General features: G+C 40.8%; 58 protein-coding genes, 1 tRNA gene, 1 pseudogene and 1 riboswitch (1 of these 61 running past the window's edge). Of the genes and pseudogenes, 26 read left to right on the top strand and 34 right to left on the bottom strand.

Annotation, left to right across the window (positions count from 1 at the left end; translation table 11 throughout):
* The 3 genes from R0J88_RS11135 to R0J88_RS11125 all read right to left on the bottom strand — a co-directional run.
* On the bottom strand, positions 1 to 190 hold the 5' end (the start) of the coding sequence (locus R0J88_RS11135; RefSeq protein ID WP_006791316.1) for an OmpA family protein. The gene continues 866 nt to the left of window position 1, outside the view; 190 of the gene's 1,056 nt are visible here — the first part of the coding sequence; the start codon lies at positions 188 to 190; the stop codon falls past the left edge of the window.
* A gap of 389 nt (positions 191 to 579) precedes the next feature.
* On the bottom strand, positions 580 to 1,989 hold the full coding sequence (locus R0J88_RS11130; RefSeq protein WP_410899923.1) for a protein adenylyltransferase SelO: 1,410 nt from the start codon (positions 1,987 to 1,989) through the stop codon (positions 580 to 582).
* A gap of 2 nt (positions 1,990 to 1,991) precedes the next feature.
* Positions 1,992 to 2,696 (bottom strand): DNA-3-methyladenine glycosylase I, encoded by a 705-nt coding sequence (locus R0J88_RS11125; protein ID WP_341218979.1) that lies wholly within the window; start codon positions 2,694 to 2,696, stop codon positions 1,992 to 1,994.
* Positions 2,697 to 2,887: 191 nt separating this feature from the next.
* A riboswitch (Lysine riboswitch) is annotated at positions 2,888 to 3,084 on the top strand.
* 128 nt (positions 3,085 to 3,212) lie between these two features.
* Between R0J88_RS11125 and dapA the strand changes: the two genes are divergently transcribed.
* From dapA to R0J88_RS11100, 5 genes are all read left to right on the top strand, one after another.
* Complete coding sequence (gene dapA / locus R0J88_RS11120) at positions 3,213 to 4,097, top strand: 4-hydroxy-tetrahydrodipicolinate synthase (protein ID WP_410899922.1); 885 nt, start codon at positions 3,213 to 3,215, stop codon at positions 4,095 to 4,097.
* A 15-nt stretch (positions 4,098 to 4,112) separates the two neighbouring features.
* Entirely contained in the window at positions 4,113 to 4,853 is a 741-nt protein-coding gene (locus R0J88_RS11115; RefSeq protein ID WP_410899921.1) for a 2,3,4,5-tetrahydropyridine-2,6-dicarboxylate N-succinyltransferase, read from the top strand.
* A complete protein-coding gene (locus R0J88_RS11110) occupies positions 4,853 to 6,058 on the top strand; it encodes a PLP-dependent decarboxylase (RefSeq protein WP_410899920.1) in 1,206 nt (401 codons plus the stop codon). The genes R0J88_RS11115 and R0J88_RS11110 overlap by 1 nt, the downstream gene beginning before the upstream one ends.
* Before the next feature lie 5 nt (positions 6,059 to 6,063).
* Positions 6,064 to 7,185 (top strand): succinylglutamate desuccinylase/aspartoacylase family protein, encoded by a 1,122-nt coding sequence (locus R0J88_RS11105; RefSeq protein ID WP_410899919.1) that lies wholly within the window; start codon positions 6,064 to 6,066, stop codon positions 7,183 to 7,185.
* Positions 7,186 to 7,388: 203 nt separating this feature from the next.
* Entirely contained in the window at positions 7,389 to 8,423 is a 1,035-nt protein-coding gene (locus tag R0J88_RS11100; RefSeq protein ID WP_248520054.1) for a phospholipase A, read from the top strand.
* A 67-nt stretch (positions 8,424 to 8,490) separates the two neighbouring features.
* Here R0J88_RS11100 and R0J88_RS11095 read toward each other — a convergent pair whose 3' ends face one another.
* Positions 8,491 to 9,384, bottom strand: a complete 894-nt coding sequence (locus tag R0J88_RS11095; RefSeq protein WP_410899918.1) for a YiiD C-terminal domain-containing protein — start codon at positions 9,382 to 9,384, stop codon at positions 8,491 to 8,493.
* A gap of 172 nt (positions 9,385 to 9,556) precedes the next feature.
* Here R0J88_RS11095 and R0J88_RS11090 point away from each other — a divergent pair, with 172 nt between their 5' ends.
* On the top strand, positions 9,557 to 10,282 hold the full coding sequence (locus R0J88_RS11090) for a spermidine synthase (protein ID WP_410899917.1): 726 nt from the start codon (positions 9,557 to 9,559) through the stop codon (positions 10,280 to 10,282).
* Here the strand turns inward: R0J88_RS11090 and dtd are convergent.
* Positions 10,266 to 10,703, bottom strand: a complete 438-nt coding sequence (dtd, locus tag R0J88_RS11085) for a D-aminoacyl-tRNA deacylase (protein ID WP_410899916.1) — start codon at positions 10,701 to 10,703, stop codon at positions 10,266 to 10,268. The two genes, R0J88_RS11090 and dtd, sit on opposite strands and share 17 nt — an antisense overlap.
* Positions 10,704 to 11,606: a virulence factor BrkB family protein gene (locus R0J88_RS11080; protein ID WP_008127015.1), complete on the bottom strand. Its 903-nt coding sequence runs from the start codon at positions 11,604 to 11,606 to the stop codon at positions 10,704 to 10,706. It abuts the gene before it with no gap.
* Between the two features lie 85 nt (positions 11,607 to 11,691).
* Here R0J88_RS11080 and R0J88_RS11075 point away from each other — a divergent pair, with 85 nt between their 5' ends.
* The 4 genes from R0J88_RS11075 to R0J88_RS11060 all read left to right on the top strand — a co-directional run bounded on the left by R0J88_RS11075 (position 11,692) and on the right by R0J88_RS11060 (position 14,891).
* A complete protein-coding gene (locus R0J88_RS11075) occupies positions 11,692 to 12,345 on the top strand; it encodes a DUF2959 domain-containing protein (protein WP_006791329.1) in 654 nt (217 codons plus the stop codon).
* Between the two features lie 142 nt (positions 12,346 to 12,487).
* A complete protein-coding gene (locus R0J88_RS11070; protein ID WP_341218971.1) occupies positions 12,488 to 13,576 on the top strand; it encodes an MBL fold metallo-hydrolase in 1,089 nt (362 codons plus the stop codon).
* Between the two features lie 88 nt (positions 13,577 to 13,664).
* Complete coding sequence (locus tag R0J88_RS11065) at positions 13,665 to 14,090, top strand: BLUF domain-containing protein (RefSeq protein ID WP_039038301.1); 426 nt, start codon at positions 13,665 to 13,667, stop codon at positions 14,088 to 14,090.
* Positions 14,091 to 14,162: 72 nt separating this feature from the next.
* Entirely contained in the window at positions 14,163 to 14,891 is a 729-nt protein-coding gene (locus R0J88_RS11060) for a CBM9 family sugar-binding protein (protein ID WP_039038300.1), read from the top strand.
* A gap of 297 nt (positions 14,892 to 15,188) precedes the next feature.
* Here the strand turns inward: R0J88_RS11060 and typA are convergent, their stop codons facing one another.
* A complete protein-coding gene (gene typA, locus R0J88_RS11055; RefSeq protein WP_410899915.1) occupies positions 15,189 to 17,012 on the bottom strand; it encodes a translational GTPase TypA in 1,824 nt (607 codons plus the stop codon).
* Between the two features lie 506 nt (positions 17,013 to 17,518).
* Between typA and glnA the strand changes: the two genes are divergently transcribed.
* The 5 genes from glnA to R0J88_RS11030 all read left to right on the top strand — a co-directional run bounded on the left by glnA (position 17,519) and on the right by R0J88_RS11030 (position 22,600).
* Complete coding sequence (gene glnA / locus R0J88_RS11050; RefSeq protein WP_006791335.1) at positions 17,519 to 18,925, top strand: glutamate--ammonia ligase; 1,407 nt, start codon at positions 17,519 to 17,521, stop codon at positions 18,923 to 18,925.
* Positions 18,926 to 19,039: 114 nt separating this feature from the next.
* Entirely contained in the window at positions 19,040 to 19,561 is a 522-nt protein-coding gene (locus tag R0J88_RS11045; protein ID WP_410899914.1) for a DUF4124 domain-containing protein, read from the top strand.
* A gap of 83 nt (positions 19,562 to 19,644) precedes the next feature.
* Entirely contained in the window at positions 19,645 to 20,715 is a 1,071-nt protein-coding gene (glnL, locus tag R0J88_RS11040) for a nitrogen regulation protein NR(II) (protein ID WP_006791337.1), read from the top strand.
* Positions 20,716 to 20,729: 14 nt separating this feature from the next.
* Positions 20,730 to 22,115 carry a nitrogen regulation protein NR(I) gene (gene ntrC / locus R0J88_RS11035; RefSeq protein ID WP_033018844.1) on the top strand — a complete coding sequence of 462 codons (1,386 nt, stop codon included), beginning with the start codon at positions 20,730 to 20,732 and terminating at the stop codon, positions 22,113 to 22,115.
* A 26-nt stretch (positions 22,116 to 22,141) separates the two neighbouring features.
* Complete coding sequence (locus R0J88_RS11030) at positions 22,142 to 22,600, top strand: cyclic nucleotide-binding domain-containing protein (RefSeq protein ID WP_006791339.1); 459 nt, start codon at positions 22,142 to 22,144, stop codon at positions 22,598 to 22,600.
* A 1-nt stretch (position 22,601) separates the two neighbouring features.
* Here R0J88_RS11030 and R0J88_RS11025 read toward each other — a convergent pair whose 3' ends face one another.
* Positions 22,602 to 23,267: a hypothetical protein gene (locus R0J88_RS11025; RefSeq protein ID WP_410899913.1), complete on the bottom strand. Its 666-nt coding sequence runs from the start codon at positions 23,265 to 23,267 to the stop codon at positions 22,602 to 22,604.
* Positions 23,268 to 23,322: 55 nt separating this feature from the next.
* The gene (locus tag R0J88_RS11020) at positions 23,323 to 23,610 is read right to left on the bottom strand and encodes a hypothetical protein (RefSeq protein WP_058429981.1); all 288 of its coding nucleotides are present in this window, start codon (positions 23,608 to 23,610) and stop codon (positions 23,323 to 23,325) included.
* A 228-nt stretch (positions 23,611 to 23,838) separates the two neighbouring features.
* Between R0J88_RS11020 and R0J88_RS11015 the strand changes: the two genes are divergently transcribed.
* The 4 genes and pseudogenes from R0J88_RS11015 to R0J88_RS11000 all read left to right on the top strand — a co-directional run bounded on the left by R0J88_RS11015 (position 23,839) and on the right by R0J88_RS11000 (position 28,068).
* Positions 23,839 to 24,222: an RNA-binding S4 domain-containing protein gene (locus tag R0J88_RS11015; protein WP_039038297.1), complete on the top strand. Its 384-nt coding sequence runs from the start codon at positions 23,839 to 23,841 to the stop codon at positions 24,220 to 24,222.
* 94 nt (positions 24,223 to 24,316) lie between these two features.
* Positions 24,317 to 24,744 (top strand): annotated as a pseudogene (locus tag R0J88_RS11010) (hypothetical protein).
* A 199-nt stretch (positions 24,745 to 24,943) separates the two neighbouring features.
* Positions 24,944 to 27,688, top strand: a complete 2,745-nt coding sequence (gene acnA / locus R0J88_RS11005; protein ID WP_410899912.1) for an aconitate hydratase AcnA — start codon at positions 24,944 to 24,946, stop codon at positions 27,686 to 27,688.
* A gap of 134 nt (positions 27,689 to 27,822) precedes the next feature.
* Positions 27,823 to 28,068, top strand: coding sequence for a hypothetical protein (locus R0J88_RS11000; protein ID WP_138740532.1), 246 nt, complete (start codon positions 27,823 to 27,825; stop codon positions 28,066 to 28,068).
* Between the two features lie 3 nt (positions 28,069 to 28,071).
* Here the strand turns inward: R0J88_RS11000 and R0J88_RS10995 are convergent, their stop codons facing one another.
* From R0J88_RS10995 to R0J88_RS10980, 4 genes are all read right to left on the bottom strand, one after another.
* Positions 28,072 to 28,614: a DUF4124 domain-containing protein gene (locus R0J88_RS10995; protein ID WP_008127111.1), complete on the bottom strand. Its 543-nt coding sequence runs from the start codon at positions 28,612 to 28,614 to the stop codon at positions 28,072 to 28,074.
* Positions 28,615 to 28,752: 138 nt separating this feature from the next.
* On the bottom strand, positions 28,753 to 29,493 hold the full coding sequence (locus R0J88_RS10990; RefSeq protein WP_006791348.1) for a phosphoadenylyl-sulfate reductase: 741 nt from the start codon (positions 29,491 to 29,493) through the stop codon (positions 28,753 to 28,755).
* A 42-nt stretch (positions 29,494 to 29,535) separates the two neighbouring features.
* Positions 29,536 to 31,233: an assimilatory sulfite reductase (NADPH) hemoprotein subunit gene (gene cysI / locus R0J88_RS10985; RefSeq protein WP_410899911.1), complete on the bottom strand. Its 1,698-nt coding sequence runs from the start codon at positions 31,231 to 31,233 to the stop codon at positions 29,536 to 29,538.
* Between the two features lie 60 nt (positions 31,234 to 31,293).
* Entirely contained in the window at positions 31,294 to 33,108 is a 1,815-nt protein-coding gene (locus R0J88_RS10980; RefSeq protein WP_410899910.1) for an assimilatory sulfite reductase (NADPH) flavoprotein subunit, read from the bottom strand.
* 303 nt (positions 33,109 to 33,411) lie between these two features.
* On the opposite strand from R0J88_RS10980, the gene R0J88_RS10975 reads away from it, so the two are divergent.
* Positions 33,412 to 35,028, top strand: coding sequence for an endonuclease (locus R0J88_RS10975; protein ID WP_410899909.1), 1,617 nt, complete (start codon positions 33,412 to 33,414; stop codon positions 35,026 to 35,028).
* A 27-nt stretch (positions 35,029 to 35,055) separates the two neighbouring features.
* On the opposite strand, the gene R0J88_RS10970 is transcribed toward R0J88_RS10975, so the two are convergent.
* Complete coding sequence (locus tag R0J88_RS10970; RefSeq protein WP_410899908.1) at positions 35,056 to 35,520, bottom strand: hypothetical protein; 465 nt, start codon at positions 35,518 to 35,520, stop codon at positions 35,056 to 35,058.
* A gap of 185 nt (positions 35,521 to 35,705) precedes the next feature.
* On the opposite strand from R0J88_RS10970, the gene R0J88_RS10965 reads away from it, so the two are divergent.
* Positions 35,706 to 36,251 (top strand): helix-turn-helix domain-containing protein, encoded by a 546-nt coding sequence (locus R0J88_RS10965; RefSeq protein ID WP_410899907.1) that lies wholly within the window; start codon positions 35,706 to 35,708, stop codon positions 36,249 to 36,251.
* A 5-nt stretch (positions 36,252 to 36,256) separates the two neighbouring features.
* Here R0J88_RS10965 and R0J88_RS10960 read toward each other — a convergent pair whose 3' ends face one another.
* From R0J88_RS10960 to rpsJ, 12 genes are all read right to left on the bottom strand, one after another.
* Positions 36,257 to 37,015, bottom strand: a complete 759-nt coding sequence (locus R0J88_RS10960; RefSeq protein ID WP_410899906.1) for a cell envelope integrity protein TolA — start codon at positions 37,013 to 37,015, stop codon at positions 36,257 to 36,259.
* A gap of 172 nt (positions 37,016 to 37,187) precedes the next feature.
* Positions 37,188 to 37,445: a 30S ribosomal protein S17 gene (gene rpsQ, locus R0J88_RS10955; RefSeq protein ID WP_006791355.1), complete on the bottom strand. Its 258-nt coding sequence runs from the start codon at positions 37,443 to 37,445 to the stop codon at positions 37,188 to 37,190.
* Positions 37,445 to 37,636 carry a 50S ribosomal protein L29 gene (gene rpmC, locus R0J88_RS10950; protein WP_004588692.1) on the bottom strand — a complete coding sequence of 64 codons (192 nt, stop codon included), beginning with the start codon at positions 37,634 to 37,636 and terminating at the stop codon, positions 37,445 to 37,447. Before rpmC ends, rpsQ begins: the two co-directional genes overlap by 1 nt.
* Positions 37,636 to 38,049 (bottom strand): 50S ribosomal protein L16, encoded by a 414-nt coding sequence (gene rplP, locus R0J88_RS10945; protein WP_002957890.1) that lies wholly within the window; start codon positions 38,047 to 38,049, stop codon positions 37,636 to 37,638. The genes rpmC and rplP overlap by 1 nt, the downstream gene beginning before the upstream one ends.
* A 12-nt stretch (positions 38,050 to 38,061) precedes the next feature.
* The gene (gene rpsC, locus R0J88_RS10940; protein ID WP_006791356.1) at positions 38,062 to 38,763 is read right to left on the bottom strand and encodes a 30S ribosomal protein S3; all 702 of its coding nucleotides are present in this window, start codon (positions 38,761 to 38,763) and stop codon (positions 38,062 to 38,064) included.
* Between the two features lie 11 nt (positions 38,764 to 38,774).
* The gene (rplV, locus tag R0J88_RS10935) at positions 38,775 to 39,107 is read right to left on the bottom strand and encodes a 50S ribosomal protein L22 (protein ID WP_006791357.1); all 333 of its coding nucleotides are present in this window, start codon (positions 39,105 to 39,107) and stop codon (positions 38,775 to 38,777) included.
* A 13-nt stretch (positions 39,108 to 39,120) separates the two neighbouring features.
* A complete protein-coding gene (gene rpsS, locus R0J88_RS10930) occupies positions 39,121 to 39,399 on the bottom strand; it encodes a 30S ribosomal protein S19 (RefSeq protein ID WP_004588689.1) in 279 nt (92 codons plus the stop codon).
* Positions 39,400 to 39,414: 15 nt separating this feature from the next.
* Positions 39,415 to 40,239, bottom strand: coding sequence for a 50S ribosomal protein L2 (gene rplB, locus R0J88_RS10925; RefSeq protein ID WP_006791358.1), 825 nt, complete (start codon positions 40,237 to 40,239; stop codon positions 39,415 to 39,417).
* Between the two features lie 15 nt (positions 40,240 to 40,254).
* Positions 40,255 to 40,557, bottom strand: coding sequence for a 50S ribosomal protein L23 (gene rplW, locus R0J88_RS10920; protein ID WP_006791359.1), 303 nt, complete (start codon positions 40,555 to 40,557; stop codon positions 40,255 to 40,257).
* A complete protein-coding gene (rplD, locus tag R0J88_RS10915; RefSeq protein WP_006791360.1) occupies positions 40,554 to 41,159 on the bottom strand; it encodes a 50S ribosomal protein L4 in 606 nt (201 codons plus the stop codon). Before rplD ends, rplW begins: the two co-directional genes overlap by 4 nt.
* 17 nt (positions 41,160 to 41,176) lie before the next feature.
* Positions 41,177 to 41,812, bottom strand: a complete 636-nt coding sequence (gene rplC, locus R0J88_RS10910; protein ID WP_006791361.1) for a 50S ribosomal protein L3 — start codon at positions 41,810 to 41,812, stop codon at positions 41,177 to 41,179.
* Between the two features lie 27 nt (positions 41,813 to 41,839).
* Positions 41,840 to 42,151: a 30S ribosomal protein S10 gene (gene rpsJ / locus R0J88_RS10905; protein WP_002957900.1), complete on the bottom strand. Its 312-nt coding sequence runs from the start codon at positions 42,149 to 42,151 to the stop codon at positions 41,840 to 41,842.
* Between the two features lie 418 nt (positions 42,152 to 42,569).
* Between rpsJ and plsB the strand changes: the two genes are divergently transcribed.
* The gene (gene plsB / locus R0J88_RS10900) at positions 42,570 to 45,008 is read left to right on the top strand and encodes a glycerol-3-phosphate 1-O-acyltransferase PlsB (protein ID WP_305472453.1); all 2,439 of its coding nucleotides are present in this window, start codon (positions 42,570 to 42,572) and stop codon (positions 45,006 to 45,008) included.
* A 19-nt stretch (positions 45,009 to 45,027) separates the two neighbouring features.
* Here the strand turns inward: plsB and tesB are convergent, their stop codons facing one another.
* Positions 45,028 to 45,885 carry an acyl-CoA thioesterase II gene (gene tesB / locus R0J88_RS10895; protein WP_006791363.1) on the bottom strand — a complete coding sequence of 286 codons (858 nt, stop codon included), beginning with the start codon at positions 45,883 to 45,885 and terminating at the stop codon, positions 45,028 to 45,030.
* A gap of 77 nt (positions 45,886 to 45,962) precedes the next feature.
* Between tesB and R0J88_RS10890 the strand changes: the two genes are divergently transcribed.
* A complete protein-coding gene (locus R0J88_RS10890; protein ID WP_058429970.1) occupies positions 45,963 to 46,424 on the top strand; it encodes an EVE domain-containing protein in 462 nt (153 codons plus the stop codon).
* A 16-nt stretch (positions 46,425 to 46,440) separates the two neighbouring features.
* Here R0J88_RS10890 and R0J88_RS10885 read toward each other — a convergent pair whose 3' ends face one another.
* Both R0J88_RS10885 and R0J88_RS10880 read right to left on the bottom strand, forming a co-directional pair.
* Complete coding sequence (locus tag R0J88_RS10885) at positions 46,441 to 46,644, bottom strand: PLDc N-terminal domain-containing protein (RefSeq protein WP_006791365.1); 204 nt, start codon at positions 46,642 to 46,644, stop codon at positions 46,441 to 46,443.
* Complete coding sequence (locus R0J88_RS10880) at positions 46,644 to 47,711, bottom strand: potassium channel family protein (protein WP_010557641.1); 1,068 nt, start codon at positions 47,709 to 47,711, stop codon at positions 46,644 to 46,646. Before R0J88_RS10880 ends, R0J88_RS10885 begins: the two co-directional genes overlap by 1 nt.
* Before the next feature lie 182 nt (positions 47,712 to 47,893).
* Here R0J88_RS10880 and R0J88_RS10875 point away from each other — a divergent pair, with 182 nt between their 5' ends.
* Positions 47,894 to 49,204, top strand: coding sequence for a short-chain fatty acid transporter (locus R0J88_RS10875; protein WP_410899905.1), 1,311 nt, complete (start codon positions 47,894 to 47,896; stop codon positions 49,202 to 49,204).
* A 43-nt stretch (positions 49,205 to 49,247) separates the two neighbouring features.
* Here R0J88_RS10875 and R0J88_RS10870 read toward each other — a convergent pair whose 3' ends face one another.
* Entirely contained in the window at positions 49,248 to 50,264 is a 1,017-nt protein-coding gene (locus tag R0J88_RS10870) for a metalloprotease (RefSeq protein ID WP_010557639.1), read from the bottom strand.
* 121 nt (positions 50,265 to 50,385) lie between these two features.
* Positions 50,386 to 51,462, bottom strand: coding sequence for a hemolysin family protein (locus R0J88_RS10865; protein ID WP_008129553.1), 1,077 nt, complete (start codon positions 51,460 to 51,462; stop codon positions 50,386 to 50,388).
* A gap of 84 nt (positions 51,463 to 51,546) precedes the next feature.
* On the opposite strand from R0J88_RS10865, the gene R0J88_RS10860 reads away from it, so the two are divergent.
* Together R0J88_RS10860 and R0J88_RS10855 are read left to right on the top strand one after the other, a co-directional pair.
* Positions 51,547 to 54,042, top strand: coding sequence for an alpha/beta hydrolase family protein (locus R0J88_RS10860; protein ID WP_410899904.1), 2,496 nt, complete (start codon positions 51,547 to 51,549; stop codon positions 54,040 to 54,042).
* A gap of 183 nt (positions 54,043 to 54,225) precedes the next feature.
* Entirely contained in the window at positions 54,226 to 54,930 is a 705-nt protein-coding gene (locus tag R0J88_RS10855; protein ID WP_006791373.1) for a response regulator transcription factor, read from the top strand.
* A 33-nt stretch (positions 54,931 to 54,963) separates the two neighbouring features.
* Here R0J88_RS10855 and R0J88_RS10850 read toward each other — a convergent pair whose 3' ends face one another.
* The 3 genes from R0J88_RS10850 to R0J88_RS10840 form a co-directional block, all read right to left on the bottom strand.
* On the bottom strand, positions 54,964 to 56,472 hold the full coding sequence (locus R0J88_RS10850) for a YifB family Mg chelatase-like AAA ATPase (RefSeq protein ID WP_006791374.1): 1,509 nt from the start codon (positions 56,470 to 56,472) through the stop codon (positions 54,964 to 54,966).
* 34 nt (positions 56,473 to 56,506) lie between these two features.
* Positions 56,507 to 57,121 (bottom strand): trimeric intracellular cation channel family protein, encoded by a 615-nt coding sequence (locus R0J88_RS10845; RefSeq protein ID WP_006791375.1) that lies wholly within the window; start codon positions 57,119 to 57,121, stop codon positions 56,507 to 56,509.
* A gap of 473 nt (positions 57,122 to 57,594) precedes the next feature.
* A tRNA-Met gene (locus tag R0J88_RS10840) sits at positions 57,595 to 57,671 on the bottom strand.

The following is a 57,671-nucleotide window of genomic DNA, read 5'->3' as shown; positions in this document are numbered from 1 at the left end:
AACCCGCTTCAAGACCAAAGCCAGTCGACTCGTTTACGTCAAGACCAGCCTGTGCGCTCATATTTTCCCAAGACGCATCGTAGTAGTCGCCAAATGCGCCAATGTAGAAACCTTCTTGCTTGTCAGCAGCAAAAGTAGATACGCTAGTTGCAGCTAACGCAATTGCAATAGTTAGTGATTTTAATTTCATTGTTTTCTTCCCATTTTAACAACTAATAAATTGTGGCTAATTAAGTACTAGCTCACTAAGTTTTATACAGACTAACTCAACTTTTGTTAATCAATACTTAACGAAAAATAAAGTTTATAATTTTTTTCAATGCGATATAACGATATCCAACAAATCAGTTTAGGTGAAATTTAAAACTTTACCTAGCTAGAAACCAACTAGTTGATCATATAAATCGATAATCTGCAGAAGACACAAAGACAACTCAATCAATTGCTCTTGTTCACAATGAAACTAACTTATCTTTATGTTTAGATAGTAACACCGGAATTTGCTTTGCTCAATCAATGAACATCTCTGTGCTAAAATATCGTTATTTATAATCATTAACTTATCTTATTTTACAACACTTAAGTACCACAAAAAGTTTTATAGTCGGTATCATTTGACGGTACCTCCTGAAATTCGGTCATATCATCGCTGAACAAATACGGATTATTAGCTACTTTTACAAAACGGCTCATCAGTTTACTTGAACCAAGCTCATTATATTCAGCTAATATTGTTTCAATTATATGATTTCGCGGAATTATACGTGGATTGGCCGCTCGCATGGTTTTGTAGCTATCGTTACTTGTTCGGCTTTGCCACTTATTCGCCCACTCAATTAATTCTTTTGGAATAGTTGCATTGCCATTCACAAACTCCGTCAGTGCATCAAAAGTATTGGTGTAATCAAGATGATGTGCTTGCAATAATGTTAGTAGCTCAGAAACAAGATCTTTGTCGCCCTCTTTTGCACCAGCCAGGCCTAATTTTTTGCTCCACATTACTGTAAATTGAGTATTAAATTGCTCTGAAAAATGATGTATAACTGGAGTAAGTAATGACACAGCTTTTTCTTCATCATCGCTAATTAATGGGATAAGGCTTTCAGCTAAGCGAGCACAATTCCAACTCGCCATATTTGGCTGATTACCAAAAGAGTAGCGGCCTTGCTTGTCTATAGAGCTAAATACGGTGTCAAAATCAAAGCTATCCATCATTGCACACGGGCCATAATCTATAGTTTCGCCACTTACGAGCGTGTTATCGGTGTTCATAACGCCATGAACAAACCCAACGCGCATCCAATTAATAATCAAGTTCACTTGATTGCTAATGACTGCTGTCAAAAAAGCGATATACCGCTCAGGGCCTTCACTCGTTATTTCAGGGTAATGGCGTTTAATTGCTAAATCAGCTAATTTTTTTAATCCCTCAGCATCGCCTTGGGTTGCTAAGTATTGAAACGAGCCAACACGAATATGGCTGCTTGCTAGGCGAGTAACAACAGCCCCTGGTTGAGGCGGATTACGGTAAACCGCTTCGCCGGTACCAACCACAGCCAAACAACGAGTAGTGGGAATACCTAATGCGTGCATAGCTTCACTCATTACGTATTCACGAATAGCAGGGCCTAATGCACATCGCCCATCGCCACCTCTAGAATACGGGGTAGCGCCTGAGCCCTTTAACTGAATGTCCCACAGCTGGTTTTTATCGTCATTTATAGCACCAAGCAAATGCGCTCGCCCATCACCCAAACGCGGCGAAAAGTGACCAAACTGGTGCCCAGAATAACCAAGCGCTACCGACTTTATTTGCTGTGATTCATTGCCTGCAAAGGTACTAGGACGCAGCTGCGGCTCAACACCTATATTAAACTGCTTTGCTAACGCTTCGTTCCACAAAAGCAGTTGCGGAGCTGCAACGCTTGATGGTTGATCTTCTATTGCGAAATTATCTGCTATGTCTGTGTATCTCGGCACTAGTTTCATGGTTAATTTCCTGACTGTTGACGTATACCTACGCGATTGTCACCCACACCATAGGCCACAATTAAACTTAGCTCTTGCATACTTAAACCACTTTGCTTTTGCATTTCGTTAAAAAATGCCTGCGCAGCAGTGAGTGATTTTTTAGTTTGCAGCCCACCATCAATAATTTTATGTGCCCTTAGGTAACTCTCTACATCTCGCGAAAGTAAAAAAGTGTCTTTGCCAAGTGCTCTTAAGGCATAAGGGCCTGTATTACCGCCTAATCGGGCACCGTGTTTTTTTAAATGCGCCCATAAACCAATAATATTATCTGTTGGCCACTGGGCAATAAACTTGCTAAAACTGCCATATTCCTGTGCTATTTCGTGGATCATGTAGGCATTTTCAGGAATTGTTTTCACTTTTTTATAATTACGAATAATACGCTCATCACTCGCTTTTTGCTCGAGCATATCGGGCGGCATCATTAATAGCTTATCAACGCTGAATTCCCAAAAAACCTCTCTAAAGCCCGGCCATTTGCTGTTTATTACCGACCAGTAAAAACCACTTTGAAAAACTTTTCGGGTAAATTCTTCAAGCCAATCGTCGTCACTTAATGCGCTTAATGCTTTTTTAGATAAGGGTTTTGCGAGTAATAACTTAAGCATTTTTTCAGAGCCTTTTCGCTCTACTGCTCGCTTATAAATATCGCTAAATTTTTCCATACTTATTAAATACCTCGCTGCTCATAGGGTTAGTTTACGAGAAAAGCAGCCAATACGTAACCACCCACATTTTCGATGAACTAATCTGTATCCTGCAACTTGACACCTAGACGGCTAAAATGTTTTAATCGCCGCAATTACCCTATTTAAATTGTATTTTGTTAAACCTTTTGCGGTTAAACAAAATACAAAGGGCTAGAAGAGGTGCGTTATTCAGGTAGCGTATGTTAGGAGCGCAAACTCCAGTGAGCATACGTCAGGGGAATACCGCCGAGAGGTAAACGCTTTTGCGAAGCAATTACTTCGGGCGACTAGGTTGAATCCTAGCGACTGTCACCAATAGCTGTTTTAAAACAGCTTATTAGTTTGGTGGAGAGCTTCTGGTCTTAAATAATAAGGCCGTGCGCCCTATTATTTTAAGCCCATTCGCTCTTCGAATACTGTTCGAACGACGTTAATGCGGCTCACATCATACAGCCCCTTTAATATCTCGAACACCTTATAGGTTCGTAAGAGATGATCAATAATTTCAATTTAGATGACTACGCACTGTGGACAGCGCTTGTTACGCCGTTTGATCAACAAGGTAATGTTGACTACGACACGCTCACAACACTTGTTAGCGAACAAGAAGCAGCACACAACGGTATTTTACTGCTCGGTAGCACAGGTGAAGGTTTAGCCCTTACGCTTAATGAGCAGCAAGGCATTGTTGAGCATGTGTGCCAATTAAAACCCAGTGTACCGCTTATGGTTGCTGTTGGTGGTAGTAACTTGGCCCAACAAAAAGAATGGGTTAGCTACTGTAACCAATTACCTATTCACAGCTACTTATTAGGCTCGCCTCTTTATGCAAAACCAGGGGCTGTAGGTCAAACACATTGGTACGAAAGCTTATTAAACGAAAGCGCGCATCCGTGTATGTTATACAACGTACCTGGGCGCAGCGGTGTAAGCATTCCTATCGAAACCATTGAAAACTTAAAAGCGCACCCAAAACTGTGGGCTTTGAAAGAAGCCAGTGGCAACATCACCCAATTTGAAGCATACCGACAAGCCGCGCCTAATTTAGCGCTATACAGTGGCGACGATGCACTTATGCCCTATTTCGCCCAAGCAGGTGCAAAAGGCTTAGTATCAGTTGCGGCAAACGCGTGGCCTTTGCAAACACACGAATTTGTAAAACGCAGCTTAAGTGGCCAACACCCCAATTTATTTGCTCAGTGGACTCGCGCTATTAATAGCCTATTTGCTGTAGCAAACCCTATTCCCGTTAAAGTGCTAATGCACCAACAAGGCCGCTTAAGTAGCCCGTTGCTGCGCCCGCCTTTAACGCATCTTGAGTTAACGCAAACCGATTGCATTACCACTGCAAACGACACCATTTTATCTTGGCATTAAATACAGGTTTTTATAATGAGCTGGTTAGAACTACTAAATAATTTAGAATCGGGCGCAGTACGCGCAGCATCAAAAAACGAAAGCGGCCAATGGGAAGCTAACGTAGAAGTAAAACAAGGCATTTTAGAAGCCTTTAAAAATGGCACTAACACCGAGTTTGCGGGCGGGTTTGTTGATAAGCACAACCTTGCACCGCAAGAGTTTAGCACTGACGACGGCGTGCGTATGGTACCAGGTGGTTCAAGCGTTCGCCGCGGTGCCTACGTAGCTAAAGGCACTATTATTATGCCACCAGCGTACGTAAATATTGGCGCATACATCGACGAAGGCACTATGGTTGATAGCCACGCATTAGTGGGTTCGTGTGCACAAGTAGGTAAAAACGTACATTTGAGCGCAGCCGTGCAACTTGGTGGTGTACTTGAGCCAATTGGTGCAAGCCCAGTTGTAGTTGAGGACGATGCGTTTATTGGCGCAGGTTGTGTCATTGTTGAAGGCGTAGTGGTTAAAAAAGGCGCGGTACTGGCACCAGGCGTGCGTTTATCTGCAACCATTCCGGTGTACGACTGCGTTAACGAGCGCCAGCTAGATAAAGGCGAGCCAATTCCAGAATACGCAATTGTAATACCTGGCTCTCGCCCGGCATCTAACGAATGGGCACGAGAGCAAGGCTTAAGCATGTCGTGTGCGTTAATTGTTAAATACCGCGACGAACAAAGCGATGCATCATTATTGCTAGAAGAGGTTTTACGATAATGAGCTTTTTGAGCACGCCAATCAAAACCGCTGTTAATACGCTTACACAGCAACTTGATACACCTTTTTTTGTTTACGACCTAGATAAACTAAACGCACACCTTGCGCACTTAGTTGCGCAAACCGATGTAAAACTTTGGTATGCAGTAAAAGCGAACCCGCTTTCTAAGATTATTCAAAGCTTAGATAGCGCAAGCTTTAACTTTGACGTAGCAAGTAAAGGTGAACTTGAACAAGTCCTTGCACAAGGTATTAGTTCGCAGCGCGTGCTCAACACAGGGCCTGCAAAGAGCCCTAAACAAATTAAACACTTTATTGAGCGCGGCGTACGTATTTTTGTTGCCGAAAGCCTCAATCAAGTGCGTTGGTTAAACCAACAAGCGCAGCTGCAAAATACGCAGCTGCAAGTTTTATTGCGTGTGCAACTACGCTGGCCTGAAGGTGAAAAAAACCCACTAGGCGGCGACAGCCTAACTCCGTTTGGGCTTGGCTGCGATGAATGGCAAGCGCTCAATACTGGCGATTACCCAGCACTTAATTTTGATGGCCTGCATATTTTTCAGTGGGGCAACATGCTTAGCACGCAAAAGCTAAGCGAGCTGTGGTCGCAAATGATTGCACCGCTTACCACCTTGGCTAATAACTTAAATATAAACCTTAAAATTCTCGATTTAGGCGGCGGTTTAGGCATTCCTTATACACAAAACGAGACAATCCTTGAGTGGGATGGCCTTATAGCCGCGCTTGCTAAAATTAAAAAAGAGGCGGGTGTAGACGAGCTTTGGATGGAGCTTGGCCGCTTCGCTGTAGGCGAATGCGGTCATTATGCTAACCCCGTAGTAGAGTGCAAACAAAACTACGGCCAACAGCAAGTTATTTTAACCGGTGGTATTAACCACTTATTGCGTCCTGCTGTTACAAGCCAAGATTTTCCTGCGGCGTTATTGCGCGAATCAACGGCGCCAGAACAAGCAATGAGCCTATATGGCCCATTATGTACTGCCCTTGATTGCTTAGGCGAGCATACCCTACCAAGCGATTTAAACGAGCAAGACTGGCTGGTGTTTAGCCAATGTGGCGCCTATGGTTTTACCGAAAGCATGCCCTATTTTTTATGCCATGAACTAGCTGCAGAATACGTGTTACAAAATGGCGAGCTCACCTGTGTACGCCAAGCAGAAGATGCCAGTCACTACTTAAGGTAATAAACATGAGCATAACAACACCCATTAGCCAAGAAAACATTGTAGTAGGGGAAGTAGCAAATGGCTTGCCTCTCACTATTCCGGTGTATCGCTTAAAAGGCGACGGCACAGGTCCAAGCGTGTATATTCAAGCCAACATGCATGGCGCCGAGGTACAAGGTAACGCGGTTATTTTTCAGCTGCTAGAGCAGTTAAAACAGCTCAATTTAAAAGGCGACATTACCTTAGTACCATATGCTAACCCTATTGGTTGCAATCAAAAATCAGGGGAGTTTACCCTTGGCCGATTCGACCCTATTACTGGCACTAACTGGAACCGTATGTATCACTACAATAGTGATTTAGTCACCCAGTTTGCCAAAGATCATAGCCAGTACGACGATGCAGCTTTAAAAGATAACTTTAAACAAGCCTTGCTTGATGAAATAGACACCAAACTTAACGGCCCCGCATATTTACTCAATACCGGTAAACGCATTGCGCTTAACCTGCAAAAGCTTGCGCACCAAGCCGACATAGTGCTCGATTTACACACAGGCCCTATTTCAAGTAAGCATTTATATTGCCCAACCTATGCAACAGACAGTGCTCGTTATTTTAATATTGAACATGTACTGCTGATCCCAAGCGACTTTGATGGCGCTATGGATGAAGCTAGCTTTTGCCCATGGTGGCACTTAAGTAATGCACTTAGCGCGCAAGGGCGTTCGTTCAACGTGCAGGTAGAAGCCTTTACAGTTGAGCTAGGTAGCCAAGAAAAAATAGATTTAAAAGAAGCACTCAACGATGCAAAGAGCATATTATGCTACCTAAATCATAAGAACGTATTAGTAGATGCACCGCATAAACCAGCTAATATAACTCGCTATGCGTGTAACCTAGATGACTACTTTGCCTATTACGCCCCTATTGGCGGCATGGTTGAATATGTAGCACCACTTGGTGGTCATATTAAAGCAGGCGAGCCCATCGCACATATTTTACGTATGGAACGCTATCTAAGTGAACAACCATTACAAACGCTGACTCTTGATTGCGATGCTATCGCTATTTTGCACTTTGCCTCAGCAAGCGTTAATCAAGGCACTGAGTTGTATAAATTTTTTACAAACGTATTTGAGCTATAGCTCACCCTTCTCATTGCGTGAGAGTACATTAATCTCCTAAGTTAATGTACATTAGATAAAGCGGCTTTGGCCGCTTTTCTTTTGACCTGTTAGTACCGCCTTTAACGTAATGTAAACAGTTCAGTAAAAGTTCACTGTACCTAATGTAAAAAGCGTTATAATAAAATAAATCACAACCTACCCAATACTCACAAGGAATTACAATGAGCTGGCGCCACTGGATCACCCTTTCAGCTTTACTAAGTACCGCAGCATTTGCGCAAGAAGAAGTACAAAAAAACGAGCAAGACAGCAGTATAGAACTCGTCAAGCAATGTATTTTGAATGAAGTAATTGGAGGCGATGGCAAGCAAACACTCGATGAGCTTCGTAAAAAATGTTCTGCACTGGAAGAAAACAAACAACTGACCGCACTTGATAAACGCCAAGCACGTGAAGAGGTTGGTAAAAAAAATCGTAATGTAATCACACCCCACAAACGAAATTACATATTGCCATTATCATACGTATCGCATCCTAACGATCGCCCTTTTGACCGTTTTGATGAGCTCACCGATGAACAAGATGGTGATACGCTCGATAACTTAGAAGCAAAATATCAACTTTCAATCAAGGTTCCCTTGTTTGACGAATTTTCTGACGAAGACCAAGCCTTGTATTTTGGTTTTACGCTGCAATCGTATTGGCAAATTTATAACTCAGAAATTTCATCGCCATTTCGTGAAACCAACTACGAACCTGAAATTTTTTGGATAAATTACCTGGATCCAGAAAACGTACTTTGGGGCGATGAAATGGCTATTGTGTTAGGTATTTCACACCAGTCAAATGGTCGAAGCCAACCAAACTCGCGCTCGTGGAACCGTATTTACGCCGACTTCATATGGGAAAACCGAGGCTTTGTTTTTAGCTTTAAACCTTGGTATCGCATAGCTGAAGACGAAAAAGAAAACCTGCTAGATGCAAAAGGTGATGATAACCCTGATATTTACAAATACATGGGGTACTTTGAATTTAGCGGTGCTTATCGTTATCACGACCATGAATTTAGCTTTATGACTCGCAATAATTTAAATTCAGACAATCGTGGTGCACTTCAGCTTGATTGGTCATTTCCTTTGTGGGGCCGCGTTCGTGGCTACGCGCAATACTTTAACGGCTACGGTGAAAGCCTAATAGATTATAACGCTGACGTTGAGCGTATTGGTGTGGGTATATTATTAACTGATTTGTTGTAAAATCAGCTTATGAGAAAGCCAAGCATTAATTATTAAGTGCTTGGCTTTTTTAATTAAAAATTACTCGTTATTTTTTTACTGCAAACACACCTTCAAACTCAGCAACTACGTTGTCACCATCATAAATGGTTACCGGTACCACATAACTTGTTTTACCATCGGCTTCTAAATCGCTTAACTTTCCTTTACACGCTTGTAAATCTACACAACCACGCGGATCTGTATTGAGTGGTTTCAAGTACTTAATACTCGCATCGGCTAAAACTATGCTACCTTCAAGTCCCGCTTCTTTGAGCGCTAAATACGTTGCGCCCCAGCCAGTTAATGTGGCTAAACTATAAATAGAACCAGCAAACATCGTGTTATGTAAATTTAAATTAGCGTCTAAATCAGCGCTGGTTGTAAATTGCCAATCGGTGTAACTTTCTACTTTAATGCCCATTGCATCACTAATAGGAATTGATTCTCGCCAGATATTTTGCAGTACCTGAGTCCAATTTGGATGGCGGAACCAACCCGGCTCACTCGGTTTTTGCTTAACCATTTTATAATGCTGTACGTCACCATATGCCAAGTGCGCTTTTTCTTTTAATTCGTACCCATGACGCTTATAAAACTCAAGTGCCCGCTCACGTGCAAATAACACCAGTTCATCGGCATTTTGTGTCCACGCTATTTTTTCTAAATCGTGTAACAGGCGACTACCAATATGCTGATTTCGGTTACCTTCAGCCACAGCCATATAACGAACCTGAGCTTGCTCGTGGTTATTAAAATGTAATCGAGCCACACCTAATACGTCACCCCCTTTATTTTTTATAAAGCGGTGTTCAGCGTCTTGTTCTAAATCATCTTGTTCAGAACCTCTTGGTTCCCCCCAAGGAGCGCGTAAAACCTGCCAGCGTAATTGATAATAAGCTTGCCAATCTTCGCTACTTTGTGGGGTACTTACCTGAAACATACTTACTCCTGTTGCTGTAAAAGCCGCATGTAAAAATTTAAAAAGGCCTCAACCTGTTGATGGCAAATACCATACTCCATCTTAACAGAACTGCAAATACGACTTTGGTGAAGCTTTTAAAATACGTAAAAAATTAATGACAGATCCCATTGCGCTTTACTAAAGCTGGTTTATGCTAAATACCATGACCACATACATTGATGCCTCAACAGGCCTAATTAACAGTCATTTTATTGAAAACAGCCAAAATGAAGGAACGCTACTTTATTGGCAAAACGTAAATGGCGATCATATTCAAGTTCGCGAGCATGGTAATTTACGCTGGCTGTTAATAAACAACACGTTGCAATCCATTATCGACGTCAATAATCCACGAACTCTGTTGTTCCCTCATTTGCAATATTTAGCAGCGCAATGGCAAACACTGCCACCACCTACCAACGTGCTTGAACTTGGATTGGGCGGTGGGGCTATTCGTAACTATTTACTTAAGCAACACCCTCAAGTAAATATAACGTCAGTTGAAAAAAATGCAGGCATATTGGCATGTTATTCACAGTTTTTTGCATCAAGCAGTAACGAAAACTTACTATGCAATGATGCGCAGGTGGTACTTACTACTGCGCGTGATATAGATTGGGTTATATTAGATTTATTCTGCCAGATAGATGCGCCCCGATTTTTATTTGAGCACGCATTTTATGAAAAAATTCACGCAGCACTTAACACTACCGGCAAACTATTTATTAACTTTTTATCGCAACATAACTCACAGTTAAAACAGCTCCAAAAGCTATTATTCGATGTATTTGGTTATACTGTATACCCTCAAAAAATTTCAGGTTACGTTAACCATATAGTGGTCATTAGTAAACAACACCCTAAACAGATAAGTTAAACGTAACCGGTCCATCGTTGCATAAACTCACTTGCATGTCGGCACCAAACTCACCGGTGGCGACTCTAATTCCCAGCGCTTTGGCTTGGTCTACAAAATACACATACAACTCATTAGCCTGGGTTGGGGTCGCTGCCGATGAAAAGCTTGGACGCATCCCTTTTTTAGTATTTGCGGCTAACGTAAATTGCGAAACAACTAATAATTCACCACCCATGTCCTTTAAACTTAGATTCATTTTATCGTTTTCGTCGGTAAAAATTCGGTAATTACTGACTTTATGTAAAAGCTTATCAGCTGCCCCTTTATCGTCTACCTTTTCAACACCTAACAAAAGTAAAATACCTTGCTCTATTTGCCCAATTACCTGGTTGTTAACTTCTACCTTTGCGTGTTTTACGCGCTGTATTAGCCCTTGCATTTAACTTATATCCTTTGATTTAGGTTCTTCTTCCAGTTCTATTTCTGGGGTATCCTCAATATCATTTGGGCTAATACACGCCGTAAATTCGGCGCCTAAAAGTACAACTACCCACGCTAAATACACCCACACAAATAAAATAGGAATTGTTGCTACCGCACCGTAAATAACCTCATATGAAGGAAAGTGGCTAATATAAAGTGCAAATCCTTTTTTTGTTAGCTCAAATAAAAGTGCAGCAAACAATGCCCCTGGCACAGCGGCTCTAAACGATACGCGTGTATTTGGCACTAAGGTATAAAGCATGATGAAGCCCATCATCGAAATTCCATAGGGAAGTAATTTTAATAAAAACCCACTGAAACCTGGAATACCTTGATCAGCAAACGAGACCAAAGAAACAATATATGAAGTTACACCGATACTTGCCCCCAGTAATACTGGGCCTAAACTCAAGACCATCCAATATACTGCAAATGAAATCATCATTGGGCGCTTTTTCTTAATACGCCAAATACGATTAAGTGTTGCATCTACATTACGTATTAAAAGTAAGGCAACAGCGGCTAAAAAACCTATACCCACTGCAGTCATTTGATTGGCATTGCCTGCAAAGGAGCTAATATGCTCTCTGATCACATCCGTAGAGGTCGGCACAAAGTTAGTAAACAAAAAGCTTTCTATTTCCATACGAGTCGATTCAAACCCCGGGAACGCTGAAAATATTGCAACCCCTACAGCGATAAGCGGTATTAATGAAAGCAGAGTTACGTAAGCAAGGTAACCAGCATTGACTGTAATTTGATCGTCTATACAACGATTAATATATTGCATCCACCAACCGGGTTGCTGGCGCATAAAGGACTTAACTTGCTGTTTGTAATGGGAGAGCTTATCATTCATACAATTGACTTGTGCTTATCGAGTTTTGATTATCATAACAATCAGCACCGGAATTTACAGCACTTACACGTAAATAGGGAATCAAATGAAAAAACAAACACTGTTAAGCGCATCAATACTTGCCCTAACGTTAGCATTATCTGGGTGTCAATCAGCTTACTATTCTGCAATGGAAAAAGTAGGTGTTCACAAACGTGACATTCTTATTGACCGCGTAGAAGAAACCAAAGAGTCACAAGAAGAATCTCAAGAAGAGTTTCAGTCAGCGCTTGAGCGTTTAACTACACTAATTAATTTTGATGGCGGTGAGCTCCAAGATGCTTACAATCAACTAAATGACGATTACGAATCAAGCCTTAAAGCCGCAGACGACGTTACTACCAATATCAATAAAGTAGAGGATGTTGCTGAAGCCTTGTTTGACGAGTGGAGCGATGAATTAGAACAGTACAAAAGCGCTTCGTTAAAACGCGAAAGCAGTAAAAAACTTAATGCCACTAAGCGCCAATTTGATCAGCTTCTTCGTTCTATGCGCAGTGCTGAAAGTAAAATGGAACCAGTACTATCATCACTAAAAGATAACGTTTTGTACTTAAAGCATAATTTAAATGCACAGGCAGTTGCTGCTATAAAAGGTGAATTTACTAACCTTAAACGCGACATTCAGATACTGATGAACGACATGAACAAGTCAATCGCCGATTCAAATAAGTTTATTGAGCAAATGAACAAAGCCTAATAATGCTATTTTTATAACAGCTCTAAAAGCCTGTTAATTTTAACGGGCTTTTTTGTGATTGTTTTTTGTTACGATTAACACATTGTTTAATAAATAGCTTTTGATAAGCTTAAACTTCTTTAAAACAATAACAACAGTCGAAATGAAATTACATACTCTGTGCTTACTTATTACCTCAAGCTTTTTAGCCGCCTGCAGCGCAAACACTGTAAATGTAATTGCTGGGCAAGACAGCATAACGCCAATTCATGAATCAGGTGAGCGTGAAGGGCGTTATCACAACCTTTATGCGGGCGATAAAACCTATCCGGTTACTTGTGAAGCTGACTGCTACCCACAACACCCGAATGTAATATGCGAAACCACTGCTGAAAATTGCACATTTAACGCTGAGCAATTAAAGCCACAGCTAAACCTTGGCTTTAATATACGCTGGTTAGGCCATGCTGGCTTTATGATCCAAACACCAAATGGACAGCATGTAGTGTTCGACCCCGTAAAAGAGCAGTTTGACTCACCCGTTGATTTAGCATTTAAGCTTGCCTCTGGGTTTTATAGACAACCTGGTGATTGGCTTACTCAAAGCGAACTTAAAAACCTAGATGCCATTATGTATTCGCATATTCATTACGATCATTTTAATAAATCAGACATAGAAGAAATAGGTAATCAACCTCGCTACTTAGCACCATTAGGCATGGCAGATAACTTTCCAAACGCAGGACTTAATATTAGCGAAATGGCGTGGTATGCAAAAACTAAAATTGATGATTTAACCATTCATGCACTACCAGCGCATCACTTTAGCAGCCGTGTATTAGTACCCTTTATTTACGAAGACAACGATAAAGACTTATGGAATGGCTGGCTACTTGAACAAAATGGCAGCACCTTATTTTTTGCAGGCGACACCGGCTACTCCAAACACTTTAGCGATATTCAGCAAAAGTATGGCGATATTGATGTGTGCTTAATGCCGATAGCCTCTTACTACAGCGAAGATAATCCCAAGTGGTATCGTTATGTTCATACAACCCCAGAAGATGCTCTTAAGGCCGCACACGAGCTTAACTGTAAAGTAATGATACCGTGGGGGTACGGTAACTCATCATGGAAAATGGGCGACCGAAGTAGTCATTCGGCTTTACTACGTTTATTACACATGCATGAAACAATGAAATCACCCGTGCCGCTTTATATTTTAAATGAAGGTGAAAGTATTAAATTTTAAATTGCCCACCAGCTGAAATACATCAACATAATTCGTAATAACCCTCTAGCTGAACTATCTTTAATTAACTAAGCAATGTGGGGTTATTATGTTTCTAGTACGACTAATTTACGCAAGCAAAATTTCAGACGGCTTTGGCCCAAAAGATATAGAAAGTATTTTACAAAGTGCTCGTACCTATAATGTAAAAACACATGTCACCGGCATGCTTTGCTTTAGTAACGAATACTTTTTACAGTGCCTTGAAGGCTCCAGAACCGCAGTAAATAATACCTATCAACAAATATTAAACGACAAACGTCACCACAATGTAATTATGCTTAACTATACCCAAATTCCAGAAAGAGAATTTGAAAAGTGGTCTATGGGTTATGTTCCACAATCTAGAGTAACCCAATCACTGAATCTGAAATTTTCAGGCTCTGTTGATTTTAATCCATTTAAAATGTCTGGCGAAAGCGCCCACTTATTAATGCTAGCGTTAAAAGGCAGCATTACAGGTGCTATTAGTTAAAATTCACATGTATTATTGTTTTTATTGTTAACTTAAGCCAAGCTAAGCCAACTTTAATTAATGGAACAATTAATGAAAAAAGTACTGTTAGCCACGAGCTTAGTGATCAGCAGCCAAATAATGGCTGCTGACGTTAAATATACGTCAACCCCTATTAATATTGACGGCGTATCTGAAAGCGCATGGGATAAGGCTGCTTGGCACGATATGCCACATTTAATGGATGGTACATTGCCTTCAAACGATGCCGATTTTAAAGGCCGCTATCGCTTATTGTGGGATGAAAAATTCTTATACTTACAAGCCGATATTGTAGATGATGTTTTAATAGACACACACCCAGACCCTACCTATAAATATTGGGATGACGATGCCCTTGAAATATTTATAGATAGCGATGCATCGGGCGGGATTCACCAATTTAACCACACCGCTTTAGCGTACCATATTGGCCTTGATAACCAAGCTGCCGATTACGGCCCTGATAAAAAAGCGCACTTGTATACCGACCACTTAGTTAGCAACTGGAAACGCAATACCACTGCACCCTATAACATTACTTGGGAAGTTGCGATAAAACTCTACCCGAATGATTATCAACAAGGCGCAAAAAATACACCGCTTAAATTAACAGAAAAACAAGTAATAGGCTTTATGCTCGCGTATTGCGATAACGATGGCAGTGAAACACGCGAGCACTTTATGGGGTCACACGAAGTACAGCCAGTGAACGGTGACAGAAACCGAGGATTTATAGACGCAGATGTATTTGGCAAAATCACCTTACTACCAAAAAAGTGATGTCAGTTAGCGTGTAGGTTGGTTTAAGCGCAGCGAAACACAACGAAAAAACCAACCAACAAAATAGAAGCTTTGAACTGTCAGTTGTTCTAGCGCTTGCTCTTTTACTTCTCATTATCTTCTCTTTGTGCAAATATTTTTTAAGCATATTTTTCACAAAGAGGACAAGAGGCGCTGTGCTTTTAGAGCTCAATATTGATAACTAAAAACTGAAAGCTTCTCTTGCTTTAAAAACAAAAAAGCCGCTGTATTTTGCAATACAGCGGCTTTTAAAAATCATTATTCTAAATTAATAGATTATGATTTAGGAGCACGACCCGCACGTTTACGCTCATTTTCAGTTAAATGACGTTTACGAATACGAATGTTCTCAGGTGTAACTTCTACTAACTCATCATCAGCAATAAACTCAAGCGCTTGCTCAAGTGAATAGTTCAGATGTGGTGTAAGTGTTTGTGCTTCATCTGTACCAGATGCACGAACGTTAGTAAGTTGCTTACCTTTAAGCGCGTTAACTGTAAGGTCGTTATCGCGGCTATGAATACCGATAACCATACCTTCATAAACTTCAACACCGTGACCGATGAATAAACGGCCGCGCTCTTGTAAGTTAAATAATGCGTTAGTAAGTGCTTTACCTGTTGCATTTGCAATCATTACGCCGTTCTTACGAACACCTAGCTCGCCACCTTTGTGCGGACCGTAGTGATCGAACGTATGGTAAAGTAAACCAGAACCAGACGTTAATGTCATGAACTCAGTTTGGAAACCGATTAAGCCACGGCTTGGGATCATAAAGTCCATACGCATACGGCCTTTACCATCTGGTGCCATGTCAGTAAGTTCACCCTTACGAAGACCAATTTGCTCCATGATAGAACCTTGGTGCTCTTCTTCACAGTCAATCGTTAGTGTTTCATACGGTTCTTCTAACACGCCATCAACAGTACGTAAGATTACTTCTGGACGAGATACAGCAAGCTCATAACCTTCACGACGCATGTTCTCGATTAAGATACCAAGGTGTAATTCACCACGACCCGATACGCGGAAGCTATCTGGGTTATCTGTATCTGCAACACGAAGTGCAACGTTGTGTACTAATTCTTTGTCTAAACGCTCACGAATATTACGTGATGTTACAAACTTACCTTCTTTACCACAGAACGGAGAGTTGTTTACAGAGAACGTCATTGTTACTGTTGGCTCATCAACACTTAGTGGTGGTAATGCTTCAACGTTGTTAGGACAACAAATAGTATCTGAAATCTTAAGCTCGCCTAAACCTGTTACAGTAACGATGTTACCAGCATAAGCTTTATCAGTGTCGATACGCTCAAGGCCTAGGTAGCTTTGTACTGAACCAATTTTACCGTTACGAGTCGTGCCGTCAGCGCCAATAACTGTAACTTGTTGGTTAGTCGCAACAGAACCACGTTTAATACGACCAATACCGATTACACCTTTATACGAGTTGTAATCAAGCTGAGAGATTTGCATTTGGAAGTCACCTTCAGGATCTGCATCCGGTGGTGATACTTCGTCAACGATCATCTTGAACATAGGTTCCATGTTGTCTGATGGCTCGTCTAAATCTAATGTTGCCCAGCCGTTGATAGCTGATGCGTAGATTACTTTAAAGTCTAACTGTTCATCAGTTGCACCAAGGTTATCGAATAAATCAAAGATTTGATCCATAACCCAATCTGGGCGTGCACCTGGCTTATCAATTTTATTGATAACGACGATTGGCTTTAAGCCTTGCGCGAATGCCTTTTGCGTTACGAAACGCGTTTGTGGCATTGGACCTTCTTGAGCATCAACAAGTAATAATACTGAGTCAGCCATCGAAAGTACGCGTTCAACTTCACCACCGAAATCGGCGTGTCCCGGGGTATCTACGATATTGATATGGTAATCATTCCAAGAGATAGCTGTGTTTTTAGCTAAAATGGTAATACCACGTTCTTTCTCAATGTCGTTTGAGTCCATCACGCGCTCTTCGTTACCGCCGCGTGTTTCTAATGTACCTGATTGCTCAAGTAGTTTGTCAACCAGAGTTGTTTTACCGTGGTCAACGTGCGCGATAATCGCTATATTTCTTAACTGTTCGATGCTCATATATTTACTCAGAGAAATTAAATTCTCAATGATCCTGCAAGATCTACGCACTCATCTGCGTTTTCACGAGATGTCCAAGCATAGGATTTAAAAGGGCGCATATTATCCCTCATTAATGACATGGATGAAAGTTTATCCAATACAATTTTCAAAACTTTCTCAATACTTTTACTAAGTATCTGTTTTATATATGACAATTATATGAAATAAATTGTCATTATTTTTTCAAAAATGCAGTTTACACTATTTGTACGATATTTTTGGCACTCTTTTACATTTAGGTTATGCTAATTTCGAGCGATTAAATTAACAACAAATTGTAGTGCACATAGCCTGCACCAAAGTGGAACTTGACCGCACCATATTGGTGCTATTTTATGCCCCACATTGTAGCAACTAAGTTTTTTTAACCTATAAACATAGAGTTATAAAAATGGCACAAAATCAGCTTAATAAATCCCAAAGCAATTATGCAGCAATAATAAAACCCAATAGTTGGAGGACACATGTCACAATCGGTTTTAGATTTTATTAAAGAAAATGACGTTAAGTTCATTGATTTACGCTTTACTGATACAAAGGGTAAAGAGCAACATGTATCTATTCCTCATCACCAAGTTGATGAAGATTTTTTCGAAGACGGTAAAATGTTCGACGGTTCTTCAATTGCTGGTTGGAAAGGCATAAACGAATCAGACATGGTATTAATGCCTGTTGCTGAATCAGTAAAACTTGACCCTTTCACTGAAGAAACAACATTAATCGTACGTTGTGACGTTGTAGAGCCTTCTACACTTCAAGGTTACGAGCGCGACCCGCGTTCAGTTGCTAAACGTGCTGAAGATTACATGCGCTCTACAGGTATTGCTGATACAGTATTATTTGGCCCAGAGCCAGAGTTCTTCCTTTTTGACGATGTTAAATACAAATCAGACATGTCTGGTTCAATGTACAAAGTTGACGCTGTAGAAGCGGCATGGAACTCAGATAAAGATTATGAAGGCGGTAACACTGGTCACCGTCCAGGTGTTAAAGGCGGCTACTTCCCTTGTTCACCTGTTGATTCTTCACAAGATTGGCGTTCAGCCACTTGTTTAGTACTTGAAGAGCTAGGTCAAGTAGTAGAAGCACATCACCACGAAGTAGCAACAGCAGGCCAAAACGAAATTGCTACGCGTTTTAACAGCATGGTTTTAAAAGCAGATGAAATCCAAGAAATGAAATATGTTATTCATAACATGGCTCATTTATACGGAAAAACAGCTACATTCATGCCTAAGCCAATTGTTGGTGATAACGGTTCTGGTATGCACTGTCACCAGTCTTTAGCTAAAGACGGTGTTAACTTGTTTGCTGGCGATAAATACGGCGGTCTTTCTGAAGAAGCGCTTTATTACATTGGCGGTATTATCAAGCATGCTAAAGCTATTAACGCATTTGCTAACGCATCAACTAACTCGTACAAACGTTTAGTACCAGGCTTTGAAGCACCTGTAATGCTTGCATACTCTGCACGTAACCGTTCTGCTTCAATCCGTATCCCAGTAGTACCATCTGCGAAAGGTCGTCGTATCGAAGTACGCTTCCCAGATCCAACAGCTAACCCATACCTTGCTTTCTCAGCAATGCTTATGGCTGGCCTTGACGGTATCAAAAACAAGATCCACCCTGGCGATGCAATGGATAAAGATTTATACGACTTACCAGCAGAAGAAGCAGCAGAAATTCCACAAGTTGCATCTTCACTTGGTGAAGCACTAGATGCATTAAGTGCTGACCGCGAGTTCTTAACTCAAGGTGGTGTTTTCACTGACGACCTAATCGATGCTTACATTGCACTTAAAGGTCAAGAAGTTGAAAAACTTAACATGACAACTCACCCAGTTGAGTTCGAAATGTACTACAGCTGCTAATTTGACACTGTAAAAGAATGTGTGTTCTCAAGCCCGCTTTGCGGGCTTTTTTAATGGTAAATTAAATCAAACTCCACTAAAGTTAAGCAATCATAAAAATTGCAGGGTAGCAGTGTGAATAGTAAGATTTTATTGCTAATAATTACTTTAGGATTAAGTAATTATGGTTATGCGGGTGAAAAAAGAATTTACGCTTGGAAAGATCAAAATGGCGTTTTAGTGTTTTCAGATACACCGCGTAAAGGTGCTACAGAGGTAAAACTCTCTAGCCAAAGTTTAACTATGCCCGCTAAAGATATAGCGACTCTCAGCAGCCAATCCCATACTAAAAAAACAGGGTTTGGTATTGCCATTATGTCACCTGAGCACAATCAAACCATTCATGAAAATACCGGCACAATATATGTCACTAGCCGCGTAATGCCGAGCTTTAAAGCAGGGTATACCATTCAATTGCTTGTTGATGGAGAAGCAAACGGCCCTGCAATAAATAACTCAGTATTTGCAATTGCTGATGTTGAAGCCGGTGAACACATGCTTCAATTAAGACTGTTTAACGAGAAAAACCAAATTATCGCTGTGAGCGAGCCACGTATATTTAATATGCGCAGAAAAGGCAAAATCCATAGCAATTAAAGCGAAACTTAATACTTAGGCGCAGCAGCTCATTTAAGATAAAACCTGGCCTGTAAACACCTGCGCACTAAAATGGTGCAAACATGATTAATAACGAAAATTTTAGCCCCGAATTGCTTGATGCCATATGGCAAAATCAAACAACGGCAGTTATGCTTCTCGATAAAAATTTTACCGTTTTTTATGCCAATACCAGTACCAGTGAGTTACTTGGGCTTGCCACTAAACGCTTACTCGAACAGCCCTTTGATACCCTTTTTAATTACCATTCAATTGACTTAAAACGCATCGCGCAGTTTTCATTAATTGATGGCGTTGATTGCCAACAACACAGAGCTGACGTAGTCTTTAGCGATTCTCGCCATGCCAAAGTAAGTGTTAATTCAAGGAGAATTAACTTTAAAGGTACTGCGTATATTTTATTAGAATGTCGTCAAACAGACGATGAAATAAAGCACGATCAAGCTTCAAATCAAATGCATCAATACCAAGCAGCACGTAACTTAATAAGAGGCCTAGCACACGAAATTAAAAATCCTTTAGGTGGAATTCGCGGAGCGGCGCAATTATTGCAATATGAGGTTGATCAGCAAGAAAGAAATCAATGCGCTGAGCTCATCATTGAGCAAGCAGACAGATTACGTGAACTAGTAGATAGACTTTTAGGGCCTAATCAACTGCCACAAAAATCTTACGTTAATATACACCAAGCGTTAGAGTCGGTAGTGAAGTTAAGCACACTCGATAATTGTTCAAATATCGAATTAAAAAAAGATTACGATCCTAGTATCCCTAATGTGTTTATTGATCAGAGTAAAATACAACAAGTGGTTTTAAATATTGTTCGTAATGCTCAGCAGGCGCTTACTGAGGGTGGTGAGATAAAAATAAAAACGCGTATTAATCATCAACACCGTCGTCCAGGTAAGGCACCTAAAAAAGCCTTGTTGATCCAAATATCTGATAACGGACCAGGCATAGATCACAGCATACGTGAAACCTTGTTCTACCCTATGATCACCAACAAAGAAGGTGGCTCAGGGCTTGGACTCTCGATTGCACAGACGCTCATTGATCAGCACGATGGCTATATTGAATGTGATAGCTGGCCTGGACATACTGAATTTAATATCTATCTGCCCTTTGCAGATTAATGTTTGGAGTTGCCATGAAAACAGTTTGGCTTGTAGATGATGATGCATCAATTCGTTTCGTACTTGAAAAAGCACTTGAACGCTCTGGTTTTAATGTAGAAAGCTTTGCCAACGCGCAAGATGTACTTAATGCATTGAAGTTTAGTCAACCTACTGTTTTAGTATCGGATGTGAAAATGCCCGGTATGGATGGCATGGCCCTACTTGAACTCATCGCAGAACAAAACCCTGGCTTGCCAGTAATAATAATGACTGCGCACTCAGACCTAGATTCAGCAGTGAACGCCTTTCAAAAAGGGGCATTTGAGTACTTAGCTAAACCATTCGATTTAAATGAAGCCGTTGCACTTGTTGAAAGCGCATTTAGAGCAAATTCCACAAAAAAAACCAAACGTAAGCAAGCGCCTCCTAAAAGTGCTCACATCATTGGTGAAGCACCCGCTATGCAAGAGGTCTTTAGAGCAATAGGTAAACTTTCAGCATCTAGCATGAGTGTTTTGATTAATGGTGAGTCGGGTACAGGTAAAGAACTCGTTGCAAGTGCACTTCATAATCACAGCCCGCGTAAAGAAAACCAATTTATTGCCCTTAATATGGCTGCTATACCTAAAGAATTAGTTGAGTCTGAGCTGTTTGGCCATGAAAAAGGCGCGTTCACCGGTGCCGATACCGTGCGAAAAGGTCGATTTGAACAAGCCAATGGCGGCACTTTATTTTTAGATGAAATTGGCGATATGCCTTTAGATGTGCAAACACGCTTACTTCGCGTACTTGCCGACGGAGAATTTTACCGTGTTGGTGGTCATCAAAGTATAAAAGTTGATGTACGCATTATTGCCGCAACACATCAAAACTTAGAAGACTTAGTTAAACAAGGTAAGTTTAGGGACGATTTATTTCACCGCTTAAATGTAGTACGCCTTCGTTTACCTGCTTTACGTGAACGCACCGAAGATATTGAACGCTTAGCGCAACACTTTTTACATAAAAGCGCTAAAGATCTGCAAGTAGAAAGCAAAGTATTGAGCCCTAAAGCCACCGAGCAACTTCGTTTATTTAACTGGCCAGGTAATGTTCGCCAACTTGAAAACACCTGTCGCTGGTTAACGGTTATGGCACCTGGCGAGCTTGTTACAGAGCAAGATTTGCCCCCTGAAATTATTGAAGTAACACCAATACAAGAAGAAGGTGATTGGCTGGATGCTTTTCAGCAATGGCTTAATAATGAACTAAAACAAGGTAAAGAAAATATTTGGCCAGACATACAGGCACAATTAGAAACACGCTTAATTAAAACAGCACTTGCTAATTGTTCGGGCCACAAACAAGATGCCGCCATAAAAATAGGCTGGGGTCGCAATACATTGACCCGAAAATTAAAAGAGCGCAATATTAGCTAACAATGTGCATTAAATTTTGATATCGAATGAAATTAATCGAACACATTCCATTGTTCAAACAAATGGAAATAATTAACAGACTACATTTTTTTAAGGAATTTACGCTCAACGAGCGTCAAATTTTATTAGAATCATATGGCCTATTGTATTTAGTTGGCCAGCACCAATTTTTGTTTAAACAGTTCGATAACGATAAACGATTGTATATTGTACTTAGCGGCGCACTTTTAGTATTTAAGCATAATCACTTACTTGAACTGGGCACAATAGAGCCTGGCGAATTTATAGGTGAAGGCGCATTTATAAATAACAGAGAGCGCAGTACAAGTGCTCGCGCTAAAACCGACACCATTGTCCTTGCCATCACTCCCGAAGCACTCACTCAGTTACCCAATGTCATTCGAGAAAAAATTAAAGACCGTATTATTGAAGGTATGAGTGAACGAATAACTAAGCTCAGTGACTATATAGAAAATCACGGTTAGCTCAGTCCATATAAACAACCTGCAATGAGCAATCGAGCCAGCTAGAATTATTAACATGGGCTGTAAACGTGTAAGTATCTGATGGTTTATCGCCAAAGGGCGTATTTATAAATGGCTGCGAGTGACTATAAGTTTGCGAATAATTTTTGTAATAAATGACAACGTAACCATATAAAAACTCCCAACCCAACCTCACAACTGCACCACTGGGTAAAGTAAAATCAGCGTATTCTTTGGTAAAGGTAACGATTAAATCATTGTACTTATCTTCACTGCATTGAGTTGTTCGTAACTGTTTAGGCATTACAAAAGCAGCATTTTCAGCTGTATTTTTTAAATAAAAACCTATATTGCCATCACCATAAAAATGGTTTGAGCGACTTGTATAACTAACGTGTGGCTCATACCCGAGCGCTTGCATTATGGACGCAAGTTGTTCTGTCTCTTTGGAATAAATTTTATCGCTTGATAAAAGCAACGTTGCTTCACCAAAATCTGATGGGATTTCTAACGTTACATATTCATAGGGAAGAGTTTGTGCCTTTAACGCCGCATCGAGCTGATTACGTTGTTCATCTTGCAAGTTTTCACTAAAAACATAAACGGTGGGTTGCTGGCATGCAACTAACATACATGCCAATACACAAATTAAAAATCCTTTTTTCATAGTCACCTCATTTGATTACACTTGTAGTCTATTAGAGGTATTGCTTTATCGCAACTTAATTTATTTGATTATCTAACCAAGCATCTACACTTTTACGCGTATATAGCACCTCTTTAAATAAGCGGTGACGTTCAAATTCCAAAACGCTTTTTTTGTTAGTGTTGCCACTGAGTAACTGGCTGTGTGTATCGTTAAATTTTGAAATAACCGAAAACCCGTGTTCAGGTTTTTGGTCGTGCTTTTTTATTGATTTACTAAGGTGTTCCCTAACGTCATCGGCAGTTAACATGTCTGAATGATTTAAGCCCATTAGCTCTTTTCTCATTGCTAATCTTACGCCCATTTTTTACTCCATGATTCTATGTATTCTAAATTCGACACAGCTATAGCAATTAGTAAGCCACTTACAAACATGGCTCGCCGGAGCTTAACTAATAAATACTTCAGTTTTTTTAAAGTGAGTCATTTTTTAAAAAATAACTAATACGTAAATTTGAGTGATTTGGTTTGGTGCATAATTGGCCCTATGCCTTTATACTACAGCCTATGCAAGCCTCCACCGAGAGTAACAATGAACGAAGAATACATAGAAATCGAACTAGAAGAAGAGCCAATAGAGCTCTGTAAATTATTAAAAGTACTTAATTTAGTTGAAGGTGGCGGCCAAGCTAAAAACCTAATCGCCGAAGGCTATGTGGGTGTTAACCATGAAATTTGTACAATAAAGCGGAAAAAATTATACAGTGGTGATGTACTGGAATTTGATGGCGAGCTCTTTCAACTCTCCCTGAGTGAAGATGCGACCCCAGCACAAAGGCCAAGTGAACAAACGCCGGTTGAGCCCAAACAAAACATTTCACCGCCTGAAAGCCAACCAGCAAAAAGTAAACGTAAGCGCACTAAAAAGCCAAAGGTAGATGAAAAAACAGGGCGTCGCCCTATTTCATTTGGGTAAGCTTACAAATCACATTATAAAAAAGCCAACTTGTATAGTTGGCTTTTTTACTCTTTAATAACCTTGTTAATAATAATAAAAAACAAGGTTACACATGTCATCTCGCACACCTAAAAACTGGTTTAAACCTGTCGCTTGGGCTGCTCTTATATGGAACTTATTGGGCGTTATAGCATTCATTATGCACATAATGACAAGCCCAGATATGATCAGCAAACTACCATTAGATCAACAAGCTGCATATTCAAACACCCCAATATGGGCCACCATTGCTTTCGCCGTTGCCGTTTTTGGTGGTGCTTTAGGCTGCATTTTTTACTTGCTAAGAAATCGCTGGCAACACCTACTTTTGCTTTATCGCTCGGCGCGATAATTATACAGCAATACTACAACTTTTTTATAATTGATAGCATTGCCTTGCTAGGAATAAGCTCGGTTGTAATGCCACTTATGGTAGTTTTTATTGCCTTAGCGCTTATTTATTTAAGTATAAAAGGGAAACAACAAGGCTGGATAAACTAACTGAATAGGCCAGCTGAACAACGTGCTTTTTCGTTGTCATAGATGGTTTATTGAACTCATAATTTAACACCTTACTTCTTATTATAGCTGCTCATGAGAGCAGCTATTTAATATTCGTTTATCATGGTATGCACTTTGCAAATGTTTAATTACAGAGGTTACTTTAAAAAAATTTAATTAGTTAAGAAGGGGCAAAATAATGAAAAATAGTTTCGATACCCAACATGAGCTCACAATTAATGGTGAGCAATATAATATTCATTCTCTGAAAGGGCTTGGCGACAAAGCAAAACGACTCCCCTTCTCCTTAAAAGTCTTGCTAGAAAATTTACTGCGCAACGAAGACGGCGAAAACATCAAAGAACAAGACATTAATGCGCTATTAAATTGGGACCCAAAAGCAAAACCATCATCTGAAGTTGCATTTACCCCTGCGCGAGTAGTAATGCAAGATTTTACTGGCGTACCTGCCATTGTCGATTTAGCTGCAATGCGAGATGCAATGGAAAAGCTCGGCGGAGATCCTGCAAAAATAAACCCACTGTCACCGGCCGAACTCGTAATAGACCATTCAGTACAAGTTGACGGCTATGGAAATGATGGTGCCTTTGATTTAAATGCGAAACTTGAATACGACCGCAACAAAGAACGATACGAATTTTTACGTTGGGGCCAAACGGCATTTGATAACTTAAAAGTGGTACCACCCGCAACCGGCATTGTTCACCAAGTTAATTTAGAATACCTTGCTCGCGTTATTTTTAACGAAGATAGCAATGGTAAAAAGTTTGCCTACCCCGATACACTGGTTGGTACTGACTCGCACACAACCATGATTAATGGCTTAGGCGTACTTGGCTGGGGTGTAGGCGGCATTGAGGCTGAAGCTGCAATGCTTGGCCAGCCTATTAGCTTACTTATTCCACAAGTAGTTGGCATGAAGCTTAATGGCCGATTACCAGAAGGCACAACAGCAACTGATTTAGTGCTAACGGTAACTGAAATTTTGCGTAACCACGGCGTGGTAGGTAAATTTGTAGAATTTTATGGCGACGGCCTTGCAGATCTCCCCCTTGCCGATAGAGCAACCATTGCTAACATGGCACCTGAATATGGTGCTACATGTGGTATTTTTCCAATTGATGACGAAACGATTAATTATTTACGTCTTACCAACCGTGATGAAGACCAACTAAAGCTTATTGAAGATTATGCAAAACACCAAGGCTTGTGGCGTAACGATGGCGACGAAGCTCGCTATACCGACACACTAGAACTAAAGCTCGATGATGTTGTACCAAGCCTTGCAGGCCCAAAACGCCCACAAGATAGAATAGCGCTTAACAAAGCCGGCGAGGAAATCTCTCAGCACCTAAAAGGTTTTCAAGAAGAGCGTATAGCACATCGCGATAAAAGTGATGACGAGCAATCGCGTATCGAAAGCGAAGGCCCCACAACCAACCCTGATGAACCTGTAAACGAAGCACAATTTATGGGGGCGGCAAAAGTTAACTATAAAGGCCAACAGTTTGAACTTAACGACGGTGCATGCGTTATTGCAGCTATAACAAGCTGTACCAACACGTCTAATCCAAGTGTTATTTTAGCCGCAGGCCTTGTGGCTAAAAAAGCAAAACAACTAGGTATTAACGTTAAACCTTGGGTTAAAACATCACTCGCACCTGGCTCAAAAGTAGTTACCGACTACTTAGAAAAAGCGGGGTTAATGGACGACTTAGAAAGCCTAGGCTTTAATTTAGTAGGTTACGGTTGTACTACGTGTATAGGCAACTCAGGACCGCTGGCTGATGAAATTTCACAAGCTATCCAAAAGCATAAGCTAGTTGTAAGCTCTATTTTATCGGGTAACCGTAATTTTGAAGGGCGTATACACCAAGATGTTAAAATGAACTTTTTAGCTTCTCCTCCTTTGGTTGTTGCCTACGCAATTGCAGGTAGAACAGACATAGATGTTTATAACGAGCCCCTTGCACAAGATGAAAACGGTAACGATATTTACCTTAAAAACATTTGGCCAAGTGTGAAAGAGGTTAGCGACTTAGTAAAAGAAACGGTTACCAAAGAGATGTTTGCAACAAGCTACGCCAATGTTTATGAAGGCGATAGCCGCTGGCAACAAATTCAAATACCTGATGGTAAGTTGTATGATTGGAACGACGCATCTACCTATATTAAAAAAGCACCATTTTTTGATGGCATGACCGTAGAGCCACCGGGTATTCCTACCATTGAAAGGGCTCGCTGTTTAGCCAAGCTAGGAGACTCAGTAACAACCGATCACATCTCTCCTGCTGGCGCGATTAAAGCGGATGCACCTGCTGGTCTTTATCTACAAGAGCACAATGTAGAAAAAGCACAGTTTAATTCTTACGGCTCTCGCCGAGGTAACCATGAAGTAATGATGCGCGGCACCTTTGCTAACGTACGACTTAAAAACTTGTTAGCACCGGGCACAGAAGGCGGTGTAACACGCACGCAACCAGACAATAGCTTAGAAAGTATTTACGATGCGGCTATGGCATATCAAAAAAATGATACACCGCTTATTATTTTAGCCGGAAAAGAATATGGTACTGGCTCGTCACGCGATTGGGCTGCAAAAGGTTCATTGTTGCTAGGCGTGAAAGCTGTTTTTGCACAAAGCTATGAACGTATTCACCGCTCTAACTTAATTGGAATGGGTGTACTGCCATTACAATTTAAAGAGGGTGAAAGCTATGAGTCGCATGGTTTAACTGGCCAAGAAGAGTTTGATATTCAAGGTCTGTACGATAAAACCGACGAGGTTACACTGATAGCAACCAATGCCGAAGGCAAAAAAACAAGCGTAAAAGCCGATGTACGTATTGATACTCCTAAGGAGTGGGATTACTACAAGCATGGCGGTATTTTACAATATGTACTGCGTAACATGCTTAACTAAGCTGCGTAGTGAATGACTCATAGGCCTTATGGTTACAACCATGAGGCCTTTTTTATAACTGCCTTATTATTGCGCTGCATCAATATACAAAACACATAGCCTATTACACTGGCACCATAACCAGTGGAGGCATTATGTCGCATGTAACGATTATTAGAGTACTTAAAACATCTATTGTACTTGGCATATGCCTTATAATTACAGGCCATACACTTATCATATCTAATGGGTTTAATGAGAAATTTGGTATTAACGGCATTATTGCATCCGCAGCCTGCATCGCTGTAGGTATACTATTGTCACTACCCACCAAAATATATTTAACCATTTTACTAATGGAAGCTGAAAAACGTTATATCCGCTCTCATACTAATGAATAGCGTTTAAAGTACACTTAAGTTATTAATTTCTTTGTTACGTTTTTCTAATTTTTTTTCGATGTTTTCTGCATCTTCAAACAGCTTTTTAATCGATTCAGGATTTAATATTGAAGGGGTTTGCGTATTAGCTGACATCTCATTAGTACTAGACTCTAAGTTTAAAATAGAGGTATCTTCTGCACCAATCACGGTTATATCCTCAGGGTTGAGGGTTAACTCTATGCTTTTACCATGAGGGTTAGGGCTATCGGAATAATGCCATTGGCCTGTTTCATCTTGCCACTTATAAATAGTACTTGAAGACGTAATCGTTGAGCTATCGCTTGAAATACTACTCGTCACTTTATCGCCAGCCTCGTGAATGCCTTTTACAGCTTGATTTAGCGTATTGGTTGATAACGCAACCATTTGCTCTTTAATTTGCTGGGTTTCTTTGCTGATAGTTGAACCTGAAAGCCAAGGTTGGCCGTCTGGCTTTTTTAAATAAAATAATGATATGACAGCAATTACCATCACTGATATTGCTAAATAGGTAAAGTATTTCATAGCGTTCCTGCTTTGTTTGTTCCTTTAATATAATATTAGTGAATAAAGCACTCACTGGCAATTTTATTATCTAAATTTAGATAATAAAAAACGCAGCCTAAGCTGCGTTTAATTGCGGTTAAATAAAGCGTTAAGGTACTAAATACCATCACCATCCATATGAAGACCGCATTCACGGTTTAAACCAAAAAAGCGGGTTTCTTCTTCAGTCATGCCCGGCTCTAGTTTGCGTGTAGTGTGTACATCGCCCATTGATACATACCCTTGCTCCCATAATGGGTGGTAAGGTAAGTCATGCTTAGTTAGGTATTGATATACATCGCGGTTTGACCATTCAATAATCGGGTACACTTTTACCGTACCACGGCTTATTTCTACAAACTGCTTATCTGCACGAGTAGAAGATTGATCGCGACGTAAACCACTAAACCAGGTACCCGCTTCAATTTCTTTTAAAGCGCGAGTCATTGGCTCAACTTTATTAAGCTGATTATATTGCTTAATACCGTCCTCACCTTGCTCCCATAACTTTCCAAACTTAGCTTCTTGCCATGCTGGGCTCAGCTGCGCCTTGTACACTTTTAAATTAAGTGACAAACGCTCGCTCATTTGCTCAATAAACTGGTACGTCTCAGGGAACAAATAACCAGTGTCTGTTAATACAACAGGAATGTCTGGGCGTTGGGTTGTCATTAAATGCAACATCACCGCAGCTTGAATCCCAAAGCTTGACGATAGAAACGCGGTATCGGGTAAATTTTCAAGCGCCCACGCAACACGTTGCTCTGCGCTCATATTTGCTAATACACCATTAGCATCAGCTAACATAGCCGCTTGGCTTTGTTTATCTAGCTGTAATATATTTTTAAATTCACTCATGGAAAATTCCAAGCCTCACCAGCGCCAAGCGCTGGTATCTAATTATGCGTGAAAATCGGTTACTGATACTTTTACTTCAGCAACAATGCCTTTGCGAATTACAAAGTCACCAAAACATTCACCGTCGTTTCGCTCACTTGCCCACTGGCCAATTAGCTTATCAAACGCCTCTAGGTAAACATCTTCACCTACGTTTTCAAGGTACAGTTTAGGAATGCGTGTACCTTCTAAATTACCGCCCAAGTAAACGTTGTATTTACCAGGCCCTTTACCTACCAGCCCTGCTTCTGCAAGCATTGCGCGGCCACAACCATTAGGACAACCTACAACGCGCATAATAATGCTATCGTCTGGTATCCCGTGTTTAGCGAGTAAAGCTTCAGTTTTTTCAATTAAGCTTGGTAAGTAACGCTCAGCTTCGGCCATTGCAAGCGGGCATGTAGGTAATGCCACACACGCCATTGAGTTTTTACGTTGCTCTGTGTCACCGTCGTCAATCAAACCATGGTTACGAGCAATTTCTTCAATCACTGCTTTTTGATCTGCAGGTACACCGGCAATAATTAAATTTTGGTTTGCCGTCATACGCATGTCACCTTGGTGCACTTCTGCAATTTTACGACACCCTGTTTTAAGTGGCTTATCTGGGTAATCTAAAATACGACCGCTTTGAATAAATAAGGTTAAGTGGTGCTTACCATCAATGCCTTCTACCCAACCAATACGATCGCCTCGATGAGTAAATTCATATGGGCGGCTAGGTGCAAAGTTTACACCCGCGCGTTTTTCTACTTCGGCTTTAAATACGTCTGACCCAACACGATCTAGTGTGTATTTAGTTTTTGCATTTTTACGGTTAGAGCGGTTACCCCAATCGCGCTGCACTGATACAACGTGCTCAGCAATTTTTAAGGTGTCTTCTAGCGCGATAAAACCAAAGTCGTCAGCTTTACGCGGATACGTAGCCATATCACCGTGGGTCATAGCAAGGCCACCACCTACAAGTACGTTAAAGCCAACAAGCTTGCCATCTTCAGCAATAGCAACAAAGTTCAAGTCATTCGCATGCACATCGACTTCGTTGTTAGGCGGAATAGTAACCGTGGTTTTAAACTTACGTGGTAAATAGTTAGACCCTAAAATAGGTTCTTCTGTCGTTTCTGCTTTTTCGCCGTTTAACCAAATTTCAGCATACGCTTTTGTTTTTGGAAGTAAATGCTCTGAAATTTTTGCAGCCCACTCATACGCTTCTTGGTGTAGCTCAGACTCAACAGGGTTAGTAGTACACAGCACATTACGGTTTACATCACCTGCGGTAGCAATAGAATCAATGCCCACGCTATTTAGCATTTGGTGCATGCCTTTAATATTTGGCTTTAATACACCATGGAACTGAAACGTTTGACGCGTAGTTAAACGAATGCTGCCGTAGCTGGTTTTATCATCAGCAAACTTATCAATTGCTAGCCATTGCTCAGGCTTGATAATACCGCCAGGCATACGTGCACGTAGCATTACGTTGTGCAGCGGCTCTAACTTTTGCTTTGCGCGCTCTGGGCGTATATCGCGATCATCTTGCTGATACATACCGTGAAAACGTATAAGTTGGAAGTTATCGGCTGTAAAACCACCGGTAATTTCATCTTTTAAGTCTTGCTCTATAGTGCCTCGTAAAAAGTTACTTTCTCTTTTCAAACGCTCGTTATCAGAAAGCTTTACGTTTTTATCTTGTTCGCTCATTTTAAATCCTAAATTTGTTACAGTGACGGCTGTTAGCTGTTAATAAAATAAGAAACGTGATTAATACACGTCTTTCTGATAGCGGTTTGCGCTACGCAGGTCTTTTAAATATTGCTCTGCGTCTTCATCATTTTTACCCGTATTTTCTTTAATGATATCAACCAATACTTGATGTACATCTTTTGCCATGCGGTTTGCGTCTCCACATACATAAAAGTGAGCGCCAGCTTCTAACCACTCAAAAATGTCTTTTGAGTTTTTGCGAAGCTTATCTTGTACATAGATTTTTTCGGCTTGGTCACGGCTAAATGCCACATCGACTTTGCTCAATAAGCCCGATTTTAAATACCCCTGAATTTCTACTTGGTATAAAAAGTCTTGAGTAAAGTGTGGGTTACCAAAAAACAACCAGTTTTTACCTTGTGCTTCTCGCGAGTCACGCTCTTGTAAAAATGCACGGAATGGCGCAATACCAGTACCCGGACCCACCATGATAATAGGTGTTTCATCGTTAGCCGGTAAACGGAAGTTGTCATTATGTTCGCTAAATACTTTTACCTTGCAGCCCTCTTCAGCACGACGCGCTAAATAACCAGAACAACCACCTAAGTGCTCGCTGTCAAAAGTATCAAACTCAACAAGTCCAACAGTTAAATGCACTTCGTCTTCAACTTCGCTTTGGCTAGACGCTATAGAATATAAACGAGCCTGAAGCTTACGTAAGCAATCAACTAATGTTTGTGCATCTAGTTTTGCTGGATTTTGACGAATAACATCAAATATTTGGCGTGGCTCAATGTAAGCACGCATTGCAGCTTTATCTTCTACAAGCTTTAAGAGCTCAGGTGTGCCTGTTGCTGTTGCGTATTTTTCAACAAAACCCGGATATGACTGCGTTAGCTCTAGTTTTTCGATAAGCGCATCACGCACGCTCAATTCTTCATTCGCAACTTTAACGCGACTAGAACCATCAATTTGGGTAAGTTCTAGCACTTCATCAACTAACGCCTCATCATTTAAAAAATATACACCCAGTGAGTCACCCGGTGTGTAAGTGATATCAGAGCCTTCGAGCGAAATTTCTACATGGCGTACATCTTTTGTTGAATCACGCCCGGTAATTTTTTGAACTGCTAATAATTCGGCTTCAAATGGATTTTGCTTTGTGTACTGGCTGGCTGCAGGTGTTGGTGCACCAAATGGCATAACCGCGGCTTGTGCACCTGCGTTACCCTGTTGCGCTTTTAAATCTGGTTCAAATGCATCCAGTGCGCCTTGAATCCATGTTGCAGCTTCTTCTTCGTAGTCAACATCTAAATCAGCGCGTTGGTAAACTGACTCAGCGCCTAACTTATTTAAACGCTCTTCAAAATCTTTTGCTGTTTGGCAGAAAAACTCATAGCTAGAATCACCTAGACCAATGACAGCTATTTTAACACCGTCGAGTTTAGGGGCCTTTTTAGTAGCTAAAAATGCGTGCAACGTTTCGCCATCTTCAGGCGGTTCACCTTCACCGTAAGTCGATACAACAACGGTTAAAAACTTTTCTTTTTTCAGGGCCGTTGGTTTGTAATCAGACATACTCACTAATTTGGCTGATAAACCACGCGATTCAGCTTGCTCTTTCATTTGGGTTGCAACACCTTTTGCATTACCCGTTTGTGAGCCATATAAAATAGTTAATACTGCTGCATCGCCCGTTACCGATGTGCCAGCCGTAGGCATACCAAGTGCTGAAGCATTTGCATTAGCTGCTAAGTAACCACTTACCCACGCTTGTTGTATTGGATTAAGCTCAGCCACTAAACCTTGCAGCTTTTGAACTTGCTCTTGCGATAGCGGGCTTGCCGCAGCATTTAGTTGACCTAACAACATGAATCGATTCCCCATAACCCTGAAAATTAAGCACAACACACACCGTGCATTGTTAAAAATGAGTTTTTCCTCAGCCGATATAAGTTTGCTGAGGTTTTCTTACTGTGCAGGATAACGGGCTATCGACTTATCAAAAAAGAATAGAATCTGCTTTGATATTCCATTTAGTTATTAATTTTAAAAAACACCTAAAAAAACAGATTAAAGAGCGATTATTGCTTTTTATTAAATTTTAAATTAACAATTTTGCAACCTAAACAAAGTAATGTATATTATTCACTCATTATAAAAATAGGAACAATCATGTCACACGGGGCATATAAAAATAAACTATTCGGAACAGCCTTATTACTTGGCACACTTCCGGTAATGGCAAATGTAGAAAATGGCAGTTTTGAGCAATGGTCAGGCAATACACCTGACGCGTGGAGCACAATAGATAGCGGTATTAGCCTATCGCGCTCAACAAATATTGTTAAAACAGGTAATAGTGCAGCAGCAGTTAATGTAACCACAGGCTCTCAGGCTAACACCGATTTATTACAACAAATAACGGTAGAAGCAGGAAAAACCTATGCGTTTTCAACTGATGTTTACCACACAGAAGGAAAAGTTAAAGCCCGTTTATTCGTAGATGGTTACCAAGGCTACTCCAATAATACGCAAACTAATCAATGGCAAACAATTAGCCATAGCTATACAGCAAGTAGCAATAAAACCATTAATGTTGGCCTACGCTTTTATGATGTTAGTGGCTTTGATGGCAATGAACTTGTCTATGTAGATAACTTTTTACCTACAAGTAACGACAGTAGCTCTGGGAGTTGCTCGGGCAATAGCCTCTCTTTTAGTTTGACGACAGATAATTATGGTAGCGAAACAAGCTGGGCTATTAATAATAACCAAGGTAATACAGTTGCAAGCGGTAGTGGCTATGCGTCTAATACACAATATAACGAAGCACTGTGTTTAGCTGATGGCGCCTATACCTTTACTATTAACGACAGCTACGGTGATGGTATCTGTTGTAGTTTTGGTAGTGGTAATTATGCACTCACTAGTGGTGGTTCAACCCTGGCAAGTGGCGCAAGCTTCAGCAACGTTGAAAGTACTTCATTTTCGCTTGGCGGTGGCTCTGGTGGTACCCCCACAACACCAACAGGTTATTATGTTACAACACAAGGCCTAACCGGTTACGCATTAAAAACTGAGCTTTATAACATCATTAATAATCATAGTTCGCAGGGGTACTCTGCAATATGGAACTTTTATGATTCATCGGCTCGCGATACATACTTTGAAAACGATAATAGTATTTTAGATATGTACAGTGAAAAGCCAAATGGCAACGATAGCTACACATACACAGCCGTTAGCGATCAATGTGGCAATTACAGTGGCGAAGGTGGTTGTTACAACCGCGAGCATTCGTTCCCTAAAAGTTGGTTTGGCGGTACTAATGAGCCTATGAACTCAGATGTTCATCATATTTATGCAACCGATGGCTATGTAAACTCTAAACGCAGCAACTTTCCGTTTGGTGAAGTGGCAAGCGCCACGTTTACATCAACTAATGGCAGTAAGTTAGGCTCTGCAAGTAGTGCCATTAATTACACGGGCACAGTGTTTGAACCCATTGATGAGTTTAAAGGTGACTTTGCCCGTGCCTATTTTTACATGGCTACACGCTATGAAAATGTGATTGGGACGTGGCAAAATAATACCACTGCAAGTAATGCGGTTCTTAACGGCACCAGTTCGCAGGTATTTGAAAGCTGGGTTGTTGCTATGTTAATCAACTGGCATAACGCAGACCCTGTTAGCCAAATGGAAATAGATCGAAACCAAGCAGCATTTGAATTTCAAGGTAACCGTAATCCGTTTATCGACTACCCTGAATTTGTAGAAATGATTTGGTAGAAAATATAGCCTCAGCCAAGGCTGAGGCTATTTAAAACTCGCCTGACCAAGTGCAATAGACTCATAGCGCTTTCCCGTTAATTTAATCACCCATACGCTGTCTGTAAATGTGCGGCTAAAATATACAGTTTGCCCATTGGGAATATTAGGCATGAAAGACGTAATAGACTGCCAATCGCTATCTACTTTTTCTTTGAGCTTCATGCTCGCATTATAAAAACTTCCTTGTTCATTTGTTTTTACCTCAAGTGCTGTTAGCTGTTCACCGTCGCCTATTTCTATTAATGCGCTTTTATTTAAGTTAGCTAATAACTGAGGTTGGTGAATCGGTTGTAAATTTTTTAATGTTTCATCTATTTTGCTATCTATTGTTATTTTACTCTTTAGCTTGTAAATAGTGGCTTTAATCGCAAATACTGGCTCTGCAATACACGCTGAGGATAAAAACCCAAAAGTAATCCCCATTACCGCTTTATAAAAGTACATTTTCATTCGTTATACTCCTTTATTATTTAGTCTGCCTAGCATAACCAATTTATCACCTATTAAAACTTAACTTATTAATATTCATAATATTCTTTTAATTCATAGTAATGAATATTGCTTATTGGGCTATTTAAACACACCATTTTTAGCGATAATAAATAGATGAGCATTAAACAAGGTAAGGAAGAAACTTGTCGCTAGGAATTGAGCTAAAGCAATTAAGAGCAAATAAAAAATGGACGCAAGCATTTGCTGCACGCGAGATTGGTATTCAACAATCTTACTTATCTAAGCTTGAAAATGGACAATTTATTCCGTCCGCTGAGGTAATTGAAAAGATCGAATTTTGCTATGGCAAAGCGTGTTTAGATAAGTATTTACCATCAAAAACATTACAAAGCACACAGATTAAAAAAAGGCTGTTTGTAAGTTTAATTATGCTCATTACTGGTCTCGTAATGTGGTTATGCGCAACCTATGAAATTTTCTATCCAGAGACTTACTTTACTTATCAGGCCAAATTAGGCGATTTTATAGCGTTCAACGTCAGTCAGCACTACCAAGGCGAGCGATATATTGAAGGTGATGTTATTTACCAAATTTTAGGTGAGAGACAAGTTAGCCGGATTGAAAACCGCTTTTTAATTGTAGGCTCCACGCTTTGTATTTTGCTATCCGTTGTCGTTGCCGCTTTTTCTAAAAAGCATTTATTAATTAAGCCTCTAAATAAAGTTTAAACACACTACTTAATGGGCTTTTTAGCGTTCCACTTATCCATTATTTTATTATATAAAATACGATCGTTATCTTTGCATGGCCTTGGCGATCCCGTTGGTAAGCCTACTTTACCCATAACACCACTAAAATCAATCTTGTAGCACATACCTTTGTACATTTCCACCCGCTGACTACCATCTGCGCTTTGCCACAAAACCGCTGATTTTAAATCACTAGAATGCTCAATTGGAACCGTTATGTGCTGGTGATTTTTGCTCTTTGGCAAAGTTGCTATCTGCGGGAAATCAAAGGATACAATAGCATTACTGGAAATTGAAAACGGAGTTATTGATGCGTACGGATCAATTTTTTTAAATGGCTGCTGAGCTTTTGAATTAACCTTATTTTTTATAGGCTCAATCGCGGCTTTATTTACATTATGCTTTTTTCTATCAGTGCTTATGGCAATGCTTTTACTTGTCTCAGTGGCATTCTCTGGTAAGTTTAATTTTAATTGCTGAGCGTTCTCAAAGTCACGCCCTTTAAGCGGCTTAGGTGTTAACTCACTTGCATCAAGCTCGGTATCATTTTCAGGGAGTGGAGCATTCGGCTGTTTACTTTTTGTATTACTGGGTAATGTTGTAAGGTCCACCATTACATACGCTTTTATCACTTTACCTGCGTATGGCTGTGCTATCTCAATCGTGTGCCTCGAAACCAAATAAATAACAACAATATGCAAACCAATTGATATACCCCACGCTTTATAGTTACCTTTCAACACATCAACTCCCTGTGAACAGCTTACTTTATGAGTATAACTGGGCAGGTTTAGTTCATTTAAAAAGGTGTATTGTCGGTCTAAAAATTATCAATAAGGTGCTTTACTACAGTACTAAATACAAAAAGCCCCAGCTAATGCCGGGGCTTTTTTACAAAACTAACTTAATTAAAAATTAAGCTTGTTTTGGACTAGAAACAACGTCTACTAAAGTCCAAGATTTATTCTTAGAAATTGGTGCACATTCACGGATAGTAACTACGTCACCCGCTTTTGCTGTGTTGTTTTCGTCATGTACGTGTAGCTTAGTTGTACGTTTAATGAATTTCCCATAGATTGGGTGCTTCACGTAACGTGCGATTGCGATAGTGAAAGATTTTTCCATCTTGTCGCTAACTACACGGCCTTGAAGAGTACGAATTTTATCGCTCATTATTGACCTGCCTTCTGGTTAATAATTGTTTTTACACGCGCGATATCGCGACGTACTGTTCTTAGCGTGTGTGTCTGAGCTAACTGACCAGTGCTTGCTTGCATGCGCAGGTTAAACTGCTCACGAAGAAGTCCTAGAAGTTCAGCATTAAGCTCTTCTACGCTTTTGTCTTTTAGTTCGCTTGCTTTCATCACATTACCGTCCGAGTTACGAAAGTTGTTTTGAATGGCAGTTTACGAGCTGCAAGGTCGAATGCTTCACGAGCAAGCTCTTCAGAAACACCTTCCATTTCGTAAAGTACTTTACCAGGCTGAATTTCAGCAACCCAATATTCAACAGAACCTTTACCTTTACCCATACGAACTTCAAGAGGTTTTTCTGTAATCGGTTTGTCAGGGAAGACACGGATCCAGATTTTACCTTGACGTTTCACGTGACGCGTCATAGCACGACGAGCTGCTTCGATTTGACGAGCAGTCATGCGGCCACGGCCAGTAGCTTTCAATCCGAAAGTACCGAAGCTTACTTTGTTACCGTTTTGCGCTAAACCGCGGTTGCGGCCTTTGTGCATTTTACGGAATTTTGTACGTTTTGGCTGTAACATTACTCGCTACCTCTACTTAGCACTTTTCTTGGCTTTCTTTGGTGCGCGTTTAGCTGGCTTCTCTTGCTCTTGTACTAGTGGTAAACCACCAATAACTTCGCCTTTGAAGATCCAAACTTTAACACCAATGATACCATAAGTGGTTAAGGCTTCAGAAGTTGCGTAGTCGATATCAGCACGAAGAGTATGTAGAGGTACACGACCTTCACGATACCATTCTGAACGTGCGATTTCTGCGCCGCCAAGACGACCGCTAACTTCAACTTTAATCCCTTTTGAACCGATGCGCATTGCATTTTGTACCGAACGCTTCATAGCGCGACGGAACATAACACGACGCTCTAGTTGAGAGGCAATGCCGTCTGCTACTAGTTGTGCATCAAGTTCTGGCTTACGTACTTCAGAGATATTAATCTGAGCAGGTACACCAGCGATTTTAGTTACTGCTTGACGTAATTTTTCTACGTCTTCGCCTTTTTTACCGATAACAACACCCGGACGAGCCGTGTGGATTGTTACGCGGATTGATTTTGCTGGACGCTCAATAACGATTTTAGACACAGAAGCTGTTTTTAATTCCTTTGTAAGGAATGCACGAACTTTGTGATCGCCAAAAAGCTGATCAGAGAAATCTTTAGAACTCGCGTACCAGGTAGAAACCCAAGGTTTAGATATACCTAGGCGAATACCAGTAGGATGAACTTTTTGTCCCATTACTTATACTCCTAGCTATCTGAAACCATAACAGTGATATGGCTTGTACGCTTAAGGATGCGGTCTGCGCGTCCTTTAGCACGAGGCATAATACGTTTCATTGTAGGACCATCGTCCACAAAGATCGTAGTTACACGAAGCTCATCAATGTCAGCACCTTCGTTATGCTCTGCGTTAGCAATAGCAGACTCAAGTACTTTCTTAACTAATACAGCCGCTTTTTTCGGGCTGTACGCCAGGATTTCTAGTGCGCGATCGACAGGTAACCCGCGGATCTGATCTGCAACTAGACGTGCTTTTTGCGCCGAACCAGAGGCGAATTTATGTTTAGCTAATGCTTGCATTTATCTTCCCCTCTTAACGTTTCTTCGCTTTCTTATCCGCAGCATGGCCACGGTAAGTGCGAGTTGGTGCAAATTCACCTAGTTTGTGACCGATCATTTCGTCAGAAACGAAAACTGGTACGTGCTGGCGACCATTATGGACAGCAATGGTCAATCCGATCATGTTAGGTATGATCATTGAACGACGGCTCCAAGTTTTAATTGGCTTTTTCTCACCGCTTTCCAAAGCTTTCTCTACCTTCTTCAGCAAGTGTAGGTCTATAAAAGGACCCTTCTTGAGAGAGCGTGGCATGGCTATTCCTCAATATTACTTAGTACGACGACGTACTATAAATTTATCCGTACGCTTGTTCTTACGCGTCTTCGCACCCTTAGTCGGCTTACCCCATGGAGACACAGGATGACGACCACCAGAAGTACGACCTTCACCACCACCGTGTGGGTGATCAACCGGGTTCATGGCAACACCACGAACTGTCGGACGAATACCACGCCAGCGGTTTGCACCTGCTTTACCAAGTGAACGAAGCATATGCTCAGCATTGCCAACTTCACCAAGTGTAGCACGACAATCAGCTTCAACTTTACGTACTTCGCCTGAACGAAGACGTAATGTTACATACTGACCATCACGTGCAAGAATTTGAACGTAAGCACCAGCAGAACGTGCGATTTGTGCACCTTTACCTGGTTTTAATTCTACGTTGTGAACAGTCGAACCTACAGGCATATTACGCATTGGTAGTGCATTACCAGCTTTGATTGGTGCATCAACACCAGACTGGATTGCATCACCAGCTTTTAAGCCTTTAGGTGCGATAATGTAACGACGCTCACCGTCTGCATATAATACAAGAGCGATGTTTGCGCTACGATTTGGATCGTATTCTAAACGTTCAACAGTAGCTGGAATGCCATCTTTAGTACGCTTAAAATCGATTAAACGGTAATGATGTTTATGACCACCACCGATATGACGAACCGTAATACGACCATTGTTATTACGACCACCTGATTTAGAGTTTTTCTCTAAAAGTGGTGCGTATGGCTTACCCTTATGTAAATCAGAGTTAACCACTTTAACTAGGTGACGACGACCCGCAGAAGTAGGCTTACACTTTTGAAGTGCCATAATTCTATCCCCTTATTACTCGGCGCCGCCGACAAAGTCTAGCTCGCTGCCTTCTTTAAGAGTAACGTAAGCTTTCTTCCAGTCGCTACGACGACCGAAACGCATGCCAGTACGTTTTGTTTTACCCTTAACGTTAAGTGTGCGAACACCCGTTACTTCTACTTCAAAAAGCTTCTCAACTGCCGCTTTAATTTCAGCTTTAGTTGCGTCATTTACTACTTTGAAAACAATCGTGTTGTTTTCTTCAGCAGCAATTGTGCTTTTTTCAGAGATGTGTGGAGCAAGGATCACTTTTAAAAGACGTTCTTCACGGATCATGCTAGCGCCTCCTCAAGTTGCTTAACAGCAGCGGCTGTAATAAGTACCTTGTCGAAAGCAATTAAGCTTACAGGATCGATACCAGCTACATCACGCGTGTCAACCTTATAAAGGTTACGTGCTGATAAGAAAAGATTTTCATCTACTTCTTCAGTCACGATAAGTACATCTTTAAGCTCAAGCTCTTTTAGCTTAGCTACTAGATCTTTAGTTTTTGGTGCTTCAAGACCAAAACTTTCAACAACGATTAAACGCTCTTGACGAACTAGTTCAGATAGGATGCTTTTGATCGCACCACGGTACATTTTACGGTTTACTTTTTGGCTGTGGTCTTGTGGTTTAGCTGCGAAGCTAACGCCACCTGAACGCCAAATTGGACTACGGATTGTACCAGCACGTGCACGGCCAGTACCTTTTTGAGCCCATGGTTTTTTACCACCACCGCTTACTTCAGAACGTGTCTTCTGAGCACGAGTACCTTGACGAGCACCTGCTGCGTAAGCAACAACTACTTGGTGTACTAATGCTTCGTTAAACTCACGTCCAAAAGTAGCTTCAGAAACTTCAAGAGCGCCAGAAGCGTCTTTGATTGCTAATTCCATCACTAAATCTCCAGGACTTATGCTTTAACAGCTGGTTTAACGATAACGTCACCGCCGATAGATCCAGGTACTGCACCTTTCACTAAAAGCAAGTTACGCTCAGCGTCAACGCGAACTAGTTCTAAGTTTTGAGTCGTTACACGCTCAGCACCCATATGACCGGCCATTTTCTTACCTTTAAACACCTTACCAGGTGATTGGTTTTGACCGATTGAACCAGGAGCACGGTGAGATAGAGAGTTACCATGTGTAGCGTCTTGCATGCTGAAATTCCAGCGCTTAACACCACCTTGGAAACCTTTACCTTTAGAAGTACCGGTTACGTCAACCTTGTTGATTTCGTTGAATAACTCAACAGTAAGCTCTGCGCCTACTTCAAAATCGCCTTCACCACCGTTAAGGCGGAATTCCCACAGACCGCGACCCGCTTCAACGCCAGCTTTAGCGAAGTGACCCGCTGAAGCTTTGTTTACACGACTTGCTTTTTTAGTGCCTGCGGTTACTTGAAGCGCGTTATAACCGTCTGTTGCGTCAGATTTGATCTGAGCAATGCGGTTAGGTGTCGCTTCAATAACTGTCACAGGGATAGATACACCATCTTCAGTGAAGATTCGTGTCATACCCACTTTACGACCGACTAGACCTAATGCCATTTTCCTAAAACCTCTCTAATCTTCCGATTAACCCAGGCTGATTTGAACATCAACACCAGCAGCAAGATCTAAACGCATAAGCGCGTCAACAGTCTTGTCAGTTGGTTCTACGATGTCTATCAGACGTTTATGGGTGCGGATTTCGTACTGATCACGCGCATCTTTGTTTACGTGCGGTGAAGTAAGTACAGTAAAACGTTCAAAGCGTGTAGGTAGTGGGATTGGACCACGTACTTGTGCGCCAGTGCGTTTCGCAGTTTCCACGATTTCTGCCGTTGATTGGTCAATCAAACGGTGGTCAAAAGCTTTTAGGCGAATACGAATGCGTTGATTTGACATTCTTAACCTCAATATAAAGAGCATTTAAAAGAGCATAAAAAAACGACCGAAACAATCTTAATTATTAAGATGTCGGCTGTTTGATTATATCTACGTTGAGTTCCAAATCGGAACTCCTGTTTATTAGCTTGAAATCCAAGCTTAATTTATCCTTCCAAGTTCCCGGGGGAATTTTGAAAGCCTGCGTATTATAGAGGTATTGGTGATAAATGCAACAACTAATTCAAAACAAAGTATCAATGATTAATTCGTCTAAATAAGTGCCGGCTTATATTATGTGACTATACTGAACTAAATTTTTCAATGCGGGTCAATAGCTGCATTAACTAATCTCATTTCGTAAAGAAGCGATTTTTTAGATAATATGGTATCCTATCACGCTAATTTTGCTTTTTAACACCCTCAATATGGTGAGTCGATGCGTATTTTTAATTATTGTTTAAACGTTTTATCTGCTGGATTTAGTCGCTTATTTGTTAAAAGCAAAGTCCTTCCAGAAAACCCTATTAAACAGTACGATTTAAATCCTGATTACCCTACATTTTATATAGTGCGTTTAAATTCTCGTTTTGATCTTGCGGCGCTGGCTCATGCTTGTAAAAAACACGGCTTACCTAGTCCTACTGAAGAGCAAATATTAGGTGATGAACATTTAGAGCGATTTATTGGTATTAAAAATCCACCACCTTTATTTGGCGATACAGCAAAACCAACCAATGCACTGGCACAAGGCAAACAAATAATTGATCACCTTATAAATAGTGGCCAAAAAAATGTACAAGTGATACCTGCAACTATTTTATGGGGACGCGATCCAGGTAAAGAAAAACCAGGATTACGTACTTTAATAACGCATTCGGTTACACCAAGCTGGTTTAGAAAGTTTTTTGTTGTGTTGTTTTCTGGTCGCGACAACTTTATTCGCTTTAGCCAACCACTCGACTTATCACTTATTGTAAATGAAAAAGCTGATGTAAATGAGCTACCACAAAAATTACTACGTGTTGCCCGGGTTCACTTTAAGCGTCAAAAACTGGCAGCCACTGGCCCTAAAATGCCATCGCGCGAGCAATTGTTTAACTCTCTTCTTGCTTCACCAACAATAAAAAAAGCCATTCAGGATGAAGCAAAAGCTAAAAATATTAGCCAAACCGAGGCGCGTCAAAATGCGCTTAAGCTACTTGATGAAATAGCCGCAAACTATTCTGAAGCAATGATACGCGTTGCTGATCGCTTTTTAACATGGCTTTGGAATAAGCTATACAACGGCATACACATAAAACACACAGAGCAATTGCATGAACTAACTAATAAAGGCCATGAAATTATTTACATGCCTTGTCATCGTAGCCATATGGACTACTTGCTTCTTACTTACTCTATTTACCATTTAGGTTTGGTGCCACCGCATATAGCCGCAGGTGTTAACCTTAACTTTTTTCCTGCCGGTGGCATATTTCGCCGCTCGGGTGCGTTTTTTATTCGCCGCTCGTTTGCAGGCAATAAACTGTACTCAGCTATTTTTAAAGAATATTTGAGTCAGTTATTTATTAAAGGTTACTCAGTTAAGTTTTACACAGAAGGCGGGCGTAGCCGTACAGGGCGTTTGTTACCGCCCAAAACAGGTATGCTTGCAATGACCTTTCAAGCCATGCTACGCGGTATCGATCGACCAGTATCAATAGTCCCTGTGTATATTGGCTACGAACATGTCATGGAAATAAATACGTACCTTAAAGAGCTTGCTGGAAAAGATAAGAAAGGCGAATCGGTATTTGGTATTTTTAAAGCGATAAAAAACCTTAAAAACTACGGACGTGGTTACCTAAATTTTGGCGATCCTATTTCGGTTAACCAATATTTAAATGATAACCAACCCGACTGGCGCGACGCGGTTCACCCAACTGACGTACAAAAACCTCAGTGGTTAGGCCCACAAGTTGCAGCCTTAGCAGACCAAGTTATGGTTAAAATTAATAATGCAGCTGCATTAAATGCTGTTAACTTATTAGCAATGGTATTGCTAGTAAACGACAAGCACGCTTTAAGTAAACCAAAGCTATTAGCTCAGCTCGATTTTTACTTACGCCTGCAGCGTGATGCAAGTTATAGCGATAAAGTAACGGCGCCTGACGAAACGCCTGAGCAACTTCTTACACATGCCTTAAAACTTAACAAATTTGATGTGATAAGTGATGAGTTTGGCGAAATTATTGCCATTAGCGATAAAGAAAAAACACTCTTTAATTATTACCGTAACAATATTTTGCATCTATTCGCGGTACCTAGCTTGTTGGCATTGCACTTATTTAAGCAGCACACAACAACAATTAAGCAGTGTGAACAATTAGTACATTCTTTTTATCCGCTATTTGCCAAAGAGTGGTATTTACAACCCCTTGATGAAAACTACATTACGCGTATCTTGGCCAATTTTGCTGATCAAAACTTAATTGAATTTGATGGCGACAATATACACATTACTAATACCAACGACTGCTTAGCAAAATTAGAAATGCTAGGGCGAGCATTGAGCTTTACTCTGCAACGCTATGCCATTGTGATTGGTTTTATACAAACGAGTAATGGCATTGAAAAGGCTGAGCTTGAGCGAGAAAGCCAAGTATTAGCAGATCGCTTAGGCACATTACACGGCATTAAAACACCAGAGTTTTTTGATAAAAAAGTACTGGTTGGTTTTATCGATAACTTACGTGGTGAAGGGCTTGTGACAGAAGGCGATAATGGCTTGGTGGGCAGTACGCAATTGTGCGAAACCTATTCACAACTTAAAACATTGCTACCTGCCCGTATATGGCAATCGATTAGCGACATTGTTCAAGATCAGTGTAACTAGCCGCTATACATAGATAGGGTTAGCGCTGACGCATAACCCCTTCTTGAATTGTTGAGGCAACTAAGTTGCCTTGGCGATCAAAAAATTGCCCTCTTACCAGCCCTCTGCCTGAGCTCGCACTCGGGCTGTCTATGGTGTATAAAATCCAGTCGTCTAATCTAAACGAGCGATGAAACCACATTGCATGGTCAATTGTTGCGACCTGCATATTTGGCTGCATAAACGACACGCCATGCGGCTGTAATGCAGTTGGTAAAAACTCAAAGTCAGACGCATAAGCCAATAGGTAATTATGAATACGCTGATCATCGGGCATATCACCATTTGCTCTAAACCAAATATGTTTAACTGGCTCAATCGCTTCTGGTTTAAAGGGGTTATGAAATGTCACAGGGCGCATTTCAATAGGCATTTCGCGAATAAATTTATTACGAATCACCTCGGGTATATGCTCAGCATTTTCTTGATAAAACTCAAGCGACGAACGTAGCTCTTCCGGTTGCGGTACATCTGGCATCGTTGCCTGATGCGAAAGTCCGTCTTCAACCGCCTGAAAAGATGCAGTCATATAAAAAATAGGCTTACCGTATTGAATTGCACTTACACGACGGGTACTAAAGCTTTTGCCATCGCGAATAGTTTCAACATCGTAAACGATAGGTTTAGCAGCATCCCCTGGGCGTAAAAAGTAAGAATGTAAAGAGTGAACAATACGTCCAGCCGGTAGGGTTTCCTTTGCTGCTGATAGCGCTTGCCCCATAACCTGACCACCAAAAACAGCTCTAAAACCCAAATCTTGGCTTTGCCCTCGGTATAACCCTTGCTCTATTTCTTCAAGTGTTAATAACGATAATAAATCATCTAAAACTTGGCTCATGATATGTTCCTCAATTCCCTAATAACTTAATGATACTATAGACTACAACTATGTAAATCTTTGTTAGGAATACAACTATGGCTTACTGGCTGTTTAAAACCGAACCCGATGCTTTTTCAATTGACGACCTAAAACACGCACCTAATCAAACAACATTATGGGAAGGTGTACGAAATTACCAAGCCCGAAACTTTTTGCGTGATGATGTTAAAGAAGGCGATTTAGTGATGATTTATCACTCAAGCTGCAAAAACGTAGGTGTAGCGGGTATAGCAAAGATAACAAGCGCAGCCTATCCAGACCCTACTCAATTTGACCTAAATAGCGATTATTATGACCCTAAAGCCACCAGCGATTCACCGCGTTGGGTAGTCGTTGACGTAACCTACCACCAACATTTGAATAAACTGGTTAGCTTAAAATCTATAAAAGCAAACGACAGTATTACAGAGTTGGCACTAAAAAAAGCAGGAAGATTATCGGTTATGCCCGTAACAGAGCATGATTGGAATGAAATTATGAATATGGCTAAAGAGTAAAGTTGTAACGCCGTACTTATTTTTTTACTGCTTTTTTCTTTTTGTGCCCGTGCTTGGGCACAATGGCAAAATACATAATGAGCCCTAACCACGAAAAAAAGATGATACCGATGAGCCAACCGTTTTTTTCGTGGCCTTGCGTACGCTTACTGTTTAGTACAATGACTACAGGTAAAATGTACGCACTTAAAATAACAATTAAAAATATAACTTCATTCATTATTTTTCCAAGCTTGACCAATCAACTTCGCCGCTCAATACACGCTCAACAGAAATATAGTGGAGAATATCACCTTCACTCACTTTATAATCCAAAGGTGGATTTAAGTCCATATTTTGAGCACTCAAGTTATGTGCAACACCCAACAAAATAGCGTCGTGCTGCCTTTTAAAATGATGAAACAAGGTGCCAAATTCCATTTCCTTACAGCCACTGGGTACTTTTAAGCTAAATTGTGTATCACCATGTAATGTAGAAAGCAGCTCTTCTTGTACTCGACTAGAGCCGGGGTCTTGCATTGAACGAACTAATATTTCAGCCGACTTAGCACTGCTACATTCTATATTTTGACAATGCTCCAGTAGCATATCGACCTTGGTTTCATCTAAAAAGTGAGCACTAATATGACACTCATCTTTTACTAAGCGGCTAATACGCAGCGCAGTAGTAAATGTTTGGTCGTCGTCTTGCCCATCAATAATTACTTTATCGGCGTGACTTATTGCTACACGCTCTAACTCTGCTAAATCAGTAAAGCTAGAAAGACGCGCAAAATCAACCTGCTCATTTGCTAAAAACGGATGATCCATCTGCTCTGTTACCGCGAGTAAAATACGACGTTCAGTGCGCTTTGTATCCGCCAAAATGTAATCAATCATTTTTTTAGTTCTGGTATCGTGCCAACCAAAAATAATGATGTGGTTATTACTGTGAGCAAAATCTTTATCACCAGTCATAGCGTGCCTAATTAAATAAGTAACAGTTTGCCCTGCTTTTCCAAGCAAAACACCAAATAAAGCTAAACCAAACGGAATTTGTATTAAAGCAACCACCCATCGACCAAGCTCTGTTGTCGGGCTAAAATCACCATATCCTACTGTTGACGTTGTCACTGTGTAATAGTAAAAAAAAGTGGTTATAGAGGTTAATGCCTGTTCGTTGGCAGCATACAGTAACAACCAGGTTACGAGCATATGAGTTAAAATTGCAAAGGTCACTGCTTGCCAGCTCAATTGATCAATATGAGCGCGAACAAGTAACGCTAACCTTTTAAATATCACCGGCATAATACAAAATCTTTGTTATTAAATTATCTATAAACAGTACGTTACTGTATGCCTTAGTTTTAATCAACGTTTAAGGTATAGACAGTATAAAACTGTCCCCTGTAATACTAATTGTGATTTGCACATAACCACATTTCGTGATTAATTAATCTACAAACAAACAAACACTAAACTGTATTTTTATGCTTAATAGAATAGCCACCCCATTTACAAAACTGGTTGAGCGTTACCTACCCGACCCATTTATATTTGTAATTTTGCTTACACTTATTACATTTGCCGCTGCCAGTATATTTACCCCTTCCAGCAGTATTAATGTACTGCACGCGTGGGGCAATGGGTTTTGGAACCTATTGAGCTTTGCTATGCAAATGCTGCTTGTACTTATTACAGGCTACATGCTGGCAAGTACACCTCTCATTAGCAAAGTATTAGAGAAACTAGCAACCTTAGCCAACACCGCGCCTAAAGCAATTATATTAGTTACTTTTATCTCACTTTTAGCGAGCTGGCTAAACTGGGGATTTGGCCTTGTTATTGGTGCATTGTTTGCCAAAGCTATTGCAAAACATACCCGTGTAGATTATCGATTATTAGTAGCTAGTGCCTATACTGGCTTTGTTGTATGGCATGGCGGCCTTGCAGGTTCAATTCCGCTAACTATTGCAACACCAGGACACTTTTCACAGGCAAGTATTGGTATTGTGAGTACAGATCAAACCTTATTTGCAGGTTTTAATATTGCCATTTTGATTGGTTTATTTATTATCGTCCCATTAGTAAATCGCTACATGTTACCCAATGACAACGACAGCGTTTATATCGATCCAACCCTATTAAACACCCGCACACCTGCAGCAAGTAAAATAACGCGTCCTTCGCAACATTTAGAACAAAGCAAACTGCTAGGTATGGGCATTGGCTTAATGGGGCTTGCCTACTTAAGCTATTACTTTTTTATCTCTGGTGGCGGCTTAAACCTCAATAGTGTAATTGCCCTGTTTTTATTTTTAGCTATTACGCTACATCAAACTCCTCACAATGTGCTTAATAGCTTACAACAAGCAATTCCGAGTGGTGCGGGAATTGTAATTCAGTTCCCTTTTTATGCCGGTATTATGGCGGTCATGGTCGATACAGGATTAGCACAACAGATATCACGTGGCTTTATTGCCGTTGCAGATGCTGATAGCTTGCCATTTTTTAGTTTTATAAGTGCAGGACTCGTTAATATGTTTGTACCCTCTGGCGGTGGCCAATGGGCGGTACAAGCACCCATTGTAATACCCGCAGCGCAAGAGCTAGGCGCCGATATACCTCGCGTTGCTATGGCTGTGGCATGGGGAGATGCGTGGACCAATTTAATTCAACCTTTTTGGGCACTGCCCGTATTGGCTATAGCGGGCCTAAAGGCAAGAGATATTATGGGCTTTTGCGTGGTACAACTAATTATTACTGGGGTGTTTATATCGCTGGTATTGAGCTTTTATTAATAAAGCTTTGCGCGTAGTTAAAAATTAACTACGCGCACAATTATCAGCTCGATAAAATTGTCATCGGCAAACTGAGTATTGGATTGTCAGAATCAGCAAAGTGCATCATCACTGCTACATGCCCTGCAACTACCAGTGCGTACATAACGGCTGAAAAACCTTGTCCGTATTTATCTAGTGGTATTAAATGCGAGTAATGTCGTCCGCGCCATTCAAATATAATTTCCAATGCGCCAACAAATAAAAAGAACACCAGTAACATTAAGCCAAATGTATAACTAAGCCATAAGCCAAAAAACACACCCAGCAAGCATACACTTAGTCCAATCCATGAGCGCATAGAAAAGCTGATACTCTTTAATACATGCCCACCATCTAGCGGTAAAATTGGCAGTAAGTTAAATAAATTAAGCAATGCACTGAGTACCGCAACACCAGCAAATATTTCCATCTCCGTGGCGTAATATAAAACAACACCCAACACAGAGGTTATTAAGCCAAAAGCAGGCCCCATGAGCGATATGACCACATCTTGCCAGCGGGTTGTTATTTTATCGTCACTTACTGCAAGTCCACCCACAAATGGGATTAAGTAAATACCTTTGGTTTTTATGCCAAAGTACTTCATAGCTCTTACATGCCCATACTCATGCACCACTAAACACGCAATAAGCATAAGCGCAAATTCAATGCTGAATAGCCAGGCATACCCAGCAACAGATGCACCAGCCAGCGCAGCCTTTACTACTTTTGCGCTTTTAAATAGTTTAAAGCCTAACGCAGCAAAACCTAAAAAACCCCTTTTAGGTTCACCATTAACTGGGGCTGGTAAAGCGAGCTGGGTAGCAAATTGCTCATCTACAAATAACGAAATACTTTGCTCGGCAGTTGTGCTGGTATCTATGCCTATTAATTTATCTTGAAAGTTAAATTGATAGTAATGTTCTCGAGGAGTATCAAACGCAATAGCTTGCTGGTTATGAAATACTTGTACTATTTGCTGCCCAGAAACCATTAATGAAAATGGCTGGTCAGCCAAGGTTAGGTCTATTCTTATCATAATTAAAGCCATTTAAAATAATCGCGCTAGTATACCGTTTGGCTAAAAAAACACGAGGGCAGGCGTTAACTATTGTATTAAATTTAAGTACCTAACAATAGCTAACGCTGCGAGTGAAAGGTTACTTTTCTTCTTCAGGATGTTCGTCTTCTTCACTTACAATATGCGCACTGCTGGCCAAACGCTTACGCCAGCGTTGCTTTGCCACTGCACGCATATTGGTTGACTGATCGCGTTCGTCGACTATTTCTAAGCCCATTAGTGATTCAATCATATCCTCAAGCGTTACTATGCCGCGCACTTCTCCATATTCATCCACGACTAAACATATGTGCGTACGCTGAGTTAGTAGCGTTTGCAATAATGACGATACATTTTGAGATGTGGGTACTGTGTAGATTGGTTTGATCAGCTTACTGATTTTATAATCGGTGCCTAAACGATGATACGCCAACATAATATCGTTTTTATGCACAAAACCGACAATGTCGTCGGCATCTTTATCAAATATTAATACGCGGGAAAACGATGACGAGCCGTGCTCATTTAAATATTGGTTTACTGTTAAGTCTTTATGTACTTTAAAAATAACTGTGCGCGGCGTCATTAAATCAGACAATTTTGCATGCCTAAAATGTAAAAGATTACGAATAATTTCAGACTCATCTTCGTGCAAAGCGCCAGATTCAGTGCCAATATCGGCCATGGCTTCTATTTCTTGGCGAATATAGTAAGCTTCGTCGTGCTTTGGTCCCATTAGGTTTGTTAACTTTTGCGCACACCATACAAAGGGCTTTAGCGAAATCACCAAAAACCGTAAAGAATAGGTAACACTTGGCGTTAAGGCTCGCCAATAATTAGCACCCAGAGTTTTTGGAATAATTTCAGAAAGAACCAATACCAATAAGGTCATAATTGCTGAGGCAATCCCCACTGCGGCATCAGAAAAAACCACGGCCGCTTGCGCTCCTACACCCGCTGCACCCGCTGTATGCGCGATGGTGTTTAAAGTCAAAATGGCTGCCAGTGGCTGATCTATATTATTTTTTAGTTTTTCAAGTTGCTTAGCAAGCACAGGTTGCTCTTTTCTAAGTGATGCAACATAGCTTGGCGAAATGCTTAACAGCACCGCTTCCATCACAGAGCACAAAAACGAAATAACAATGGCCACAACCATATAAACAATCAGTAAAGTCACTTTTTCTCCTTTATATTGGATATGTGAGCATGGTAACAATACATGCTATATTTGACCAAATACCCAATAATAACAGGCACAATAATGAAATTTAATGCACCTTGGTTTTACCGCAACAAGCAATTTAAACGAGCCTTAGGTTTATTTGCCTTTAGCAGTTTAAGCTTTGCAGCAATTGCTGAACCATTGGACAAATCAAAAATGCAATTTATCGGCCCCTTGGCCGAAGATATGCAATTAAAACCTTTTCAAACGCCGCATGGCTCAGCCATTATCAACAACCTTTTGCCACAATTACAAGCAAACTCAGACAGTTTTTCTATTTTCGGTAAAAAACAAAGCTGGCAGCCATTCAATAAAGTAAGCGCACTTACCCTTGGCGGACTGCAAGCACTAAAATTTAATATTGAAACAGAGCGTTTTACACAAGGCACCTTAACATTAAAAGGGATTGAAAAGGGGCAATTATTTATTAATGGCGAACCCCAAAAAGGGGATAAAAACAGTTATAAGCTTGCATTAACTAACTCCACCCACAGCGTTATTATTTTGGCGCAACAAGTCGCAAACTGGAGTGATGTGATTATTGATTTCACCCCTAAGAGTGACATTGATAAAATTACGCTAAATACATCATACACAAAGCGCTTATCAGCAAAGCAACTGTTTGATGCGCCAACCATGAGTAATATATCTTTAGCGCCTAACGCAGAGCAATACATAACCACTAAGCGCACTTACGACGATAAAACTCAAAATCAAGCCAACTTGGTTACCGAGTTAAAAAATACCGACAACTCAACTGTATATCGATTTATAGATGGGCAACCAAGCAACATTATTTGGAGCCCAGATAATCAGTACTTAGTGTATTTATTAAAGGGTGAGCTTAAACAACTTAATCGAAAAAGTTTAGCCATTAAAACACTGGCAAACGACTTAGCCGGCGCCAGTGGCTTCACCTTTTTTAACGACACCAGCCTAGTATTTAGCTGGTCAAAATCACTAGAGAGTAGCAACAACTTAACCAAGCATTATAAAGGCCTTCAAGATCGTTGGTCATACGCGCGCACCACCAGCCAACTTTATATGCTTGATACTAAAAGTGGCTTAACAAAAGCACTTAGCCAAGGCCCGCTTTCTCATAGCTTTGAAGATTTAAATAGTACGCGTGGAAAAGTATTAATGAGCCGTTCGGTTATGGCTATGCAAGCGTCTACTCACCCTGAGACAGAGCTCGTTGAGCTGGATATAAAATCAAACAAGCTCTTGTCACTTGGTAAATTTAAAACATTTAACCAAGCAAAATACGCAAACAAAGACGTGTATGTTGTTGCAGGTCCCGACTTTAAAAATGGCGCTGGCAGAGCGTTGCCAAAGTCAATGCTTGCTAATAACTACGACGGACAGCTTTACCTGTTAACTAACAACGGTAAAAATGTTACTGCGCTCAGTAAACAATTTGACCCATCGATTGGTCAGCTAAGCGTGTTAGAAAACGGCGATGCGGTACTTAAAGTGACCGAAAAAGATACCCAACCACTGTATTTATTTGACCTCAGTAAGCAGCGCTTTAAAAAGTTAAATACCAGTGTAGATATTGTAGAAAAATTTAGCGTTTCACATGGGCGCAATTCACAAGTGTTAATCACCGGCACAAGTGCTTTAGCACCGCAACAGCTCAAACGCCTTAATATCAGTAAAAACAAAACCGATCTTATTTGGGATTCAAAACCAATTGCTTATGCCAATACAACAATACCCACCCTTGAAGAGTTTAACTTTACTAATAAAAGTGGCGTTGAAATAACCGGGCGTGTTTATGTGCCAAGTAACCTAGATAAAACTAAAAAGTACCCTGCTCTTGTTTATTACTACGGTGGTACATCACCTGTTACCCGTGGTTTTACTGGCCGTTATCCATTTAGCTTATGGGCCGAAAACGGCTATGTGGTTTATGTAGTACAACCTACTGGCGCGACAGGTTTTGGACAAAAGTTCTCAGCACAACATGTCAATGCATGGGGTGATTACACCGCCGACGATATTATCGAAGGAACACAGGCTTTTTTAAAACAATACGACTACGTAGATAACACTAAGGTCGGTAATTTAGGTGCCTCTTATGGTGGCTTTATGACCATGCTATTGGCAACAAAAACCGATTTATTTAGCGCTTCTATTTCCCACGCGGGTATTTCAAACTTAACCTCTTATTGGGGCGAAGGGTGGTGGGGCTACTTATACTCTGGTGAAGCATCTAAAAACAGCTTCCCATGGAATAACGCCAATCTGTATAGCCAACATAGTCCGGTATTTCATGCAGACAAAGTAACTACACCATTACTGCTTATTCACGGTGACAGTGATACTAACGTACCCGTAGGCGAAAGCTTAACAATGTACACCGCACTTAAACTACTAAATAAAGACGTGGAGCTTATTGAGTATAAAGGCGCCGATCATCAAATTTTTGCGCGCGATAAGCGCTTTAACTGGTGGAATACTATGTTGGCGTATTTTGATAAAAAACTAAAAGACGAACCACAATGGTGGGATTCAATGTACGAAAATAAGTAATTTAAACCGGAATTTTATATCTTTATGAAAAGCGCCCTTGAATATGGGGCGCTTTTTTGATGCTTTATAATTATTTTAATATTTTTGAAATATTAAGTTACTTAAAACTAGCATGTAACCCCTTCTCAGTATTTACCTAATGGTGCTACCATACAAAGCTACAAGCATTTAAAATAAAGTACTATGGCTATTAATGTTTTATTGGTTGAAGACGATGAAATACTCGTTAAACGCATTCAAAATCATTTTGCAGAGACCGAATTTACAATAGAAGTAGACTCAACTGGCGCTGATGCATTGAGCATCGTTAGGCAGCGAGTAAACCTGCGTGATGCATTTACCCTCGCTATTATTGATATTGTACTGCCTAAAATAGACGGCCTTCAGCTCGCCAAAGAACTTAACACACTAACAGATATTGGTGTTATTGTGCTTTCTAGTCGTGATTCACAAGCAGACCGAATAGCAGGCCTTGCCCAAGGTGCTGACGACTATATTTGTAAGCCTGTTGATTTGCTTGAGCTTGAACTGCGCATGCGCGCTTTGTATAAACGCGTTGCCGTTAATATGGATAGCGACGAAAGTGAAGAGTTTATTGAATACGCCGACTTTAAATTACACCCCGATAATCGCACCCTTATTACCTCCTCGGGTGTTGAATCACGTTTAACTGAAGCAGAGCACAAAGTACTTATTTGCTTAATAAGTAACGCAGGTAAAGCCACTTCACGTGAAAAAATATCTGAAGAAATAGGCCAACCAGATTGGAGTCCTAACGATCGTACAGTCGATGTTCTTATTGGTCGATTACGTAAAAAACTAAACGATGAAAAAGATCAAAAGCGTATTGTCACTGTGCGCGGTAAAGGTTACATGCTCTCTTTATAGCCGCAAGTAAAAAAAGTTTAGCCTCAATTTTAGCTACTTAGTAAGTTGAGCAATTAAGCGCTCAAAGGCTCTGTAATTTAATGCCTCTTTTAAATCGTCTAAGCTAATTTTTTCATTTCCTTTTAAATCACTAATCGTTCGCGCTACTTTAATAACTCTATGGTAAGAGCGCGGCGATAAAGACAGCTTTTCACTGGCCTTAGCTAAAAACTGCAGCTCTGCTGGGGCAAGCTCACAGTGAATACTCATTTCTTTATTATTTAGCCGCGCATTCACTTTGCCTTGGCGTTTTAACTGTATGTAATAAGCCGCTTCTACCCGTGCACGCACTTGTGCGCTGGTTTCTTCTTGTTTAGTGCTTTGCAGTTCTACGCTAGTTAACCGTGGTAGCTCTATTTGCAAATCAATACGGTCAACAAATGGGCCTGATACACGAGATAAATAACGTATAACTTGATCGGGTGTTGCTCGTTTATCGGTATGGCTTCCAGTAGGACTTGGGTTTAACGCTGTAATTAGCTGAAACTGCGCAGGAAACTCCATTTGCCGCGCCGCACGTGAAATAGTTACCGTACCGGTTTCCATTGGCTCACGAAGGGAGTCGAGCACTTTACGCTCAAACTCTGGTAGTTCATCTAAAAATAATACCCCATTGTGTGCTAGCGAAATTTCACCCGGCTTAGGATTTGATGACCCCCCTACTAATGCAACCGCCGAGCAGGTATGGTGAGGATTACGAAAAGGGCGCTGCCGCCAGTTTGTTAAATCGATTGAATGACCAATAATTGAATAAAGTGCAGCAGTTGAAAGCGCCTCATCATCAGACATAGCCGGCATTATTGTGGCCATTCGCTGAGCAAGCATTGATTTACCGGTTCCCGGTGGACCTAAAAATAGCAGGTTGTGCCCGCCTGCAGCAGCTATTTCTAATACACGTTTAGCGCCGGGTTGACCTTTTACGTCGCTCAAATCGAGTAAAAAGTCAGGTGCTTGCGTACAGTCTGGATACTCTATATTTAACGGCAACGGCTGTTGGTTTAGTAAATCACCCCATACTTCTTGAATAGAGCTTACCGCTTTACGCTTTACGCCATTTACAAGGCTTGCCAGGCTATCATTAGCTATGGGTAAAAAACAGCAGCGGTTTTGTTCCTTAGCTGCAAGCACAGAGGGCAAAATAGCATTTACTCCGCGTACCTCACCGTTGAGTGCAAGCTCACCGTAAAACTCATATTTATGAATATCAGGGCACACTATTTGCCCTGATGCTACCAAAATGCCTACGGCAATGGCCAAATCAAACCGGCCACCGTCTTTGGGTAAATCAGCTGGGGCTAAATTAACAGTAATACGTTGATCAGGAAAACCAAATTGAGAGTTTTCAAGCGCGCTGCGCACTCTGTCTTTTGACTCTTTAACAGAGGCTTCGGGAAGGCCTACAATGTGGAATGCGGGTAAACCAGTTCCTAAGTGAACCTCTACAATAACTTCAGGGGCATTAATACCCACCTGAGCACGAGAATATATACGAGCTAATGACATTCCTTATCCTAATCAATCCTATGATTAAGTAAGTTTAGTCAGGATATTTAAAAACGTGTAATGTGATTTTCCATTTTATTGCTGAAAAACGTAAGAATAATGTCATCAACATTGCCAATACCATCGCCAGCTCAGTCACAAATGAAAAATACACACTAAGTGTATAAACAATACCACCCGCAATACAGGTAATGGCATAGAGCTCTCCTTTTAACAGCATAGGGATTTCGCGGGCGAGCACATCACGTATTAAGCCTCCAAAACAAGCCGTTATGACTCCCATTATGATTGCTGTCATTTCTGGCATACCTGCAAGTAGTGCTTTTTGAGTACCCATTACAGCAAAAAAAGCCAAACCGAATGCGTCTGCTATTTGAAGTGTGTAATACGGAATAGATTTTTGCTTATTAATAAGCCGAGATGTAATAAGTACAGCAGCTAAAATAGCAAAAAAATAGCTTTGATCATGTAGCCAAAATACAGGAACGTCTAGAATCACATCGCGAACAGTTCCCCCACCAATAGCGGTCACTGTTGCTAATACTACCACCCCAAAACCATCCATTTTTTTCTCGTAGGCCACTAATGTGCCTGAAATAGCAAACACAGCAATGCCGATTAAATCAAACCAGTGATACAGTTCTGTCATGTAAAAGTACACTTAAAAATATTTCAGCCGTTTTAACATACCCAGCACGAGGTGTTAAGTAATAACGAATTTAAAATGATTGGTATAGTATATGTGGTAAGTGTAATAACCACTTTGTTATTAAAAATCACTGAATTTCAGGCAAAAAAACACGCTTTTAGCGTGTTACTTTAATAGTGCTTTTATTTCAGTGTTTGCGGGAGCCGGATTTAAATAAGTGACCTTTGCTGGCTAATGGAGAGCTGAGACCGACGAGCTACCCATTTCACTGAATTTCAGGCATAAAAAAACACGCTTTTAGCGTGTTGCTTTATATAGTGCTTTTATTTCAGTGATTGCAGGAGCTGGATTTTAATAGATGGCCTTTGCTGGCTAATGAAGAGCTGAGACCGACGAGCGACCCATTTCACTGAATTTTAGGCATAAAAAAACACGCTTTTAGCGTGTTACTTTAATAGTGCTTTTTATTTCAGTGGTTGCGGGAGCCGGATTTGAACCGACGACCTTCGGGTTATGAGCCCGACGAGCTACCAGGCTGCTCCATCCCGCG

The organism is Pseudoalteromonas sp. SIMBA_162 (assembly GCF_046535955.1).
Lineage (GTDB): Bacteria > Pseudomonadota > Gammaproteobacteria > Enterobacterales > Alteromonadaceae > Pseudoalteromonas > Pseudoalteromonas marina.
Note: the sequence above shows the minus strand (reverse complement) of the source record. Positions and strands in the feature narration are given on the sequence as shown.

Excerpts from the sequence above, each read along its gene's own strand:
- R0J88_RS11025 (WP_410899913.1), bottom strand. The coding sequence starts at position 23,267 with ATGAAAAAAGGATTTTTAATTTGTGTATTGGCATGTATGTTAGTTGCA.
- rplP (WP_002957890.1), bottom strand. The coding sequence starts at position 38,049 with ATGTTACAGCCAAAACGTACAAAATTCCGTAAAATGCACAAAGGCCGC.
- R0J88_RS11020 (WP_058429981.1), bottom strand. The coding sequence starts at position 23,610 with ATGGGCGTAAGATTAGCAATGAGAAAAGAGCTAATGGGCTTAAATCAT.
- R0J88_RS11080 (WP_008127015.1), bottom strand. The coding sequence starts at position 11,606 with ATGAATGATAAGCTCTCCCATTACAAACAGCAAGTTAAGTCCTTTATG.
- R0J88_RS10990 (WP_006791348.1), bottom strand. The coding sequence starts at position 29,493 with ATGAGTGAATTTAAAAATATATTACAGCTAGATAAACAAAGCCAAGCG.
- cysI (WP_410899911.1), bottom strand. The coding sequence starts at position 31,233 with ATGAGCGAACAAGATAAAAACGTAAAGCTTTCTGATAACGAGCGTTTG.
- R0J88_RS11125 (WP_341218979.1), bottom strand. The coding sequence starts at position 2,696 with ATGGAAAAATTTAGCGATATTTATAAGCGAGCAGTAGAGCGAAAAGGC.
- rplW (WP_006791359.1), bottom strand. The coding sequence starts at position 40,557 with ATGATCCGTGAAGAACGTCTTTTAAAAGTGATCCTTGCTCCACACATC.
- R0J88_RS10870 (WP_010557639.1), bottom strand. The coding sequence starts at position 50,264 with ATGATAAGAATAGACCTAACCTTGGCTGACCAGCCATTTTCATTAATG.
- glnA (WP_006791335.1), top strand. The coding sequence starts at position 17,519 with ATGTCACAATCGGTTTTAGATTTTATTAAAGAAAATGACGTTAAGTTC.
- R0J88_RS11130 (WP_410899923.1), bottom strand. The coding sequence starts at position 1,989 with ATGAAACTAGTGCCGAGATACACAGACATAGCAGATAATTTCGCAATA.
- R0J88_RS11000 (WP_138740532.1), top strand. The coding sequence starts at position 27,823 with ATGTCGCATGTAACGATTATTAGAGTACTTAAAACATCTATTGTACTT.
- R0J88_RS10890 (WP_058429970.1), top strand. The coding sequence starts at position 45,963 with ATGGCTTACTGGCTGTTTAAAACCGAACCCGATGCTTTTTCAATTGAC.
- R0J88_RS11065 (WP_039038301.1), top strand. The coding sequence starts at position 13,665 with ATGTTTCTAGTACGACTAATTTACGCAAGCAAAATTTCAGACGGCTTT.
- acnA (WP_410899912.1), top strand. The coding sequence starts at position 24,944 with ATGAAAAATAGTTTCGATACCCAACATGAGCTCACAATTAATGGTGAG.
- ntrC (WP_033018844.1), top strand. The coding sequence starts at position 20,730 with ATGAAAACAGTTTGGCTTGTAGATGATGATGCATCAATTCGTTTCGTA.
- R0J88_RS11100 (WP_248520054.1), top strand. The coding sequence starts at position 7,389 with ATGAGCTGGCGCCACTGGATCACCCTTTCAGCTTTACTAAGTACCGCA.
- R0J88_RS11105 (WP_410899919.1), top strand. The coding sequence starts at position 6,064 with ATGAGCATAACAACACCCATTAGCCAAGAAAACATTGTAGTAGGGGAA.
- R0J88_RS11015 (WP_039038297.1), top strand. The coding sequence starts at position 23,839 with ATGAACGAAGAATACATAGAAATCGAACTAGAAGAAGAGCCAATAGAG.
- R0J88_RS11115 (WP_410899921.1), top strand. The coding sequence starts at position 4,113 with ATGAGCTGGTTAGAACTACTAAATAATTTAGAATCGGGCGCAGTACGC.
- R0J88_RS10860 (WP_410899904.1), top strand. The coding sequence starts at position 51,547 with ATGAAATTTAATGCACCTTGGTTTTACCGCAACAAGCAATTTAAACGA.
- R0J88_RS11060 (WP_039038300.1), top strand. The coding sequence starts at position 14,163 with ATGAAAAAAGTACTGTTAGCCACGAGCTTAGTGATCAGCAGCCAAATA.
- R0J88_RS11030 (WP_006791339.1), top strand. The coding sequence starts at position 22,142 with ATGAAATTAATCGAACACATTCCATTGTTCAAACAAATGGAAATAATT.
- R0J88_RS11095 (WP_410899918.1), bottom strand. The coding sequence starts at position 9,384 with ATGTTTCAGGTAAGTACCCCACAAAGTAGCGAAGATTGGCAAGCTTAT.
- R0J88_RS10855 (WP_006791373.1), top strand. The coding sequence starts at position 54,226 with ATGGCTATTAATGTTTTATTGGTTGAAGACGATGAAATACTCGTTAAA.
- rpsQ (WP_006791355.1), bottom strand. The coding sequence starts at position 37,445 with ATGAGCGATAAAATTCGTACTCTTCAAGGCCGTGTAGTTAGCGACAAG.
- rpmC (WP_004588692.1), bottom strand. The coding sequence starts at position 37,636 with ATGAAAGCAAGCGAACTAAAAGACAAAAGCGTAGAAGAGCTTAATGCT.
- rplB (WP_006791358.1), bottom strand. The coding sequence starts at position 40,239 with ATGGCACTTCAAAAGTGTAAGCCTACTTCTGCGGGTCGTCGTCACCTA.
- R0J88_RS11075 (WP_006791329.1), top strand. The coding sequence starts at position 11,692 with ATGAAAAAACAAACACTGTTAAGCGCATCAATACTTGCCCTAACGTTA.
- R0J88_RS11090 (WP_410899917.1), top strand. The coding sequence starts at position 9,557 with ATGCTAAATACCATGACCACATACATTGATGCCTCAACAGGCCTAATT.
- dtd (WP_410899916.1), bottom strand. The coding sequence starts at position 10,703 with ATGCAAGGGCTAATACAGCGCGTAAAACACGCAAAGGTAGAAGTTAAC.
- R0J88_RS11070 (WP_341218971.1), top strand. The coding sequence starts at position 12,488 with ATGAAATTACATACTCTGTGCTTACTTATTACCTCAAGCTTTTTAGCC.
- R0J88_RS10885 (WP_006791365.1), bottom strand. The coding sequence starts at position 46,644 with ATGAATGAAGTTATATTTTTAATTGTTATTTTAAGTGCGTACATTTTA.
- R0J88_RS10850 (WP_006791374.1), bottom strand. The coding sequence starts at position 56,472 with ATGTCATTAGCTCGTATATATTCTCGTGCTCAGGTGGGTATTAATGCC.
- rplV (WP_006791357.1), bottom strand. The coding sequence starts at position 39,107 with ATGCAAGCATTAGCTAAACATAAATTCGCCTCTGGTTCGGCGCAAAAA.
- rplC (WP_006791361.1), bottom strand. The coding sequence starts at position 41,812 with ATGGCATTAGGTCTAGTCGGTCGTAAAGTGGGTATGACACGAATCTTC.
- rpsC (WP_006791356.1), bottom strand. The coding sequence starts at position 38,763 with ATGGGACAAAAAGTTCATCCTACTGGTATTCGCCTAGGTATATCTAAA.
- plsB (WP_305472453.1), top strand. The coding sequence starts at position 42,570 with ATGCGTATTTTTAATTATTGTTTAAACGTTTTATCTGCTGGATTTAGT.
- R0J88_RS10995 (WP_008127111.1), bottom strand. The coding sequence starts at position 28,614 with ATGAAATACTTTACCTATTTAGCAATATCAGTGATGGTAATTGCTGTC.
- typA (WP_410899915.1), bottom strand. The coding sequence starts at position 17,012 with ATGAGCATCGAACAGTTAAGAAATATAGCGATTATCGCGCACGTTGAC.
- dapA (WP_410899922.1), top strand. The coding sequence starts at position 3,213 with ATGATCAATAATTTCAATTTAGATGACTACGCACTGTGGACAGCGCTT.
- R0J88_RS10975 (WP_410899909.1), top strand. The coding sequence starts at position 33,412 with ATGTCACACGGGGCATATAAAAATAAACTATTCGGAACAGCCTTATTA.
- R0J88_RS10880 (WP_010557641.1), bottom strand. The coding sequence starts at position 47,711 with ATGCCGGTGATATTTAAAAGGTTAGCGTTACTTGTTCGCGCTCATATT.
- rpsJ (WP_002957900.1), bottom strand. The coding sequence starts at position 42,151 with ATGTCAAATCAACGCATTCGTATTCGCCTAAAAGCTTTTGACCACCGT.
- rplD (WP_006791360.1), bottom strand. The coding sequence starts at position 41,159 with ATGGAATTAGCAATCAAAGACGCTTCTGGCGCTCTTGAAGTTTCTGAA.
- R0J88_RS11110 (WP_410899920.1), top strand. The coding sequence starts at position 4,853 with ATGAGCTTTTTGAGCACGCCAATCAAAACCGCTGTTAATACGCTTACA.
- R0J88_RS10845 (WP_006791375.1), bottom strand. The coding sequence starts at position 57,121 with ATGACAGAACTGTATCACTGGTTTGATTTAATCGGCATTGCTGTGTTT.
- glnL (WP_006791337.1), top strand. The coding sequence starts at position 19,645 with ATGATTAATAACGAAAATTTTAGCCCCGAATTGCTTGATGCCATATGG.
- rpsS (WP_004588689.1), bottom strand. The coding sequence starts at position 39,399 with ATGCCACGCTCTCTCAAGAAGGGTCCTTTTATAGACCTACACTTGCTG.
- R0J88_RS10980 (WP_410899910.1), bottom strand. The coding sequence starts at position 33,108 with ATGTTGTTAGGTCAACTAAATGCTGCGGCAAGCCCGCTATCGCAAGAG.
- tesB (WP_006791363.1), bottom strand. The coding sequence starts at position 45,885 with ATGAGCCAAGTTTTAGATGATTTATTATCGTTATTAACACTTGAAGAA.
- R0J88_RS10875 (WP_410899905.1), top strand. The coding sequence starts at position 47,894 with ATGCTTAATAGAATAGCCACCCCATTTACAAAACTGGTTGAGCGTTAC.
- R0J88_RS10970 (WP_410899908.1), bottom strand. The coding sequence starts at position 35,520 with ATGAAAATGTACTTTTATAAAGCGGTAATGGGGATTACTTTTGGGTTT.